The following is a 57,671-nucleotide window of genomic DNA, read 5'->3' as shown; positions in this document are numbered from 1 at the left end:
CCGCTGCATCGCATCGCATTGACGGGCTCGCATAAGGGCGAATACATCTACACGTATTCGGATGACGAATTGGTCGCAAAATTGGCCGAATTGGACCGCAAGAACATTGGCTACAACGATGATATCCAGCGATACAAGGGTCTGGGTGAAATGGATGCCGACCAGTTGGCCGACACCACAATGGACCCACGTACACGCATGCTGCGTCGCATCCGCATGGAGGACGCCGAAGAGGCGAGTCGCATCTTCAGCTTGCTGATGGGTGATGACGTGCCGCCGCGTAAGCAGTTCATCGTTGATAACGCCGACGATTTCGACCGTTCGAAGATCGACACCTGATTGGCCGGCGTGTCTAAACCATCGGCCGATAGGTAGCCGGCGCTTAAATAGTTGCGGAAAGTAAGAAAAACCTGAAAGGTGCTGTTCATGGTTAACGTATTGCTTGCCGTGATTTATTTGGCTTTTATCGGCCTTGGACTGCCTGACGCCATGCTGGGCGCGGCATGGCCGTCGATGAGTGGGGATCTCAATGCCAACGTCTCATGGGCGGGCGGCATTTCGATGACGATTTCCGCAGGAACCATTATTTCGGCGCTGCTGAGCGATCGTATGACATTGCGTTTCGGAACAGGGCGAGTGACGGCTACGTCAGTTGGTCTGACCGCGGCCGGTCTAATCGGTTTTTCGCTGGCGCCGAATTATTGGATGCTGTTGCTGATTGCTCTTCCGTACGGTTTAGGAGCAGGCGGTGTGGACGCAGCGCTGAACAATTATGTTGCGATCCACTACGAGAGCCGCCATATGAGCTGGCTGCACTGCATGTGGGGCGTCGGCACGTTGATCGGCCCGTATGTGATGAGCTATGCGTTGTCCAGCGGGCAGGGATGGCCGTGGGGATACCGCTATATCGGCATGCTGCAGATTGTGCTGACCGTCGTGCTGGTGTTCACGCTGCCGCTATGGAAGACTCGCAATGCAAGCAATGCGGTGGCATCCGATGCCGCATCCGGAGGGGCACTTGATGCGGCGCAGTCGTCCGGCGCCGCTGCTGCTACCGAGCCGCGAAAACCGCTGGGATTGAAGGGCGTGCTCGCCATTCGCGGTGCAAAGGAAATCCTGCTGATGTTCCTGTGCTATTGCGCCATCGAACAGACCGCGATGCTGTGGGGCAGTAGCTTTATGGTGCTTGGTCGCGGCATCGACGAAGTCACTGCAGCGCGTTGGGCCAGCCTGTTCTGTATCGGCATCACCGTAGGGCGCGCCCTGAGCGGCTTTTTGACGATACGTTTTGACGATCCGACGATGATTCGCATCGGTCAGACGACGTTGCTGATCGGCTTGCTGCTGATGATTCTTCCATTGTCGAATGATTTTGGCGTGTTGATCGGTTTGGTGGTTATCGGATTGGGTTGCGCTCCAATCTATCCGTGTGTGATTCATTCGACCCCTGCATATTTCGGCGAGGAGAACTCGCAGGCGATTGTTGGCGTACAGATGGCCTTCGCCTATGTCGGCTCTATGCTGATGCCTCCGGTGTTCGGTCTGATTGCGCAGCACATCAGCATCGCTCTCTTCCCGCTGTTCCTGTTTGCGTTCCTTGTGCTGATGGTGGCGATGCACGAGATGCTGCGCCGCAAGCGCGCAATGGCATGAGTCATGCGATGGCATAACGTTACTTCTGACGTGCGTTCTTTGTGATGCATTCTGTTGGCAAGTGTGACCGTTTTCAAGCCTGAAAACGGTCACACTTGCCGATATCTGTGGTTTTCCTCTGCGGATGTGGCCGCGGTGGGCTGTTTCGGATATGGGTTTGGGCATGGTCGTGTGTTCGATGTTTTGCGAGGTCGTGCCCACGTGGAATAATCGAACATATGTACGAATGTTTGAATTTGTTTTCGAAGCCTACTCGGGAATGGTTCAATCATGCGTTCGGCCGTCCTACCGAGGCACAGAGTCTGGCGTGGCCGGCCATCCGTAACGGAGGGAACGTACTGGTGGTCGCCCCCACCGGCTCGGGCAAAACGCTTGCGGCATTCCTTTCAGCAATCGATAGGCTGATGGGAGAGCGGACCGGTCGTTCCCTTTCCGCGGGCGAACAGACGGGGAAGGCCCGTCACACGCCCGGAGTGCGGATTCTCTACATTTCCCCTCTGAAGGCGTTAGGCGTTGATGTCGCCAAAAATCTGAACAAACCATTGGAAGGCATCGCCGGCCAATGCGAAACGCTTGGATTGACGCCGCCGAATATTCGCGTTGCCATACGTAGCGGAGACACCACCGCACAGGAGCGGCGGTCCATCGTCTCCCATCCGCCGGATATTCTGGTCACGACGCCGGAATCGCTGTATCTGATGCTTACTTCGCAGGCCAGACGCATATTATCCACGGTGGAAACAGTTATCGTCGATGAAATCCATGCGATGGCGGGCGGAAAACGCGGCGCGCATCTGGCGATAAGCCTCGAACGTCTGGAATCCCTCGCGAAACATCCCATACAACGCATCGGCCTGTCCGCCACGGTACGTCCAGCGTCGGAAGCGGCGCGTTTCCTGGCCGGCGACCGCCCTGTTTCCATTATCGATTCCGGAACCCATCCGGCGATGAGCATTACTATCGTCGAACCGGTGAAGCATATGCGCGACCTGCAATCGGCAAACGTGAAACGGCGCAGCGGAGGAGCTGATGGCATACGCTCCGACATGCCGCATATCACCGGAGTCACACCGGCAATGCAACGTGCCGCACAACGCCGTCAGGCTTCGCATGAGGATTCCGCCGCCATAACAGGTGCGGCGGCGGACGGCATGTCCGGTTCATCATGGCGGCAGGTGGAACACGATATTCTCAATCAGATTCTGCGGCATCGCACCACACTGGTTTTCGTCGATTCGCGTGGCCTTGCCGAAAAACTGACGGCCAAACTCAACGATTTGTATGAGCGGCAGTATGGTGACGGCACATATGAATCGCAGGAAAGCCTCCCGCAGCATTACGAGTCCGCGTCCGGTCCTACGACATCACACGTCCATTCGCATAATCGGGACACTGCCATTGCCATGGCTCATCATGGCTCCGTATCCAAAGACCGCCGCAAATACATTGAAGACGCGTTAAAACAGGGGCGCTTGCGTTGCGTGGTGGCCACAAGCAGTCTTGAACTGGGCATTGATATGGGATCGGTCGACTTGGTCATACAAGTGGCGCCGCCATTATCGGTCTCATCCGGATTGCAGCGTGTGGGCCGCGCCGATCATCATGTCGGAGGAACCTCCCATGCACTGTTCTATCCGCTGACGCGATGTGACATCATCGGGGCCGCAGCCAGTGTCGAAGGTATGTACGCAGGCATGATAGAGCCGCTTCATATTCCCTCCTGCCCCTTGGATGTATTGGCACAGCAGACTGTGGCTGCGGCCGCAATGGGCGATCTTGAAACAGACGCATGGTATGGGCTTGTTCGCAGGTCTGCTCCGTTCAGCAATCTCGATCGCGGCATATTCGATCGTGTCATCGACATGCTGACAGGTCTGTATAACGATGAGGAATTCTCCGCGTTCAAACCTCCGCTGATGCGCAATGAGACGGGTGGTGTTATTTCCGCTCGTCCCGGTGCGCAACGACTTGCCGTTACCAGCGGAGGCACCATACCGGACAGAGGCTTGTACACAGTGGTGTTGCCAGAAGCCGATGCCGGTTCCGGTCCACGCCGGGTCGGCGAATTGGATGAGGAGATGGTGTATGAATCCCGCGTGGGCGATGTCATCACTTTAGGCACATCCACATGGCAAATTCAGCAAATCACCCGCGACCGCGTTATCGTGGTTCCCGCTCCTGGCCGCAGTGCGCGGCTGCCGTTTTGGCATGGTGAAAGCAGCGGACGAGATTATGGATTCGGATGTTTGATGGGGCGCTTCGTTCGCGAAGTCGCCTCAGGCCTGGAAGGCAAACAATTCGATAAGAACACGCTCAAGCGTCTGACGGATGATGGATTGGACGCCAACGCCATCGATAATTTGAGCGCATTGCTTGGCGAACAGAGGGCTTCCACAGGCGAGATTCCTGACGACCGGCATATCGTTATCGAACGATGCCCAGACGAGGAAGGCGACTGGCGCATCATCATCCATACGCCATTTGGCCGCCGCGTGCACGAACCATGGGCCATGGCCATCAATACGAAACTCCAACAACGCTATGGATTCGACGGGCAGGTGTTCGCCGCCGACAGCGGCATCGTCATGCGATTGCCCGAAGGGGAATCCGACATCGCATTGCAAGGCATGGTGCTGTTCGAACCTGATGAACTGCGTCGCATCATCGAAGAACAAGTCGGCCAGACCGTATTGTTTGCCGCCCGATTCCGTGAAGTCGCGGCGCGATCATTGTTCCTGCCGCGAATGAATCCGGGCAAACGTGTGCCGTTATGGCAGCAGCGCCTACGTGCCGCACAACTGCTGTCCGCTGCCCGCACCAAGCGTGATTTTCCTTTGATTTTGGAAACGACTCGGGAATGCCTGCAAGACGTATATGATCTGCCGGCGTTGAACGAAATCATGCAGTCTCTGGCGGCAGGAACCATCCGTCTGACCGAACGAACCACGCAAATACCCTCGCCGTTCGCGGAATCACTGCTCTTTGCATACGTGGGGGAGATGATTTACCAATACGACGTGCCCCAAGCGGAACGCAATGCGCACATGCTGTCCGTCGACCCACAGGTATTGGAAAAACTCCTCGGCGTCACCGACCTGTCGAGGATACTGGATCCGAAAGTCATCGAGGAGGTCAGTAAGGAGGTCGGTGAACAGAAATTCTGGAACGAACTCGCCGTGGACGATATCCCCGGCCGCATCTCCCGATATGCGAAAACGCATGGCCCTTTCACCGCCGACCAGATGATCGCCGACCTTGGCGTCGATGCGGTGCAGGCGGTGCATGTGCTGGATGATATGAAAAAGCACGGAACATTGCTGTACGGCTTTTTCCTAGCACCACGAAACGATTCGCATTCAGTCGATATCAACGGCCAATGGCTGCACGGCGACGTATTCCGACGCATCCGGTCGCGCTCGCTTGCCGCAATACGCAAAGCCATCAAGCCCGTGAGCATGCGTGAATATCAGAAATATCTGATACGAAAACAGGGCATAGGCCCCACCGGTGGAGAATCCTATGACGGTTCGCAAGGCGTGATGCGCGTTATAGAACAGCTTGAAGGCGTGTATCTTCCTGCTTCAGTGTGGGAACAGTCCGTATTTCCCGCGCGCGTGCGCGATTACAGCCCGATGATGATGGACGAATTGCTTTCGTCTGGAGACGTGATTTGGGTAGGGGAAAAGGAAGACGGGAAAACTGCGGCCAGCGGCAAAATCACTTTCCACCCGGCCGATTCCATACTGGTTAACAGTGCGGGAAACGTGCATTCGGAAGCAAAGGAATCGCCTTTGGATTTGGAATCCGATACGATGCAGGCGGCGCAGACGGAAGTTCCAGCGGTATCCGTGCCGGACGCCATTATGGCAGTTCTTGCGCAGGGCGGCGCATTCCCGGCATGGCAATTATCGGACTTGACATGCAAATACCTCACCGGCCATGCCGAGCCGGAAATTGATCAAGCGACAGGGGAGATCCTGTACGCGGACTGGTCGGAAAGTCAATTCGAGCAAAGTCTATGGAGCTTGGTCTGGCAAGGCAAAGTGACCAACAGCTCACTCGCCGCAGTACGAGCTATGGAACATCCTGTGAAACTGGTTCGCAGCTCCTCTCGCACAGTACGCCCCTTATCGAGGCGTCGTGCGCAAATCCGTAAACCGGCATCCGCCACAATGAGCGGACTATGGTCGGCGATATCAGCGAATTTTGAACCGGAAACGGACACGTCTTCAACTTCCCAAGCCATGGCGTATGTCGAAGCATTATTGGACCGATATGGCATCATCGCACCGCAACTGGTCGACCCTCATGTCGTTCCGGGCGGATTCTCATCCATGTACCCGGTGCTGGTCGGTATGGAGGAACGCGGCACACTCGTTCGTGGCATGTTCGTCGAAGGCCTGTCCGCAATGCAATTCGCATACCGTGAAACAGTGGACGCGCTTCGTGATGATACGGAACAGTGCGGCGCATCCGCAGTCATGTTGGATTCCATCGATCCGGCGAATCTTACCGGTCTGACGATCGACTGGCCTGATTGCAACTTGGACTCGGGCAAACCAATGCGCAAAGCCGGCAATGTCGTCGTGTTGGTGGAGGGCAGGCCAGTGCTTTATGCAGCCCCTCGTTCCCGCAGAATCACGGCATTCAGCGATAACGAAGTGACACTAGGGGCGGCTTGCAGGGAGCTGGCGTATGCCCTGTCCCGCCAATATCAGGGCAAGAGCATTACATTCGCCCATATGAACGGCGCATCTCTGACCCAACGCAGCATGTATACGCGCATCCTGCATGCGGCGGGATTCACTCCATGCCCGCAAGGTATGAAACTCTACTAAGAAACATATTGGCGGGCGTCCACCTCGGCGCCCGCCAATACGATTCGCATATGGGTCAGCCCGCGAACGCGACGGCCGCGTCCAATTCCGTTCCCGACCCATCACGGCGCATATCCGGCTGCGGAAGGGCGACAGGGTGACCGGATTCGGTAGCCGCATTGATGGGGTAAGGACCGACATAGGCGAAAATCAGCGTATTCTGCCCCTTAAGGAAACGTTGCGAACGCACACCGCCCGTTGCGCGCCCCTTGGTCGGGTACGCATCCAGCGGCGTGATCTTAGCCGAACCATTATCGGTTCCCGGAAGCGCCTCACTGTCGCCTGCAACCGTCAAAACCGCAGCGCCGGAAGCGGCAGTCGCGTCCCCGTCGGCGGAATCATCGGCATTGCCATCGGTCCAAGCCACATTGGCGGCGGGAACAACGCCGAAAGCAATCGCCTTGCAGCCATCCGCCAGACGAATACCAGCCATGCCGCCCGCGGTACGTCCTTGCGGACGAACGTTGCCGGCTTCGAACGTCAACAATGAGGAATCCGAAGAAATGAACACCAGCCGATCCTCGTCAAGGGCAGGAGCGGCAGCGATCACCGCATCATCATCCTTCAGATCAATAACACTCCACGAATCCATCGTGGTCGGCGACTCGCGATTCCAACGCTTTACCACACCATTACGTGTACCAATCGCCAATGGAGCGGCCAACAACGCGTCATCCGACGCATCAATCGAATCGGCATCAGCGGAATCAACGTTCGAAGACGGCATCGGAATCGCGGCAATCACACGCTCTCCAGGAATCGGATCGGTATTCTGCGTCAATCCCAGTAATTCCGTCGCATCGATGCCGCCGGAAACACTCAAGCCATTGTCCGACAGCGCAATCGACGGCAGTTCCACCGCATGCGCTAACACCAGACGGCCGGCCGACGTGATCAGCGCGTATGACGAACGCGTTGTCGTGCGGAATATCGACGTAATCTGATCGTCCTGATGACGCTGGTCGCCAACGCGGCGTGCACGCCGCACATCCAAGGCGGCGGGCGATGTGCGGGCTATCAAACCGGTGGCGCTCAGCATAATGACGCACGGCTCATCATCGATTTGCAGCGCGGCGGCGGCAGCCTCATCCTCACCGGCCTTGCGTGCGGCTGCAGCCGCGGCGACATCGGCGGCGGCGGAAGACACTGTAGCGGCGGAACGGGCTGCCGCCAAAGCGGTATCGGAAGCGGCGTCATCACCGTGGGCCAACACTGGCATCAGAGATCCGTCCGGCCCCTGATCCAACAGCACCGTGCGACGCGGCGTGCCGTAAGCGGCGACCGCCTTGTCCATTTCTGTGACCACAACCTGATCCAGCACGGCGTCCGAGGCGAGGATATGATTCAGCTCTTCGATACGACGCTTCAAATCATCACGTTCCGCCTCCAATTCAATGCGGCTCATACGTGTCAGACGGCGCAGACGCAAATCAAGAATGTACTGCGCCTGAATCTCATCCAAATCAAACACGGCCATCAAACGGCTTTTCGCGGCATCCGCATCATCCGATGAACGAATCACCTGAATCACTTCGTCGATATCGACCATGGCCAACAGCAGGCCCTCAACCAAATGCAGACGCTCCAACGCCTTCTTACGGCGGAATTCGCTGCGACGACGCACCACCACACGACGATGGTCAATCCAAACCTGCAGCATTTCGCGCAAACCCATCGTATGCGGGCGGCCATCGACCAAGGCGACATTGTTGATCGTGAAATTATCCTGCAACGGCGTGTGCTTGAACAGCTGCGCCAACACGGCGTTCGGATCGAAACCGGTTTTGATCTCAATGACGATACGTGTGCCATTATGACGATCGGTCAGATCGATGGCGCCGGAAATGCCTTCCAGCTTACGGCTTTTCACGCCTTCGGAAATGCGTTCCAGCACGCGCTCCGGGCCAACCATATACGGCAATTCGGTGACGACGATCGCCTTCTTGCGTGCGGTGACGTTTTCGATATGCGTAACCGAACGCGTCGTCAGCGTGCCTCGACCCGCCGCATAGGCGTCACGAATACCGTCGCGGCCTACGATAACGCCGCCGCTAGGCCAATCCGGGCCCGGAACATACTGCATCAGCTCTTCCAAAGAAGAATCAGGATGCTTCATCAAATGCTTGGCCGCAGCCACCACTTCACCCAGATTATGCGTGGCCATATTCGTCGCCATGCCGACGGCGATGCCGGCGGCGCCATTGACCAGCAGATTCGGAATCGCCGCAGGCAACACGGTCGGCTCCGACAGCTTATTGTCATAATTCGGCGTGAAATCAACCGTATCTTCAGTGATGTCGGCATTCATACCCAGCGCCGCAGGGGCGAGACGGGCTTCTGTATAACGAGAAGCAGCCGGACCATCATCAAGGGAACCGAAATTGCCGTGGCCATCGACCAAGGGCAGGCGCATCGCAAATGGCTGGGCCAAACGCACCATGGCCTCATAAATCGCAGAATCACCATGCGGATGCAGCTTGCCCATGACTTCGCCCACGACACGGGCCGACTTCATATACGGGCGATCCGGCGTCAGATTCATCTGACCCATCTGATAGACGATGCGACGCTGCACAGGCTTCAAGCCATCACGGGCGTCCGGCAACGCGCGCGCGTAAATCACGGAATACGCGTATTCGAGGAATGATTTACTCATTTCCTCGTTCAACGGCGTATCGATGATGTTCTCTTTGACCGTACGCGGGTCGAAGGCCGGCTGTACCGGTTTACGATGCGATGCCATATGGGTCTCCCTCAACGCGCGTCGCGTCCTGTCCGCAAAACCGCGCATGTTCGTAACTCCAACCGCACCATATTACCCGACGACCCTACCCAAGGGTTTTGCCCGATAATTCGTCGGGGAACGCGCGTACGACATATGCATGAGACGCCATTCGTTGCCCTCCAGTGATTGAATGGACAGCATGAGTATCGAAGTGCCGCCAATGAATGAACTGTTGCAATTCGCGTCTGACGGAAAATATGGAGACGACATACCCGCAGCGCAAGGCGGCGGCAACGCGGGAGACACCACCATACAGCGTGGCGGCGCCCTGCACCTTTCGTCCATCCTGCCAGCGGTATCCGCAAGTTTGGGCTCACCCGTCGAAACGGCGATCCATCATGATCCTCGCGCATTGCAGCACGCATTGGGGCTGCCTCAAGCGCGTTCGGCAATCGTCGTGTTGGTGGACGGCATGGGATATTGGAACCTCAATATGCGACTCGGGCATGCACCATATCTGCGTTCGCTGATGAACGATTCGGTCAACCAGCGTCCCATCGCAACATGCTCGCCCAGCACCACGGTCGCCGCCATGGGCACCTTCGGCACAGGCACCTGCCCGGGCTTGACCGGCATGGCAGGATATACGCAGCGCAATCCGCAAACAGGCGCATTAAGCCAGTTGATTCAATTCCGTGATGCGATGGATCCGCATGAACTGCAACAACAGCCGACGGTATTCGAAACATTGCATGCGTGCGGCATGCGCATCACCAGCTCCGGCCTGCCGAAATTCGCGCATTCGCCGCTCACCGAGGCGGCCTTGCGCGGATCCGACTACCATGGGCACACGCAGCCGAAAGACCGCATCGCGGCAGCCTGCAAAGCCGCCTCTGCAGACGGCCTCACGTACGTGTACCTACGTGACCTGGACAAAGTCGGCCACGCCTATGGTTGGGATTCCGACCAGTGGATCGGCACATTCGAGCGTCTCGATGGACAGCTCGCCATGCTGCGGCGCAACGCGCCCAAAGGCACGCTTATCGTCATTACGGCAGACCATGGCATGATCAGCGCCGACCCGGAGCAGCGCATTGACATCGCACTCGATCCTCGCCTGACCGAAGGCGTCGCAATGGTCGGAGGTGAGCCGCGCTCGCTGATGCTGTATGCGCAGCCTGATGCGAATGTCGATGACATTGTGTGCCGCTGGCGTTCTGTTTTGGAAGACCGCGCACTGGTGCGCACACGTGACGAGGTATTCGCGCAAGGTGTGCTGGGCCCTGTGCGCGATGATGTGATTCCGATGATCGGCGACATCATCGTTTCGGCGGCGCAGTCGGTGACGCTGGTGGACAGCCGCATCCAAAAGGATCAGGCGACGAGGCTGCCCAGCGTGCACGGCTCATTAAGCCGCCTTGAAGCGGATATTCCTTGCCTGATGGATGTGGCCTAGCGCGTTTTATTCGCCGAACAGGATTTCATCCCAGCTGGGCACGACGGATCGGCCGCTGCGTCGCTTCGTCGTTTTGGTTGATGTCTTGTTCGTCGTGTTTGCGGTTCCCGGCATGCTCGGCGTGTCTTGCACGCTGTGAGCGTCCTGCGCATTCGAAGTGTTCGTTGCGGCGTCGGATTGGGAGGATTCGGCGTGTGCTTTTCCCGCCATATTGGCGGTCCCTGCGGCCGCTGCACCGCTTTGATTTGCGCCGGACACGGCGGCTGCCTCATTTGCGGCCTGCATGGCATTCGACGGAGCGGCAGTCGTCACGTTACCGGAAGAGGCATTGCGATTGGTATGAGACGATTGCGCAGCGGTTTCCTTCATCGCGGAGCGTGCGTGCAGGTCGGCGCGTACCGCCGGCATGGATGGCGCCGGCGTGGTCCATGCGGAAACGGTTTGTTCGATGCGGGCCGATCGTGCGGAATCACCGGGGAGGGACGTGGTGACCAAAAAATCGTCATCGTCGGCATTGCTGCGAAAATCAGCTGAATCATTGCGATTCACCGCTTGGCCGATAAGCTTTTTGGCAAGCGAATTCAGGCAGGTCACCGAATTGTCGTGCATGTTCCATGTCCATTCGGCGCGCGCCCGGCGTTCGGAGACGGTGAAGGAGGCAATGATCTTCCATGGTTCAAGCCCGCGACGTGTGGCGTGCCATACCACGTCTTCCGGGCGAATGCGCGCGGCCGCGAAAGTACGTTCGATAAGCTCCGACAAGGTTCTGACGCGGCTTTCCTTAGGCGCCGGGACGGCGAGGAACTGTTCGATGGCGTATTGTTTCTCCGTTTCCACTGCGGCGGAGAAACGTCGGACCAAAGCTTCGCTGAGTCCATATCGTTGTGCGACCTGCTCGGGATTCGCGCCGGCGCGAATCAACGCCTGAATTTGGGAAATCGGTAAGGTCGGAGAGACATGCTGCCTTCCGGAGGACTCGGATTTCAATTGTTTCGCCTCAAGAATCGCGTGTTCCAGCGTGTCGTCTACCTGCACTCGAAATCGGGCGTCGCCGGCAAGGAAGATGAGTTCACCGTTCTTTTCGACATGGTCGAATCGGGCTTCCTTGAACGTATTGTCAGCCATAGGCGCACCACTTTCATCTCCTGGTGGGTATTACTTTTATTGTGCCCCACGTGTCGGATTTTACAGCTATTTCAAATCGTGTACCCTTAGCGGGTGAAAAGTCATGTATTCTATGGCGCATAAGGCCGCATTGACGGCCTTAGAAACGAGAAAGGACTTCACATGGCACAGGATTATGATTCCCCCCGTAATAAGGATGAGGACGAGGAGTCGCTGCAGGCTCTTGGCAAGAGCTCTCAGAACTCTTCCAACGACATGGATGATGATGAGAACGCCATCGCGGAAGACTATGAGCTGCCGGGCGCCGATCTGAGCAATGAAGACGCTTCGGTGACCGTCATTCCGATGCAGGGCGATGAATTCATCTGCTCCGAATGCTTCCTGGTCAAGCATCGCAGCCAGCTCGCCTACACGACCGAGGACGGTCAGCCGGTATGTGAGGAGTGTGCCGCCTGATGACGGTTGATGTGACGTACAACGAACCGGAAACCGTTGAGGTTCTTGTCAAATCCGTGAATCCGGATTTTCCGGCTGAACTGTTTTACGCTCATGCGGGCGATGCCGGCGCGGATTTAAGGACCACGCAAGAGGTGACGCTTAAGCCGTTCCAGAGGGCACTGGTGCCGACAGGCGTGGCGATCGCATTGCCGGCGGGGTACGTCGCGTTGGTGCATCCTCGTTCCGGCCTTGCGGTTAAGCAGGGCGTGACGGTGTTGAACGCGCCGGGAACCGTGGATGCCGGATATCGCGGTGAAATCAAGGTTCCGCTGATCAATCTTGATCCGGAGCATACGGTGACGTTCCATCCTGGCGACCGCATTGCGCAGATGGTGATTCAGCGTTACGCCGAGGCCCGGTTTATTCTGGCTGAGACGTTGCCTGGATCCGATCGTGCGGAGCGAGGCTTTGGCTCGACCGGTGTGAACAGCTGAACGGTCGGTGCAAAGTCTGCAGAACCGGTGAATGCGGAGCGCGGCGTTAATCGAAGGAAACTCGTGGACATGTGCGGCAATGATGCCGCGCATGACTAGGATTGGAAACGCAGTAAGTGAGGGAGGCGACGGTTATGGCCGAAACTGAAGAAGAGATTAATTCGGCTCACATGCTGGGATGTGAGATCAGCGCGAACCTGCTTGACCCCCTTGAGCCCATTATGCGCATGTGCGAATATCACCATCCTGGTGAAGACATGAGTATTCTGGATCGTGCCTACCGGCGTGCGGTCCGGCAACACAGCGCCCAACGTCGCAAATCCGGCGAACCGTACATCATCCATCCTTTGGCCGTTGCGCAGATTCTTGCCGATTTAGGCATGGGCCCCATCGTCGTGGCCGCAGGCCTGCTCCATGACACGGTTGAAGATACCGATTACACGTTGGATGAATGCCGTGCGGAATTCGGGGATACCGTCACCGGCTTGGTCGATGGTGTGACCAAGCTGAGCAAGATGGAATACGGCGATTCCGCCCAGGCCGAAACCATTCGCAAAATGGTTGTGGCGATGAGCCGTGACGTTCGCGTGCTGGTGGTCAAACTCGCCGATCGTGTGCATAATGCCCGCACATGGCGTTATGTGAAGCCATCGAGCGCGCAGAAGAAGGCACGCGAAACGCTGGATGTGTATGCGCCGTTGGCGAATCGTCTGGGCATGAACGCCATTAAGACCGAACTTGAAGAGTTGAGCTTCAAGGTTCTGTATCCGAAGATCTACAACGAAATCGTCGTGCTGGTGTCTCGCAGGGCGGGGCAGCGCGACGTGTACTTGAAGCAGATTCTCGCCGAACTCAATGAGGATTTGGACGAGCAGAACATCAAGGCGTATGTGACGGGTCGTCCGAAGGATTACTTCTCCATCTATCAGAAGATGATCGTCCGCGGCCATGAATTCTCGGATATTTACGATCTGGTTGGCGTGCGCGTTATCGTCGACACCATTCAGGACTGCTATGCGGCGTTGGGCGCCGTGCATGCGAGGTGGAGCCCGGTACCGGGCCGTTTCAAGGATTACATCGCCATGCCGAAGCTCAATATGTATCAGAGCCTGCACACCACGGTGGTCGGTCCCGGTGGCAAGCCGGTGGAAATTCAAATCCGCACTTGGGACATGCATCGTCGTGCCGAATTCGGCATCGCCGCGCATTGGAAGTATAAGGCCAACGGTCAGGCCGGCCGCGCGTTGAGCACGCCTGACAAGTCCGATCGCAAGCGTGGCGAGAATCAGGAGCTGACTGAAGCTGATAATCTCAAGTGGATTCAGCAATTGGCTGATTGGACGTCGGAAACCCCGGATTCGGACGAATTCCTCGGTTCCTTGAAAGAGGATCTTGGCTCGGCGGAAGTGTATGTGTTCACGCCGAAAGGCAAAATCGTCTCTTTGCCGGCCAAAGCCACGCCGGTCGATTTCGCCTACGCCGTACACACCGAGGTCGGTCATCGTACGATGGGCGCCCGCGTCAATGGCAGACTTGTGCCGCTCGACACCACGTTGGATAACGGCGACACAGTCGAGATTCTCACTTCGAAATCCGATAATGCCGGTCCGTCCCGCGATTGGCTGAGCTTCGCGAAAAGCCCGAAAGCCCGTAACAAGATTCGTCAATGGTTCACAAAGGAACGTCGCAGCGAATCCATTGAAGAAGGCCGCGATGAATTGACTCGTGCGATGCGCAAGCGCAATCTGCCGGTAACCGCGTTGCTGACGACTGAAGCGTTGATCGGCGTCGCTGACGAGCTGAACTGCCCGTCTGTGGACAATCTGTTTTCCTCAATCGGAGACGGTCAGATTTCGACGCAGAACGTTATCGCGCATCTGGTAAAGGATGCGGGCAGCGACGAGGTCAACGAGGCGGTTGAGCAGGAAGTTTTGCCGCTGCGTACGCCTGAACGTCCGAAGACCACCAATGCATTGGGCATTTCCGTCAAGGGAGTCGGCGACATCTGGGTGAAGCTGGCACGCTGCTGCATGCCGGTGCCGGGCGACGACATCATCGGTTTCATCACGCGCAATCAGGGCGTGTCCGTGCATCGTACCGACTGCCAGAACATGATCGATCTGCAGAAACGGCAGTCCGAACGTGTGGTCGACGTACAGTGGACCAGCACCAAGGGCCTGTTCATGGTTAAGATTCAGGTCGAAGCCTTGGATCGCCCGCATCTGCTGAGCGACGTGACCCGCGTGCTGTCCGATCACGGCGTGAATATCATCTCCGGTAATATCTCTACCGGTTCCGATCGTGTCGCCACCAGCCAGTTTAGTTTCGAAATGGCCGATCCGCAGCATTTGAACCGTCTTCTTGCCGCCGTGCGCAAGATCGACGGCGTCTTCGACGTCTATCGCATTACCGGCGCTAAGGATTCCGCCGAGCCACGTCTGCGCAAGATGTAAGGGTAAGGACGAATATATAGATATATAAAAACCGGCTCGTTCAATGCTTCTGATAGACGTTGAACGGGCCGGCTTTCTTGATTGTTCTGTGTGCCGGGACGTATTTGGCGTTTACAGCACTTCGACGGAGATGATGCCGGCCGGTTCCATCGGACGGTCAGAGCGGTCGGTCGGCAGCGCTTCCAGCTTGTCGACCACAGCCTTGGATTCATCATCGGCGACCTCGCCGAAAATCGTGTGATGGCCATTGAGCCATTCGGTCGGCACGGTGGTGATGAAGAACTGGGAGCCGTTGGTGCCGTGGATCTTGCCGTCGATACCGCGGCGCAGACCGGCGTTCGCCATGGCCAGCAGATACGGACGGTCGAAGGTCAGGCCAGGAACGATTTCATCGTCGAAGTCATAGCCCGGGCCGCCGGTGCCGGTGCCCAGCGGGCAGCCGCCCTGGATCATGAAATCCTTGATGATGCGATGGAAGGTCAGGCCGTCGTAGAACGGTTCATGGGACGGCTGTCCGGTCATCGGATCGGTCCATTCCTTCTCGCCGGTGGCCAGACCCAGGAAGTTCTTCACGGTCACGGGAGCCTGCTCGTCGAACAGGTCGATCTTGATATCACCTTCAGAGGTGTGCATGATAACTGTTGTCATGTTTCGGATTTTCCCACATGTTCGGGACCAGGACGGCTATGTTATGCAAGAAAACATAAATATGCACTCCCTCGTATAAATGTATGCATAAATGTGTGTGTGCGTGTGCAGATGGCATGTACCAGTAGACAACATGTGTCGGCAAGGCACATAGGCAACGCGTGAATGGAGCCAGGAAAGGGAGTCCATGGAATATTTGGTGCTGATAGGCATCGTGATTGTCATTATCGGTTTCGTATTGAAGCTTGATTCAATCCTCATCATTTTCGCCGCGGCCATCGCAACCGCTTTGGTCGGTGGTCTCGGCGTGGACGGCTTCTTGGAAACATTGGGATCCTCATTCGTTTCCAATCGCAGCGTCGCACTGTTCATCATCATCGTGCTCGTAACGGGCACGCTGGAACGCAACGGTTTGAAACAGGCCGCAGCAACGCTGATCGGTAAGGTCAAAGGCGTCACTCCGGGTGTCATCATCGCATTGTATGGCGTGATGCGTCTGGTGTTCGCGGCATTCAACGTGGCCTTCGGCGGCGTCGCCGGTTTCGTGCGCCCCGTCGTCATCCCCATGGCAATCGGCGCCATTGAAGCGTGTGGCTATACGCCGAACGAGCAGCATGTCGAAGAAATCAAAGGCATGGCATCGGGCATGGAAAACGTGGCGAACTTCTTCGGCCAAGTCCTATTCGTCGGCACTGCAGGCGCGCTGCTGGTGCAATCCACTCTCTCCGGCCTTGGCTATGACGTGGACTTGCTGCGACTCGCCATCATTGAAATTCCGATGGCCCTGATCGCATTGGCCGTCACTGCAGTGTATTACATCATCAAAGACGCACGCCTGATCCGCCGCTATTACGGCGACGTCAAGCAACCGGCCACCGCGGTGGAAGGGGAGTGAACGCAATGCAGTTTTTCATGGATGCATCGGTTTCCCTCGGCGACAAAATGATGGAAGTCTTCTACATGTTCATGGGGTTCATGAGCGTGTATGCAGGCGTACGTAATCTACGCGACACCACGAATCCGCACCGTTACGGTACGTTCGTGTTCTGGGCGGCTTTGGGCGTCGTCATGGCGTTTGGTCGTTGGATTCCCGACGCTGCGGTCGGCGTGCTGGTTATCGTCATGGTGCTGCCGGCCATCATTCGTCGCGTCAGCAAGGGCACTTCTGCTGAGCCGTCGGCGGTGGAAGTCGAAACGAATGCCAAACGTATCGGTTTGAAGGTGTTTGCCCCGGCTTTGGCCATTGGCGTATTCGCGATTGTCGGCGCGGTGACGCCGAATGTGGGTGCGCTTGCGGGCTGCTGTGTTGGTGTGCTGATGTCGGCCGTCATCCTGTTCCTGCTCAATCATGCGAACAAGCCGATCGTGTTCCTCGACGATTCGGAGCGTCTGCTGTCTGCAATGGGACCGTTGTGCATGCTGCCGATGCTGCTGGCCAGCCTTGGCGCGATTTTCACTTCGGCCGGCGTGGGCGATGTGATCGCCGGCCTGGTCGGCATGGTGATTCCGAAGGGCAATATCACCGTCGGCATCATCGTGTTCGCTCTGGGCATGATGCTGTTCACCATGGTGATGGGCAACGCCTTCGCCGCGATCACCGTGATGACGGTGGGCATTGGCGCGCCGTTTGTATTGGCCTATGGCGCCGATCCTGCGGTTGTCGGCATTTTGGCGCTGACCAGCGGTTATTGCGGCACCCTGTTGACGCCGATGGCGGCGAATTTCAATATCGTGCCGGTTGCGATGCTTGATATGAAGGATCGTATGGGCGTGATCAGGAATCAGGTGCTGCCGGCGTTTGTGATGATCGTCGTGCAGATTGCCTATATGCTGGTCGCATCCTGAATCGTCTAGACTGCTTGCAGTCGCTATTTTGTGTGAAGGAGTCGAATGATGACCAAGGTGTTGGTGACGGGTTTTGATCCGTTCGGCGGGGAATCCGTCAATCCTGCGTTTGAAGCGGTCAAATTGCTGCCGGATGAGATTGCCGGTGCACAGATTGTGAAGCTGGAGATTCCGACGGTGTTCACGCGCAGTGCCGTTGTGCTGGAAGAGGCGATGCGGCGTGAGCAGCCGGACATTGTGATCTGCGTCGGACAGGCCGGCGGCCGTAGTGCGTTGACGGTGGAGAAAATCGCGATCAATCTCGCCGAGGCACGCATTCCTGATAACGACGGCGAGCAGCCGCTGGATACACCGCTTCGCGAGGATGGCGACGTCGCCTATTTCGCTTCCGTCCCGGTCAAGGCGATGGTGGCGAACGTGCGCGAGCACGGCCTGCCGGCATTCGTCTCCTACACTGCGGGCACCTTCGTGTGCAACAGCATCATGTACCACCTGCTGTATCTGATTGACCGCAAGTTCCCGGGCGTTCGCGGCGGCTTCATGCATGTGCCGTACGCCACGAGCCAGGTGGTCGATAAGCCGAACGGTACGCCGTTCATGCCGTTGCCCGATATCGCGAAGTCGCTGGAATACGCGATCGAAGCGGCGGTACGTGACGATGCCGCCCCTGATACGGCAATGGGCCAGACCCACTGAGCGATGACTGCGGCGACAGCTATGCCCAGTCGACGCCCCTCATCCGCCCCGTATCTCTTAGTGAGTCAAATCTGTAGGTAAAATCCGTTTACCATCTTGTTGACGGCTGCTCAGCGAGATGCTAAAGAGAATTTACCCACAGATTTGGCTCACTGGCTGTGGCTGTCTGCGTTGTGACTGGGACGGTCGGCGACGGGGCGGCGACGCCGGCGGTCTATCGTGCGTACGACACCAGGACGATCATTTGTGGACGACGAGCCGTGCGGAGCTGGATAGCGTGCTTAGGGCCGGCTGAAGTGACGAGGGCGTCGCCTTCGGCCAAGGCGCCACCGCCAACTGATCCTGTTTTCTTTATCGGGCCGGCTTCCCACATAAGGTTTTGAAAAAGCGACGCTGAGAGTCAATCAGCGTCGCTTTTTCAAAACCCAGCCCATATTGGGGCCTGTTAACGGCTCACCGCCTTACAGCACGTTGAAGTGCTTAAGGGCGTTCAGAATGCCGTCGTGGTCGACATCGTCGGTGATGTAATCGGCTGAGGCCTTCGCCGGTTCGGTGGCGTTGCCCATGGCCACGCCGATGCCTGCGAATGCGAGCATGTCGGCATCATTGCCGCCGTCGCCGAAGGCGATGATCTGGTCGACGGTCCAGCCGTACTTCTTCATGAAGCGTTTGATTCCTTCTGGCTTGCCGCCGTCGGCCGGAATCAGATCGGTGAAATCAGGATGCCAACGCACGCCTTTCACGTTCTTGCACAAGGCTACAATCTGCGCTTCTACCTCCGGCGTCACATACGGGCTGACCTGGAAGAAATCATGATCGTCAAGGCGTTCGCGCGGATTGTCGATTTCCACCTTCGGCGCCGTCTTGCCTAGCTTCTTCCACGTTGCGCGCATGTCATCGTTCACGTGATTGAAATACACGTGATCTTCCTCGCAGAAATTCACGACGATGTCCGGATGAGCTTCGGCCCAATCGACCAGTGTGCGCACGTCCTCCTTGAGCATGGCATGCTCTTCGAAGTAACCGCTGTCGTCGAAACAGCACTGTCCGTTCAAACCGACGACGCCGTCGAAATGCACGGGAATCGTATCCAAAACAACGCTCATATATTTAGGGGCGCGGCCGGTGCAGATGAACACCTTGATGCCTTTGGCCTGCAGTTGGTGCAGGGCATCGATGGTGGACTGAGGCACCGCATGGGTGGTGAAGCTGGTCAGCGTGCCGTCGATGTCGAAAAAGGCGGCCTTGATATCCGGAGTACTCATACCGTCACTATATCGCCACGACAAGTCGGAGCCGGCAAAACAAGGAAACAAGCAGGGGAACGGCATTGAATACGCGATATAAGCAACGTCGATAAGCAAAAGCCCCATCCGTCTGGAATTTGCCCGTCCGTTCCCGTATCGTGGTGCAAGCGCCGCCGGCGCGGCAAACGATTACGTCTGCTTGCCACCCAACGACGACAGGAGACCATCCCCATGGAAAACCGCGATCCCAAACTGTTCGATTACGATTTGGAACCGGTGCGCGTCAATCACACCGCGCGCAATATCGTCATCACGGTTATGGTGATGGTGCTTGTCGTCGTCTCGTTCATCGGATATCGGCTGATTCCCAAAGGCGACGCCGTCAAAGGCAGCGCGGCGAATCCGGTGAAAATCGGCGTCGTCGGAGCGACCGATTCTCACTGGGGCGAATTCAAACAACTCGCCGAACACAACGGCATTCATGTCGACATCATCGATTTTCAGGATTACACCTCGGAAAATCCTGCCGTCGCCACCGGAGAGCTGGATCTCAACCAATTCCAGCATCTGCTGTATTTGGCTGATTACAACGTGAAAAACAATCAGGATCTGCAGCCGATCGGAGCGACTGCCGTTTACCCGCTTAGCGTGTACTCCGAACAATATGACGACATCAATGCCATCGAATACGGCAAAACCGTCGCCATTCCAAACGACGAAACCAATCAGGCGCGCGCCATCGGTGTATTGAATGCGGCGGGACTGGTCACAATGAAGGATGAATGGAATCCGTTCGTCACACCGCAGGATATCGACGAGGAATCGTCCAAAGTCAAGGTCGTCGCGTTGAAGGCGGAACAGGTCGCCAATGCGTTGAAGGATCCGCAGATCGCCGCGGGCGTCATCAACAATGACTACATCGCGGACGCCGGCATCGATCCCGAGGACGCGATTTACAAGGACGACGCGCAATCCGAAGAGGCGAGGCCGTACATCAACGTGTTCGTCACACGCAAGGCGGATGCCGACAATGAACTGTACCGCCAGCTGGTATCGCTGTATCAGACGCAGCAGGTGCTGGACAAGTTGCAGGAGCAGTTCGCCGGTACGGCCGTGCTGGCGACGGGCTTCACCGCGGACGAATTGCAAGGCTATCTGGCCGATATCGAAAACGATATGCGCGGCTAGCGGCGGTAGCGCGCGCATGAAAAGAAGCCAGCGTATGAAGCCACCTGTAGTACGACGATTACAAGCGCGGCAAATTCGTACAGCGGCAAATAATAAATCGCAATTGGTAGAACGAACGGACAATATGACAGACAACAATCCCATCATCGTTTTCGATCATGTCACCAAGCAATATCCGCGCGCAAAGCAGGGAAATGGCGGCAAAAACGCCGGCAGCGGCCCGGCATACGCCGTCAACGACGTGAGCCTCACCATCAATGAAGGCGAGATTTTCGGCATCATCGGCCATTCCGGTGCCGGCAAATCCACACTGGTGCGCATGATCAACGCGCTGGAAAAGCCCACATCGGGCAGCGTGCGCGTGCTCGGCACCGAAGTGAGCGTGTTGAGCGAAGCGAAACTGCGTCCGATCCGACGAGACATCGGCATGATCTTCCAGCAATTCAATCTGTTCTCGTCGAAAACGGTGGCGCAGAACGTCGCCTACCCGATGCAGCTCGACCATTGGCGTAAGGATTTTCAGGAGCGTCGTGTCGGCGAATTACTTGATTTCGTAGGACTCCGCGATCATGCCGACAAATATCCGAGCCAGCTTTCCGGCGGTCAGAAACAGCGTGTGGGCATTGCGCGAGCATTGGCGACCAGTCCGAAGATCCTGCTCGCCGACGAAGCGACCAGCGCGCTCGACCCGCAGACCACCAACGAGGTCCTGACCTTGCTCAAGCAGGTGAACCGTCATTTCGGCGTCACCATTGTGCTGATCACGCATCAGATGGAAGTCGTGCAGCGCTTTGCCGACCGTATCGCCGTGATGAGCGACGGCCGTGTCATCGAATCGGGTGACGCGTACGACGTATTCGCAGCACCGCAGCATGACGTGACCAAGCGTTTCGTCGGCACCGCACTGCACGGGCTGCCGGAGCCTGAACGAATTGACGCGTTGCATGAACAATGGCAGGGCCGCATCGTAACCGTGCTGGTCAGGCAGAAGCCGACCGGCATCGGTGTCGCCGGCGGTGTTGGCGCTGCTGATGCGAATGCCGTCACCGGAACATCCGGCCAGAATATTTCCGAACTGATCGCCAAGCATCGCATCGCCAGCAGTCTGCTGTATGGCGGCATCGACACAGTGAAGGGCTCCGCGGTGGGCGCGATCACCTATGAATTTTCAGGATCGAAGCAGGAAGTCGACGATTTCCTGCGGGAATTGGCGAAACACAGCGATATCGCCGATTTCGGCACGGCGGCAGATCCTGTGCCATACGACAAGGCGGTGTCGCTTGCCGCGGCGGGAACAGCGATTGACAAGAACGATGGCGTATACGCGGATGATGATATGAGCGTGAATGAAGGACAGGAATAAACAATGACGACGATTACTGCATTTTCTGAAATCGCCGCACATGCGATCGGTGCAGGTGCTGCCGACTCTGCGCATATTGCCGGCGGCGTATCCGGCGCGGCCGGCACTCCCATCGCACTCACCCTGCAAGGCGACTGGACCGTGCTCGGGCCACTGCTGATCGAATCCGTCGGCCAAACCCTGCGTATGGTGGCGACCACCATGCTCACCGGCGGCGTGCTCGGCCTTGTACTCGGCATCATCCTGTACGGCACGCGCCCGGGCAACCTGTTCGCCAACGCCGTCGTGTACCGAATTCTGGACGTGCTGATCAATATCATCCGCCCGGTGCCGTTCATCATTTTCCTTGCCGCCATGCAGCCGGTGACCATCGCGGTGACGGGAACCTCCATTGGTACGACCGCCGCCATCTTCCCGATGAGCGTCATGTGCACGGTGGCCACGGCGCGACTGGTCGAACAGAATCTCGTCCCCGTCGACCCCGGCATGATCGAAGCGGCCCGATCCATGGGCGCCTCCAAGTTCACCATCATCCGCACCGTACTGATTCCCGAAGCACTCGGCCCGCTGATTCTCGCCTACGCGTTTCTGTTTGTCGGAGTGCTCGACATGTCCGCCATGGCCGGCTACATCGGAGGCGGTGGACTGGGTAATTTCGCCATCGCCTACGGCTATCAGAAATTCGACCCCGTTGTCACATGGGCGGCCGTGGCCATCATGATCGTGCTCGTACAGGTCGTGCAGGCGCTCGCCAATATGATTGCAGCCCGCCTGACGCGCCGATAGAGGCACCGAATCGGTGCTAGATTGAAGCCATGACTCAGATTCGTTTCGCACTCGCTCAAATCGACACCTGCGTCGGCGCGCTTGACGCCAACGTCGACAAGGTCATGCGTTTCAGCCATGACGCCGCAAAGAACAATGCGCAGGTCGTTATTTTCCCGGAAATGACGCTGACCGGTTATCCGATCGAAGATCTTGCCCTGCGCGGCACCTTCCGCAAGGCCGTATGGCAGAAGGCCGATGCGCTGGCCGTACAGCTTGCCGACGAAGGTCTCGGCGGCTTGTATGTGATGGTCGGCACCATCGGCACCGACCGCACTGACGGACGCCCGCGCAATCGACTTGTCGTGCTTCATGACGGCGTGGTATGGGCCGGATACGACAAGCATTTCCTGCCCAACTACGGCGTGTTCGATGAATTTCGTATCTTCTCTTCCGGAGACCGTTCCATGGTCCTCGACGTCGACGGCGTACGCGTCGGTGTGGCGATCTGCGAAGACATCTGGCAGGATGGCGGTCCGGTCGCCGAATTGGCCGAGTGCGGTATCGACGTGCTGGCCACAATGAATGGCTCCCCATATGAGGAAGGCAAGACCGGCGTACGCCGTGAGTTGGCGGAACACCGTGCGGCCGAAGTGAACGCGCCGCTGATCTACCTCAACCAAGTCGGCGGCCAGGACGATCTGGTCTTCGACGGCGGCAGCTTCGTCGTCGATCGTGACGGCACCTTGCTGGAACGTTCGCCGATGTTCATGGAATCGTTGGAATACTTTGATTTCGACACGGAAGCCGAACGCCAGAAGCCTTCACATATCGAGCCTGAACTCGACCCGGACGAGGAAGTGTACACGGCCTGTGTGCTTGGCTTGAAGGATTACATGGCCAAGAACGGATTCCGCGGCGTATGCCTCGGCCTGTCCGGCGGCATCGATTCCGCGTTGGTCGCCGCGATGGCGGCCGACGCCTGTGGCGGTGAGAACGTGTATGGCATTTCCATGCCGAGCATGTATTCCTCTGACGGTTCGAAGGACGATGCCGCCGATTTGGCTGCGAATATCGGCGCGCATTATGACGTGCAACCGATCGAGCCACTGTTCGTCTCCTTCCAGAATCAGCTGGAATTGGATGGCGTGGCCGCGGAGAATCTGCAGGCGCGTATTCGTGGCGTCATCGTGATGGCGTATTCGAATTCCAAGGGATTGCTGGCCGTCGCGACCGGCAACAAGTCCGAGCTTGCCTGCGGTTATTCGACGATTTACGGCGATGCCGTCGGTGGCTACGCGCCGATCAAGGATCTGCTGAAGACGCGTGTGTGGGAGCTGTCCCGTTGGCGCAATCGCGCCGCCGCCGCGGGCGTCGGCATTGGCGGTCTGCGCATTGTCGGCAATGAGCAGGGTGATGCCGGCGTTGCTCTGACGGATGGTGTGATGATTCCGGTCAATTCGATTGAGAAGGCGCCGAGCGCGGAATTGCGTCCTGGCCAGAAGGATTCGGATTCGTTGCCGGAATATGAGCTGCTGGATAAGGTGCTGGCCGCGTATATCGAGCATGCGCATGGCCGCGCTGATCTGTTGGCCGACGGTTTCGATGAGCAGACGGTTGATACGGTGATGCGTTTGGTCGACCGCGCCGAATGGAAGCGTCGTCAATATCCGCTTGGACCGAAGGTCACTGCCTTGGCGTTTGGCCGAGATCGTCGTCTGCCGGTGACCAATGGCTTCCGCGAATAGCGTGATTCGTCACGTTATATAACGCGTAACAAAAAGGACGCGCTGAACGTTGTGTGAAATGCCATGTGATGAAGCTCACATGGCATTTCAGCTTGTTGTAAGAAAACCGTAACTAGAATCAACAATCAATGACAGCGTAACGATGCGTTGTCAAGAAACACTGATTAAAGGAGTGGACAATGGCAGCAGTTGATGCAACCGCGGTCTCCCAGGAAGAGCTGAACGCTCAGGCTTGGGAAGGCTTTGTTGAAGGCAACTGGCAGAAGGACATTGATGTCCGTGACTTCATCCAGAAGAACTACACCCCGTACGAGGGCGACGAGTCCTTCCTGGCCAACGCTACCGACAAGACCAAGCACCTGTGGAAGTATCTGGACGACAATTATCTGGCGGTCGAGCGCAAGCAGCGCGTCTACGATGTGGATACCCACACCCCGGCAGGCATTGATGCCTTCCCGGCTGGCTACATCGATTCCGCCGATGTCGATAACGTGATCGTCGGCCTGCAGACTGATGTCCCGTGCAAGCGCGCCATGATGCCGAACGGCGGCTGGCGTATGGTTGAGCAGGCAATCAAGGAAGCCGGCAAGGAACCGGATCCGGAGATCAAGAAGATCTTCACCACCTACCGCAAGACCCACAACGACGGCGTGTTCGGCGTGTACACCAAGCGCATCAAGGTCGCTCGCCACAACAAGATCCTTACCGGTCTGCCGGATGCCTACGGCCGCGGCCGCATCATCGGTGATTACCGTCGTGTCGCCCTGTACGGCGTGAACGCCCTGATCAAGTTCAAGCAGCGCGACAAGGATTCCATCCCGTACCGCAACGACTTCACCGAACCGGAGATCGAGCACTGGATCCGCTTCCGTGAAGAGCATGACGAGCAGATCAAGGCCCTGAAGCAGCTGATCAACCTCGGCAACGAGTATGGCTTGGACCTGTCCCGCCCTGCTCAGACCGCTCAGGAAGCCGTGCAGTGGACCTACATGGGCTACTTGGCGTCCATCAAGAGCCAGGACGGCGCCGCAATGTCCTTCGGCCGTGTTTCCACCTTCTTCGATATCTTCTTCGAGCGTGACCTCAAGGCCGGTAAGATCACCGAAACCGACGCTCAGGAAATCATCGACAACCTGGTCATGAAGCTGCGTATCGTGCGCTTCCTGCGTACCAAGGATTACGACGCGATCTTCTCCGGCGATCCGTACTGGGCGACCTGGTCCGACGCTGGCTTCGGCGATGACGGCCGTACCCTGGTCACCAAGACCTCGTTCCGTCTGCTCAATACCCTGACTCTTGAGCACCTTGGACCTGGCCCGGAGCCGAACATCACCATCTTCTGGGATCCGAAGCTGCCGGAAGGCTATAAGCGTTTCTGCGCCAAGATCTCCATCGACACCTCGGCCATCCAGTACGAATCCGATAAGGAAATCCGCTCCCACTGGGGCGATGACGCCGCCATCGCATGCTGTGTCTCTCCGATGCGCGTGGGCAAGCAGATGCAGTTCTTCGCCGCTCGTGTGAACTCCGCCAAGGCCCTGCTGTACGCCATCAACGGCGGTCGTGATGAAATGACCGGCATGCAGGTCATCGACAGGGGCGTTATCGACCCGATCACTCCGGAGGCCGACGGCTCCCTGGATTACGAGAAGGTCAAGGCCAACTACGAGAAGGCTCTCGAATGGCTGTCCGAAACCTACGTGCAGGCGCTGAACATCATCCACTACATGCATGATAAGTATGCATACGAGTCCATCGAAATGGCTCTGCACGACAAGGAAGTCTACCGTACCCTTGGTTGCGGTATGTCCGGCCTGTCCATCGCCGCCGACTCCCTGTCTGCCTGCAAGTACGCCAAGGTCTATCCGATCTACAACAAGGATGCCAAGGATATGCCGGGCCACGAGTACGAGTACGTCGAAGGTGCTGATGACGATCTGGTTGTCGGCTACCGCACCGAAGGCGAATTCCCGCTGTATGGCAATGACGACGATCGTGCCGACGACATCGCCAAGTGGGTTGTGTCCACCGTCATGGGCCAGGTCAAGCGTCTGCCGGTCTACCGTGGCGCCGTTCCGACCCAGTCCATCCTGACCATCACCTCCAACGTCGAGTACGGCAAGAACACCGGTTCCTTCCCGTCCGGCCACCAGAAGGGCACCCCGTACGCTCCGGGTGCCAATCCGGAGAACGGCATGGATTCCCACGGCATGCTGCCGTCCATGTTCTCCGTCGGCAAGATCGACTACAACGATGCTCTCGACGGCATCTCGCTGACCAACACCATCACCCCTGATGGCCTGGGCCGCGATGAGGACGAGCGTATCGGCAACCTGGTCGGCATCCTGGACGCCGGCAATGGCCACGGCCTGTATCATGCCAACATCAACGTGCTGCGCAAGGAGCAGCTCGAGGATGCCGTTGAGCACCCGGAGAAGTATCCGCACCTGACCGTGCGCGTCTCCGGCTACGCGGTGAACTTCGTCAAGCTCACCAAGGAGCAGCAGCTCGACGTGATTTCCCGTACCTTCCACCAGGGCGCTGTCTGCGACTGATCGAAGGCGATGGAACCAATCGGCAGTCGCATAAGTGACATGCCATTGTGAAACACGTCAAACGAGGCGGAAACCCTTGCGAGGATTTCCGCCTCGTTTTGCTGTATGCGGCAGCGACGATAGCGTATGGACGCCGCCATACGGGTAAGGCAAATCACAGTTTCTTAAGGCGCGTCACGGCGCGGATTCCTGCAAGTTTTGCTATGGTCGAATGCAGTTGTATCAGATGGGCAGTTTGCTTCAAGGGGGACGATGATGTCTGAAATCCGGCAATTCCGCACAACCACACCGCATATGCTCAAAGCGTCGAAAGAATATGCCAGCCAGACCCTGATGGGTGGTCTGTCAGGCTTCGAATCGCCAATCGGTCTTGACCGTCGCGACCGCATCAACGCATTGAAAACAGGTGATATCGGTTTCGTCCATTCCTGGGATATCAACACTTCCGTCGACGGCCCCGGCACGCGCATGACCGTGTTCATGAGTGGCTGCCCGTTGCGCTGCCAATACTGCCAGAACCCGGACACGTGGAAAATGCGTGACGGAAGGCCGGTGTACCTGCAGGCGATGATCGACAAGGTCGCCCGCTACGCCGACCTGTTCAAAGCCACCAAAGGCGGCATCACCTTCTCCGGTGGCGAATCCATGATGCAGCCCGCTTTTGTCTCTCGCGTATTCCGCGCCGCCAAGGAAATGGGCGTGCACACCTGTTTGGACACGTCGGGCTTTCTGAACAAGAATTACACGGATGACATGATCGAAGATATTGACTTGTGCCTGCTTGACGTCAAATCCGGTGATGAGGAAACCTACGCGAAGGTGACGGGCGGCGTGCTGGCGCCGACCATCGAATTCGGTCAGCGCTTGGCGAAGGCGGGCAAAAAGATCTGGGTGCGTTTCGTACTTGTGCCGGGATTGACCAGTTCCGAGGAGAACGTGGAAAACGTCGCGAAAATCTGTGAAACCTTCGGAGAGGCCGTCGAACATATCGATGTATTGGGCTTCCATCAGCTTGGCCGTCCGAAGTGGCACGAGTTGCGCATCCCGTATCCGTTGGAGGATCAGAAGGGGCCTTCCGCTGAAATGCGCAAGCGTGTCAAGGAACAGTTCGAATCACACGGCTTCGTCGTGTACTGACGAATCCCATAGGTCGCAAAGAAGGCTTCTTCCGCATTTGTGTCCAGTATGTGGAGGAAGCCTTTTTCGTGCAGGATAACAACGCGTGTAATACCTCAAAACAATCCGCCGTGACTTAGCCTTGGGTTATGGCGGATATTTTTGTATTCCCCGCAAGGATGCAGGGGGAGGAGTCCGTTCGAAGCGCAACGTCGTCGACTTCGGACCGTTCGTCGGAACGCCCTGACGGGCTTCCGGATGATTTCTGGAATGCCGTGTGTTCGATTCGTCGAATGCAGCGGCTTCGCGGAGTGATGTATCAGGAGATTCCCGCTCCCGTTTCCGCGGCTGACCATGGCATTTCCGTCGCATTGGACGTGGTCGAAGATGGCGACAGTCCACGATATGCGGCATCCGGTTGGGTGACCGTGCTCTATGCGGCCGACCGGCGTTTCCGTAAAGGTAGCAAATGGTATTGCATGGCGTTTGCGTCGATTCCCAAAGAGGGTCATGATCGAAAAATGCTTACGCCTGCGACATGCTGGAAGATGATGCGAAAACACATCACTCATGTGGCGGATGACGAGCCGGCCGGCACGGTGACGCTTACCAGCAACACGCCGTTCGGCGATTTTTCCGCCCGCCCTCACGATGGCTGTGAGATACGCGTGTCTTGGACTCCGCTAAACTATGCCGAGGAAGATGGAGAGGAATGCGATGCCGGTGCCCAAGTGGCGGCATGGGCGTCCTTTCTGAAATCCACGGTGAATTGCGAGGAGGATCGTCCTGTTGAATGATGAGCCCAAGCTGCTGGCGCAGCCGCGTGAAGGCGTTCCGGATGTCATTGATTCGATGGATGAGTTTCACGCATATTGCGAAGCGCTGGCATCTGGACGAGGCCCTGTTGCCGCGGACGCGGAGCGCGCGTCAGGATTCCGGTATGGGCATGAGGATTGGTTGGTGCAATTCAAGCGCGAGGGCGCGGGAATCGCACTGATTGATCCGCAGGCATTGGCGGCGCAGGGCGTTGATTGGGATGAATTCAATGACGCCGTGGGCGACGCCACATGGATTCTGCATGATGCGATGCAGGATCTTCCAGGCTTCTACGATCTTGGCATCAAGCCGCGCAGGCTGTTCGATACTGAGGTGGCGGCCCGTTTGCTTGGCCTGCATCGTTTCGGGTTGTCGGCGGTGACCGAGCATTTCCTCGGTATGACCTTGGCCAAGGAACATTCGGCCGCTGACTGGTCGTATCGTCCTCTTCCGCGTGATTGGCGCAATTACGCGGCGCTGGATGTGGAATTGCTGGCCGAACTCAGAGAGCGTCTTATCGATGAACTACAAGCCCAAGGCAAGGATGAGTGGGCCGAAGAGGAATTCGCGTATGTTCTGGCGGAGGGATTGCGGCCGCGCAAGGAACACCCCGTGCCGTGGATGCGTATTTCCCGAATCACCACGATCAGCAAGGACCCGCGTGCTTTGGCCGTCGCCAAAGCACTGTGGGAAAAGCGGGAAGAACTTGCGAAAGACAATGACATCGCGCCCAGCCTGCTGCTCGCTGATTCCTCGATTATCGAAGCCGCGCAGATTCGTCCGCGCAATGCGCGCGAATTCCGCATGGTGCGTTGTCTGAACGAACGTGTGCGCATTCACACCGGCGGCGCGCAAGACAAGATGTTCGAACGGTATGCGCCGATTCAGCGATCCATCAAGCCTCGTGTGTGGAAGGATACGATTCAGGAAGCGTTGGCCCTGCCTCGCAGCAAGTGGCCGACGATGCCTCCGAACTCTTCCGACGGCCAAGGCCACGCGCCCCGCTCCATGAAGCAATGGCAGCGTCATCCCGAACGCTACAGGCGTCTGCAAAGGGTGCGTGATGTCATCAATCAGATTGCGGACGACACCAGAACACCTGCCGATGTGATCATCAAACCGCAGTATTTGCGTAACCTGTGCTGGTCGGATGGCGCCGGTAATGAGGACGTGGCGAAATTCCTCAAAGAGCAGGGCGCACGTGATTGGCAGGTCTCGTTGATTGCAGCGTCCGTGAGTCGCGTTATCATGTAGAGGTTGCCTAACGGCAGATAAGTTGAAGAACCGTATTTTTTCAGGAGCGCAAGCGTGAAAATCAGCGTCAGGAACCTCGAGCCGACCAAGGTGAAACTCACCGTCACCGTCGAACCGGAAGAGTTGAACCCGTATCTCGACGAGGCCCGCAAGGAAATCGCCAAGCAGGTTAACATCCCCGGTTTCCGTAAGGGTCATGTGCCCGGCAAGATCATCGACCAGCGCATAGGCTTTGCCGCCGTCGCCGGCGAGGCCGTGAACAACGCCGTCCCGGAGCTGTATTCCAAGGCCATCGAAGAGAAGGCCATCCGTCCGATGGCCCAGCCGGAGCTGGATGTTCAGGAAGTGCCGCAGTCCGCTAAGGACGAGACCAAGCTGAAGTTCACCGCCACCGTCGAACGCCGCCCGGACTTCGAACTGCCGGCCGTTGAAGGCATGGAAATCGAAGTTGCCAAGGCTGAAGTCACCGACGAAGACGTGAACAAGCGTCTCGAATCCCTGCGTCAGCGCTTCGGCACCCTGGTCGGCGTGGACCGTCCGGCCGCCAAGGGCGATTTCGCCAACATCGACTTGACCGCCGAAATCGACGGCGAAACCGTTGACTCCCAGGAAGGCGTGAGCTACGAACTCGGCTCCGCCACCATGCTCGACGGCATGGATGAGGCTCTCGAAGGCCTGTCCGCTGGTGAAGAGACCTCCTTCGAAGGCACCCTTGAAGCCGGCGACCACGCTGGCGAAAAGGCCCTGATCAAGGTCAAGGTCAACTCCGTCAAGGCTGAGGAACTGCCGGAGCTGGACGACGACTTCGCTCAGGACGCTTCCGAATTCGATACCCTTGACGAGCTGAAGGAAGACATCCGCAAGGCTTGCGGCCGCGACGCCGAAGGCCGTCAGGCCACCGAAGCGCGCGATGCCTTCATCGCCAAGCTGCAGGAAGGCCTGGAGATTCCGGTTCCGAAGGGTGTCAAGGCTGAAATGGTTGAGCAGCAGCTCAAGAACGTGACCGCCGATCCGGCCAAGGCCACCAAGGAGCAGAAGGAAGAGGCCGAGCAGACCGTCGAAAAGGAACTGCGCGACCAGATGGTGCTCGACGCTTTGGCTGAGAAGATGGACGTCAAGGTCTCCCAGGCCGACGTGTTCAACTTCCTTGCTTCCATCGCCCAGCAGTACGGCATGGATCCGAACGCCTTCATCCAGGCCATTATGCGCAACGGCCAGCTTGGCTCCGCTGTGCAGGAAGTCGGCCGTTCCAAGGGCCTGCTCGCCGGCATGCGTGCCGTCGTGTTCAAGTCCGAAGGCGAAACCCTGGACCTGAGCGCTTTCCTCGGTGAAGAAGCTGAATCCGAAGAAACCGAAAGCATGGAAGCCGCCGCTGCCGCTGCAGCCGTGGCCGATGAGCTGGCCGAGGACGCTCCGGCTGAAGACGCTGAGTGAGCGTGACGATTTCGCATTAGCGTAATCTTGTAGTAAAAGGCTTGGAACCGTAATGATTCCAAGCCTTTTACTATGCACGAGAACGTTATGCGTACGGTGGCTCCATAGCGGCCGATCATTGACGCAATCACATACTGTTTGGGAAGGGAATATCATGCATCAGGAAATGAATTGGCGTCGCCTGCTGGGCCTTGCCGCAGCGATGCTGATACTTGGCGTGCTGATCGGTGTCGGTGCGGGATTACTGACCCTGCTTCTGTATGGCGTGGAACAGCTTATGCTCGGCTACGTCGAGAACGCCGCCTTTCCCGGTCCTTTTGACGTGCCGACGATTCGACGCGTGCTATCGGTGACGATTGGCCTGACCATCGCCGGTGTGGTCTGGTATTTCCTACGCACCAAAACCACGAAAGTGCCGTCGGTAAAACAGGCGGTCGAAGGCAATCGCATGCCTGTGTGGCAGACCATCGCTCACGTCGTACTGCAGATTTTTATCGTCGGCTCCGGAGCGTCAATCGGGCGAGAAGTCGCGCCGCGCGAACTCGGCGCAATGCTGGCCGGGCGTTTGTGCGAAATGTTCCATATCGAACGGCGTGCAGGATTCACGCAAGCTGACAGACGTATGATTGTGGCCGTCGCGGCTGGTGCGGGCCTCGGCGGCGTCTACAATGCGCCGCTTGCCGGCATGTTCTTTGCCATTGAAATGCTGCTGGTCGACATCACGTTGGAAAAAGCGGCTTTCGCACTTGGTATGTCGGCGGTTGCGGCCTGCGTGGCCACAGGCGTGAAAGGCCGTCACACCTTCTACGACATTGCGTCAATCCAACAGAATCCGACCATTTCGCTGATGCTGTTCGCCGTGATCATCGGCATATGCTGCGGTATTGCCGGCGCATGCTTCCGCAAAGGTTCGCAATGGGCGGGTGCGCATAAGGCGACCGGTACGACTTTGCTGTGGATGATGCCGCTGGCCGGCGTTCTTACGGGCCTGATCGCGGTCGCTGTGCCGCAAGTGATGGGCAATGGCCGTGCCGCAGCCCAACTTGGATTCAGCGCAGGGAGGTACGGCGCTTCGTCGCCGTGGTCATTGCTCGGTTTCGATGTTGATGTCGACATGCTTACGGTATTGGCGATTTTGGCATTGACCTTCATCGCGAAGGCGGCGGCCACCTTGCTGACCATGCGTGCCGGCGCTTCGGGAGGCGTATTGCAGCCCGGCATTGCTTTGGGCGCGACATTGGGAGCAATGGTCGGGATTGTATGGACAATCGCTTTTCCGAATGATTCCTTGGCGGCCTGTGCGCTGATTGGCGCTGCCGCGCTATTGGCCGCTTCCCAGCAGGCACCGCTGATGGCGATGTGCCTGGTTATGGAGCTGACTGGCGCTCCGATTTCCTTCTTCGTTCCTGTCGGCATGGGCGTCGCGATTTCCTCGCTGACCTCGCGATGGACGTTGGTGAACTGCGGCAGTGAATGCTACGCAGTGAGCGCAAAGCGGACGCCAGGGGCGTTCCCGTCTCTTCAAACGGGTAAAGTAGCACCGTAACGTAATGTGAAAAGGAGACATGGTGGCAGATTTGCTGACATCCTCACCGCGTATGGGCGAGGGCGAAGCCCCGTCCATGGTGGACCCGATTTTCAACAGGCTCCTCAAAGACCGCATCATTTGGATGGGCGAGGAAGTCAAGGATGACATGGCCAACCGCATCTGCGCGCAGATGCTAATGCTGGCCGCCGAAGATCCGAAAAAAGACATCTGGCTGTACATCAATTCCCCTGGCGGTTCCATCACCGCCGGCATGGCCATTTACGACACGATGCAGCTCATCGAACCGGATGTGGCAACCGTCGGTCTTGGCATGTGCGCTTCCATGGGCCAGTTCCTGCTGAGCTCGGGCACTCCGGGCAAGCGTTATCTGACCTCCCATGCGCGTGTGCTGATGCACCAGCCGTCCGGCGGCATTGGCGGCACCACCACCGATGTGCGCATCAACGCTGAATTGATTATGGATATGAAGCGCACATTGGCCGAACTGACCGCGCAGCAGACCGGACACACGGTGGAGGAAATCTATCGCGATAACGAATACGATCATTGGTTCACCGCAGACGAGGCTTTGGCCTACGGCTTCGTGGACAAGATCGTCTCCACTCCGGATACGATCCAGAGCGAAAACAAGGGGGAATGACATGGCAAGCGAAGAAGCGAAATTCGTAGCCCGCGCCGAACGTCTGGCCGGTCCGGCCGGTATCGTCGGTTTCATGCCGTCCGCCGCCCGTGAAGCCGCATTCGCGCCGCAGAACCGCTATATTCTGCCTCAGTTCGAAGAGAAGACGCCGTACGGCTACAAGCGTCAGGATCCCTACACCCGCCTGTTCGAAGATCGTATCATCTTCATGGGCGTGCAGGTGGACGACACTTCCGCCGACGACATCATGGCGCAGTTGCTCGTGTTGGAAAGCCAGGACCCGAACCGTGACGTCATGATGTACATTAATTCCCCGGGCGGTTCGATGACGGCAATGACCGCCATTTATGACACCATGCAGTACATCAAGCCGGACGTGCAGACCGTGTGCCTCGGCCAGGCCGCGTCCGCCGCCGCGATTCTGCTCGCCGCCGGCACCAAGGGAAAGCGTCTGATGCTGCCGAACGCGCGTGTGCTCATTCACCAGCCGGCCATCGACCAGGGTTTCGGCAAGGCCACGGAAATCGAAATCCAAGCCAAGGAAATGCTGCGCATGCGCGAATGGTTGGAAAACACGCTGGCCAAGCACACCGGCCAGGATGTTGAACGCATCCGCAAGGACATTGAAGTCGACACGTTCCTGACCGCTCCGGAGGCCAAGGAATACGGCATCGTGGACGAGGTCCTTGAACATCGCAGCTAGGCCGGTGCCATGATCCGTCGTATGACATGTCACATGATACCTTGACTCGAATACCCCTGACGCAACGCGCCAGGGGTTATTGTTATATGACACGATTCTTTAGCGAAAGGGGCATGATGGGACGCGTGGTGAGCTATGGCGACGACATGCCCAGGTGCACATTCTGCGGAAAAGCCGAACATCAAGTGCGAAAACTGGTAACCGGTTCGGGAGCGGCCATTTGCGATGAATGCATCGCATTATGTGTCGACATCATATCTGAGGAATATGAGCAGGACGCTCAGGTGCAAGCGGCGCAACTGCCCAAACCAATGCAGATCAATGAATATCTGAATCGTTTTATCGTCGGGCAGGACGCCGCCAAGCGCACGCTGTCGGTTGCCGTGTACAACCACTACAAGCGTGTCGGCATGGAAATGCGCGAATCAGCCAATGTGTTCAAAACCAATCAATCCGCGCGAAAGACCATCGCGCGATCCGCAGATCCTCTGGCGGACGTGCAGGTCGCGAAATCGAATATTCTGCTGCTTGGCCCTACGGGTGTCGGCAAAACATATCTGGCGCAGACATTGGCCAAAGTCATGAACGTTCCCTTCGTCATCACCGACGCGACCACGCTGACGGAAGCCGGATACGTCGGCGACGACGTCGAAACCGTATTGCAACGTCTGCTGCAGGCCGCAAACGGCGATGTCGAACGCGCGCAGCAAGGCATCATCTATATTGACGAAATAGATAAAATCGCGCGTAAAAGTGGTGAAAACGCGTCAATTACCAGAGACGTGTCAGGTGAAGGCGTTCAACAGGCACTGTTGAAGATTCTGGAAGGCACTATCGCATCCGTGCCGGTGGAAGGCGAGAAAAAACATCATGAACAGGAAATCGTGCAGATTGACACACGAGGAATCCTGTTCATCTGCGGCGGCGCATTCGTGGGTCTTACCGACATCATCGCGCAGCGTCTGGGCGCGCGAGAAAGCGGTTTCGGTGCCGCTTGGCACAATCACGAAGTACCGCATGAGGAATTGCTGGCGCAAGTCAATGCCGACGATCTGGTCGATTACGGCCTGCTGCCGGAATTCATCGGGCGTCTGCCGGTGGTCAGTGTGCTGCGCGAACTTGAGGAGCCCGATCTGGCCGCCATTTTGACGAAGCCGGAAAATTCGCTGCTTAAACAGTATCAGAAGCTGCTTGCAGTTGACGGCGTGAATCTGACGTTTACGGATGATGCGATTGCCGCCATTGCGCATACGTCGATTGAACAGGGGACTGGCGCGCGCGGTTTGCGTTCGATTATCGAAAAAACATTGGAAGAGACGATGTTCCGTCTTCCCAACATGGATGATGTGTCGCAGGTTATCGTCGACGGGGCGTCGGTGCTGGGAACGGGAACGCCGAAGCTGCTGCGGTCGGTGACAGAGGAGATACCGAGGCGGCTCAGGGCGTGAGGTGAAATGAAAACCGCATAGAACAGGGCCGTCTGACATGGCTGCCATCGCTGGAGTCGGGCAGTGGTTGTACGGGAAACGATGCCGTGTTCTGTGCTGATTGGCGATGTTTCGTACGGGCGCGACACGCCGATTTGTGCTATTCCAAGAATGGATGTATCTTATTCGAGTTGCTTGAAACAAGGCAACATGCGCGAGTAGCCCAGCGGATTAGAGCAGCTGACTACGGATCAGCAGGTCGCAGGTTCGAATCCTGTCTCGCGCACTCACCACGGTGTGGCTGATATCGGTTTCGATATCGCCGCGTGCAGTGGATTGCGCGAGTAGCCCAGCGGATTAGAGCAGCTGACTACGGATCAGCAGGTCGCAGGTTCGAATCCTGTCTCGCGCACTCGCCATTATAGCGAATGTGGCCTCGGCCATATCATCATGATGGATTGCGCGAGTAGCCCAGCGGATTAGAGCAGCTGACTACGGATCAGCAGGTCGCAGGTTCGAATCCTGTCTCGCGCACTTCGCTGTAAAGCATCTTTGGAAATCCTCCCGCGAAAGCGTTGGAGGTTTTTTTGTTTTCCGCTCCGTTCTGTATGCTCTCCCATACCAGCCGTTCAAATGATCGTCGATGCTGCCTGCCGGCAGAACCGACGTATCATAAGCACGGTTTATTCGCCTATCTGTATTGAGGAGAGTCGGAAAGTGTACGATTTCCAATCCGTTGTCGAACGCCGTGGAACCACATCGGCAAAATGGCACATGATCGAAGACGAGATGGGGCCGGGTAATGATGATGTCATTGCCATGTCCGTGGCGGATATGGAGTTCAAGCCGGCTCCGCAAATCGTCGATGCGCTGGTGACCTCCGCACAACACGATATCTTCGGCTACGATTATGCTCCGGACGCCTATTTCGACGCCTTGGTGTCTTGGATGCATCGTCGTCACGGCTTCGATATCAAGCCCGAATGGGTGACGCTGTCCGACGGCGTGATGCCGGCCGTCAATACAGCGTTGCGTGCGGTCACCCGTCCGGGAGACAAGGTCATCATCCAAGGGCCTGTGTATTACCCGTTCACGGCCGCGGCCGAGCATAACGGTCTGACGATTCTCAACAATCAACTGCGCATGGACGACAACGGCCGTTACATGATGGATTTCGACGATTTGGAGCGTAAAGCCGCAGATCCGCGATGCACTGCCATCATGGTGTGCAATCCGCATAATCCGGTGGGACGTGTGTGGACGGAGGACGAGCTCCGTCGTCTCGGCGACATCTGCATCGACAACGACGTAATCGTTCTGGCCGATGAAATCCATGCAGACTTCTTCTATCCGGGCCATCCGGTGACGATGTTCGGCACATTGGGAGAGAAGTACGCGAATCACTGCTTTGAATTCACCGCTCCGACAAAAACCTTCAATCTGGCCGGTCTGCTGTGCTCGAACGTGATTACCGCCAATCCGAAGTTGAAGCAGGCGTTTGAAATCGCCGCCGAAAACATCGCGGGACTTACCGTCAGCCATTTCGGCCTTGTCGCCTGCCAGGCCGCATACGATGAAGCCGAATCCTGGCTGGACGAATTGATGGATGTGCTGTCCGGCAATCTCGCACTGCTGCGTGATTTCGCTGAAAAAACGCCGGGCGTGCGCCTGGTCGAGCCTGAAGGCACCTATTTGGCATGGTTGGATTGCCGTGGCCTTGGCTTCGCTGATACGGACGCGTTGCGTGACTTCATGCGCAATGAAGTCCGTGTCTATTTCGATGAGGGTGTGATGTTCGGCGATGCCGGTGCAGGTTTTGAACGTGTCAACCTCGCCTGCCCGAAGTCGATTCTGACTGAAGTGCTCGATCGTATGGGCGAAGCATTGGAAGCCCGCGTCTGATTTTCGCTGACTGGCCGGTATGCCATTGGATACAATGGAAACCGGTTTATGCGGCCCGTCGTCGCAAGACGGCGGGCATATTGATATGAATTATGTCATGATATGGCCGTGACATGGCAGCGTGGATTGTCGCCGACCTGATTCGGCTCGCATGATTCGGCCGTCATGATTAACAGGGGGAGCGCGTATGGGCAAGAACAGGCGTGGGATATGGGCGACGATACGACGTATTGCGGCATCCGATCGAATCTCCGGTCTGATCATGCTCGGTTTCGCTTTGACTGGTCTGATTCTTGCCAATCTGCCGATGACCGCTTACTTGTTTGAAACGATTGCGGAAACCCATATCGGCATTCCGCATACCAATATCGATCTGCCGGTCGGGCATTGGGCACAGGACGGCCTGCTGACGGTGTTCTTCCTTACCGTCGGCCTTGATTTGAAACAGGAGCTCACCACCGGTTCGCTGGCCAATCCCAAGGCCGCCGCAGTGCCGATGCTGTGCGCCGTCGGTGGCATGGTGATGCCGCCGATTCTGTTCACCCTTGTCGTCATGCTGTATGCGCAGTTCGGCGCCGGCGGATTGGACAATATCATCATCGCTTCGGGCGAAGTCGTACCGTTCACTGATGCCGCGCAGGGGTGGGCGGTGCCCACGGCGACGGATATCGCGTTTTCGCTGGCGGTGCTCGCCTTGTTTGCGAAGGCTTTGCCGGGGTCGATTCGCGCGTTTTTGATGACCTTGGCCACCGTCGACGATTTATTGGCGATTATTTTGATTGCCGTGTTCTTCTCGTCGGTGAACGCGTGGTACTGGTTTATCGGCATCGCCGCTTGCGCGGCGGTCTGGGCGGTGTTGGTGCGCCGACAGCGTGTTCCTTGGGTTGCGGTCGGCATTGTAGGCATCCTGGCATGGGTGATGATGTTTGAAGCCGGCGTGCATCCGACTTTGGCCGGAGTACTGGTCGGCTTGCTGACTCCTGCGCGCGAAGTGTACGGAGAGGAATCGCCTCGCGCGGAACGGTATGCATCCAAGTTGCAGCCGTTCTCCGCTCTGCTGGCGTTGCCGATTTTCGCCCTGTTCGCCACAGGCGTGCATTTCGAATCGATCACGCCCGCATTGTTCGTCTCTCCGATTGTGATTGCGTTGATTGTGGCTCTGGTGGTCGGCAAGCCGTCAGGCATTATGATCACGGCTTGGATCTCCACGCATATCGGAAGACTGAAAATGCCGAAGGGCCTGCGTGTACGCGATATGTTCCCCGCAGCCTGCGCGTGCGGCATCGGATTCACCGTGGCCTTCCTGGTGGCCTCGTTGGCTTATGATGATCCGGAATTGTCGGCGGAAAGCCGTTTCGGCGTTCTGCTGGCATCGTTGATCGCCGCGGCCGTCTCCGGCGTGCTGTTGAACCGCCAATCCAAGAAGTATGAGCGTGAGGCCGCCTTGCAGGCGCAACAAGTCCATGCCGACGACCAGTCGTCGGATAATGATGTCGAAACCGAATCGGTGCTTGACGATGGCAGCATCGCATTCAGCCAGATTATTCACGGAAGGAAGCATCATGGAAACGAACGACGCTAGCACTTCCAACGCCAATCATTCTTCCCCGCTGGGCCAAACCTACCAGCGTGGTCCTGTCATCATGCGCGGGCAGATGATTCCAAAAGACAACACCACCGGTAATCTGCTGCAATCCGATCAGTCGACCGACTGGCTGCATATGGATCCGTGGCGTGTGCTGCGCATTCAGGCGGAATTCGTCGATGGCTTCGGCGCCTTGGCGGAGTTGGGCCCGGCCGTCACCATATTCGGTTCGGCACGCACCAAGCCGGGAGAGCCCGCATATGAGGCCGCATGTCGCATGGGCGAGCTGATTGCGACTAATGGCATTGCGGTTATCACAGGTGGAGGCCCCGGCATTATGGAGGCCGCGAACAAGGGAGCGGCCTTGGCCGGAGGCAAATCGGTCGGATTGGGCATTGAACTGCCGCACGAGCAGGGCATTAACCAGTGGGTGAATCTGGGCATGAATTTCCGTTATTTCTTCGTGCGTAAAACCATGTTCGTCAAATACGCCTCCGGTGTGATCGTCTGCCCGGGTGGTTTCGGTACATTGGATGAAATGTTCGAACTGCTGACGTTGGTGCAGACGCATAAGGTGACGTCGATGCCGATTGTGCTGTTTGGTACGCCATATTGGCAGGGATTATTGGATTGGATTGAAGGGCCGCTGCTTGAACGCGGCATGATTTCGCAGTGGGACCCTGATTTGGTGACCGTTACGGATGATCCGGACGAAGCCGCCTCGATCGTGATCGGCGGCATCCTGGCGCAGCGGAACACCTGATGCGATCATTACGGTCGCCTCATATACGTGAGGCCTGCAAGCGGGGACGCCTGCAGGCCTCAATCATGATCACAATATTGTGCGTAACGTCGCGAATCAGCGCTTCACCGCAATCAGCAATCCCGATCCGGACGGCGTCAATGTGGTGATGAAACGTTCATCCTCTTGCACGACATTAATCAGATTGCGCATGGCGACGGCCTTATCGCTGCGATCGGCAGGATTGAGGACGCCACCATTGGTGTTGGCGGAATCGAATGCGAGCACATCGGTGAACGCGATGAGTCCGTGAGGCTTCAACAGGCGATGCGCCTGCACGAAAGTCGCATCATAATTGGAAGCATCGCCGCCTACGACGATCAGATCGTAGACTCCGCCGTTCAAACGTGGCAGGAACACTCCGGGATTCGCATTGACCGCACGCAACGACGTCTGCGTTTCATCGGATAGTCGGGCGAACAATCGGCGCACCAATGCGATGCCCTGCGCTGAGGAATCCACGGCGGTAAGTTGTCCGTTGCCTTCCATGCCTTCAATCATCTGCAGGATTTCGATAACCGAACCCGTGCCGACGGAGATGACCGACGTGGCAGACGTGATATGTACGAAAGCACGCAGCAGTTCGCCTTGCGCGGCGGGGCCCTGCGGAATGCCGGATTCCTCGGCCCAAGCGCGTACTTCCTGAACCAGGGGTGACTGACGTGCGAACGCACGATCTTCAATATATTCCCAAGCCTGCGCTCTGGTGGTGTATGAAGTCATATCCATAATCGTCACCTTCTTTAACGCGTCAGCGTTCCTTGACTTGGGAGATAAGCTGCCAGATTTCCTCGCCGACATCAATGCCGCGCGGACACTCGCGGGTGCAGGCGCGCACGGACTGGCAGGCGGTGATGCCGTCCGCCGTGTCGATTGCGTCAAGACGCTCATCGGTATGCGTGTCGCGGGAATCATTGATGAAACGGGAGGCCGTAATCAGCGCCGCGGGACCTACGAACGCTTCGCCGCCGGCATATACCGGGCAGCTGCCTTCGCATACACCGCAGGCGATGCAATTGCTGAGCAGCTCATACTTGGCCAGCTGTTCGGGATTCTGCAGATATTCGAATACGTTGATATCGCCCTCGGCGGTTGTGGCAAGCTTGCCATCGGCCTGCAGATAGGGCTTGAGACGCTTGATTTGTTCGAGCATCGGATCGATGTCGGCAATCAGATCACGCAGCGGCGGGAAGCCCGGCAGAGGAGCCAGTTCGATAACGCCCAACGATGAGGATGAAGCATCGGCGGAAGCGTTCGCATCATCCTCCTGCGCCGCCGAATCACCGGTATGACGGAATCCTTCATCATCGACCTGGATGAATGCGTTTTCCGGTTTCGCCCACTGGCCGACCGTGGCGGTGCACAGCAGTGTGGGGGAGCCGTTGATGGCGACCGCGTCGGAACCGCACATGCCATGGCCGCAGGAATAACGGAACGCCAATGTCGGATCAATATCGCGCTTGATCGTCAGCAGACAGTCGAGCACCGTGTCTTCCGGACGGGCTGCGATCGTATACTCCTGAACCCATTGACGACCGCGCGGGCGGCGACGTGCGGAAGCGCCGGAGTCGCCGAACGGCGAGCTTTTCTTGGCGAACGGGCTTGCGGAACGTTCGCGGTTACGCTCGGCGCGCGGAGTGAACCTGTTCACTTTCAACGTCACCGTCATCATACCGTGTTCCATATAGCCTTCACCTGCCTGCCCGAATACAACAAAACGTCATATAGTGTGCCATAAGCCGTGCCCCTTCATCCATCAGTATGTGCGGGCCTGCGGCGGCATGTCGACGATATGCACAGGCTGCCATGCGACGTTGCCGTTCGCGTCGGTCATCGAATGGACAAGGAACCGCGCATCATCACGTTCAGGGAAATCAAGGCGCTTCAGCGAGCCACGGGACTCCTCACGTGCCTCGGACGCCGACAGGACCGCCTCCGCCAAGCCAAGCAGATGACGAATCTCCCAGATCGCGGTGATTTCCTGATTGAACATGGCCGTGGCATCATGCGTATGCAGGGCGGCGGCACGCGGCGTCAAATCATCGCGTAGCGTCGCCAATGCCGTTGCGATGCCGACGGCATCACAACGTACGGCCACCGCACGTTCCATCGCGGCGCCCAAATCCGCCATCAGACGATACGGATTATCGCCGTCGTCTTGCTCATCAGCGGCGTCTCCGGTAGCGGCAAGCAGTTCGGCCACCTCATCGCGACGGGCCTTGGCGGCGCTTTCAACTGGATCCGTCTCATAATCAGATTCTTCACGCATCGGATTGTTCACCGGATCGTCCGCGATGCGTTCAGCCAACGAGGCGCCTGCACGAGTGCCGAACAGGCAGGCGTCCAGTAGCGAATTGCCGCCAAGACGATTTGCGCCATGCACCGAAACGCAGGAACATTCGCCTGCGGCGAACAGGCCGTCGACGATATGGCGTTCGCCATCGGTCCAACGGTAGGTTTCACCATCGGTGGTGATCGGAATGCCACCCATCGTGTAATGCGCGGTGGGCTTGACCGGCACATAGTCCTTCGTCGGATCGATATTCGCGTATTTATGAATCGTTTCGACCACCTGCGGCAGCACATCATTCATATGATCGGCATCAATACCCGTCATATCCAGCCATACGCAATCCTTCGGGCCGTTCGGATCCTTCGGATCGGCGACACCGCGGCCGGCATCCACTTCGGCCATAATCGAACGGCTCACCACATCACGGGCGGCCAGATCGGCATGACCCGGCGCATAACGTTCCATAAACGCCTCGCCGTCGGCATTGCGCAACACGCCGCCTTCGGCACGGGCCGCCTCCGACAGCAGAATGCCGGTGTGCGCGAGACCGGTCGGATGGAACTGCACGAATTCACAATCCTCAAGCTGCAATCCGGCCTGCAAGGCGAGCGCCATGCCATCGCCGGTCAGATCCCACGAATTCGACGTCGTATGGAACAGACGGCCCGCGCCACCGGTGGCCAGCAACACATTATTCGCATGAATCGCATGCGTGACTCCGGCATGCGTGTCGAATGCGACGATGCCGCGCACTTCGGAGCCGTCTTCGGACAATACCAAGTCGGTCACATACCATTCCTCGGCGAACTGCACGCCTGCGGCGACACACTGCTGCCACAGCGCGTGCAGAATCTGATGTCCGATGCGATCAGTCGCGTATGCAGCGCGACGCACGGGTTCGGCGCCGAAATCCTTGGTGTGGCCGCCGAAACGACGCTGAGCGATATGCCCGTCATCGGTGCGGGAGAATGCCACGCCCGCACGTTCCAGATCGATCACCGTTGCCGGAGCCTCCTGGGCGAGCAGCATGGCCGCATCCTGATCGACCAGCCAGTCGCCTCCTTTGACGGTGTCGAAATAGTGCCAATGCCAATCGTCATGCTCTGCATTGCCCAATGCGGCGGCGATGCCGCCTTCGGCGGAGCCGGTATGCGAACGCAACGGCTGCAGTTTGGACACAACGAGAACATTCGGTTCGATTCCGGCGTCTTTCAGGCTTTGCATGCGCTCGCTGCGCAGCAGTCCCAACGCCGCGGACAGGCCGGCGGCTCCAGCGCCGACGATTACCGCATCATACAGATCTTCAACATGCTTCGGACTCATACCCTTGATTGTCGCACAGGGCGGGACGAAAGTCGGTATGTCTGGGTGCCGTCGACGACGGTGACATCACCATTCATCTCCAATTCTCCGAGTCCTTGCATGATGCTGCCAACGGTCGGATGGGTTCGCTGCGAATCATTCAGCAATGCACAAAGCGTATCCGCGGTTGCCGGAATGCGGCGGCGCTCGCAGATGTTGATGGCGTGAAGTATGGCGTTTCTGATGTCGTGTTGTATGTCGTCATCTGACGGCGAGGCGCAGGTGGGGGTTGTTTCGGCGGCTGCGTCGGCGACGTCATCGGCGTTTCCGGATCGGAGTTGGCCGCTGTCGGCAGGAGTGCCATCGGTATCGATATTGCCGGTATCGGCGACGTTGATATCGGCGGTGGCATCGTCTATTGCCTCGTCGTGCCCCATTGCGTTCTTGCCGAGATACGTGTGCGCCGGCATATGCGGTTCGTGGCTGAAAATGCCGTTGTCGCCGCAAGAGCACAGGATGATGGCTTTGCCTTCTTCGATGAGCCGATTGCATCCGGTGTTGTTCGGCATGGTGATGTCGCCGGGAACCGCGTAGAGTTCACGATTCAATTCGTTGGCCCAGCCGGCGGTGTTTAACGCTCCGGACCTGGCCCGCGCCTGAACGATGACGACGGTGGACGATAAGGCGGCGATAATGCGGTTGCGCAGCAGGAATCGGCGTGCCTCCGGAATAGTGTCCGGGCATAATTCGCTGATTAGCGCTCCTCCGTGGACGATAATTTCGTCGAAAAGCCGCTGATTGATTTTCGGACCGATATGGTTGAGGCCTCCGGCGAATACGGCGACGGTCGCCCCCGCGGCTTCGGGCATGGATGTTTGGACGCTGACCGCCGTCCAATGGGCTGCCGCGTCAATGCCCATGGCTCCTCCGGAAATGACCAGATGCCCGTTTCTGCTGGCCTGCCGTGCTATTTCCTGTGCCACTTGGCGCCCGTAATCGTTGGCTCCGCGAGATCCGACGATGCCGATCGGTTTCGGACAGCTGACTAATGCCGATGGATTGCCTCGCCCCCACAGGCACAGGGGAGGAGCCCAATCGGTGCGCACCGTCAGATCATTAAGCTGACGAGGCCAATATGGACTATGTGGGGCGATGATCCACATCATTCCGTTGCCGGTCAGCCAATTGGACAACGCCGGACCCTCCCTATACGGCATCGTCGTCAATCGTTGTCGCCATGATGTCAACGAATGATGGAACGAGGTCATGCCTCGTGGCGTGATCTTGCGCCCCCACCGGGCCAATCCGGTGATGAACGCGTCATCCAGAGCCTTTGCCGCAGCATGGGCCACCAGCGAATTCGTTTCGCAATTCCCGTCAATCAGCAACTGCAGAGCCATGCCCGCGCTGCCCATACCTTTTAACAAGGCCAGCATCATTGCGTCCGCGCCGTCAAGACAATATGTCAACACTGCTCTTGCCAATGTTTCGTCATCCAAAGGAATCCGGCTGTATTTTGCGTCGTCGCTGGGAGCGACACCACCGGTGATGATGCCTCCGGACTTCATGCCATCGGGCGTGACGTTATCAGATGTAGCGCAATCGGATGGAACACCGCCTGCCGGAATACTATCGGCCGCCATAACGCCGTCTGCTGCAATATCGTCGTTCATGATAATCGTGTCCTCATGGAAATGCCCTGCGCCATTTCCTCGGTGCCGGGCGAAACGTGACCAGCCAAATCGGAAAGCGTCCATGCCAAACGCATCGCCCTATCTGCGCCCCTCAGACTCAACCGTCCGCTTTCCAACGCGCGATTGATCATCGACAGCGCCTTAGCCGACGTATTCGCGCGCAACCACGTGCCGGTCGTCTGCGCATTACACGACCAGCCCCACTCCCGATACCGCTCACGGGCCGTTTGCCTGGCGGCGACCACCTGAGCGCGGATTTCCTTGCTTGAACGACGAGGCGTCACATCTTCAACATCAAGCCGTTCGACCGGCGGCACCATCACTTGAATGTCGATACGGTCAAGAATCGGTCCGGAAAGACGGTTGAAATAGCGAATGCGGTCACGCTCGCGGCATGTGCACCGCTCTCCCGTGCCATAGGAGAAGCCGCATGGGCAAGGATTGGCCGCCATGACCAGCTGAAAACGCGCCGGATACAATGTCGTGCCCTTCGAACGAGACAATGTCACATATCCGGATTCCAACGGTTCGCGAAGCGTCTGCAGCACGCGTGCGGGAAACTCAGGAGCCTCATCCATGAACAGAATGCCGCAATGCGCGCGCGTAATCGCACCGGGAACGGCCAAGCCTGAACCGCCACCTGCTAGGGACGAGGTGGACGCGGTATGATGCGGCGCCTCAAACGGCGGAACATCGGTAATGCCATATTCAGCCAACGTGCCACACAGCGAACGGACCGAAGCCACCTCCAACTGCTCCTGCTCGTCTAACGGACACATAATGCCCGGCATCCGAGAAGCCAACATCGTCTTGCCTGTGCCGGGCGGGCCGACCATCAGCAGGTGATGCCCTCCGGCGGCCGCCACCTCAAGCGACCACTTCGTCTGCTCTTGGTCGACCACATCCGCCATGTCGCCGACCTCATGACGAAGACGCTTCTCCGTATCCGGTTCATGGCTGATCTGAGCGTCGGGAAGCCTATAACGCGCATTGCCGCCGAACATTTCAATCAACTCGCCGACATGCCGCACCGTAACGATTTCAAGTCCCTCAACCAGATCGGACTCGTCCGAATTCGATGTCGGAATGATGACGCGGCGAATGCCACGCTCGCGCGCATGCAGCATAATCGGCAACAACCCATGAATCGGCAACACCGTACCGTCAAGATTCAACTCGCCCAGCACAATCGTGTCGGCGACGCAATCGACGGGAATCGCGCCTGCCGCGCTTAACACGCCCGCCGCAATCGACAGATCATGAGAAGAGCCATGCTTGGGAAACGAAGCCGGGGAAAGATTCACCGTGACCCTGGTCTGCGGCCAGGAAAAACCACTGGCCTGACAGGCGGAACGAACACGTTCGCGAGCCTCCGACAGCGACGTATCAGGCAGGCCGATAATCGAAAAATACGGCAGGCCTGGGGAAATGAAAGCCTGCACTTGAATCGTGAAAGCTTTCAGCCCGATCAGGCCCACGGAGAGCGCGCTGCCGATAGCCATCAGAACGCTCCTTCAATATGATGCACCAAGGGAGCTCCGCCTCGCACGACTATGGTCACAACGTCAAAACGCACACCATTATGCGCAAAACGATGATCCGGTTCCATAAGCCACTGCACCGCCGCATGCCTGAGATTGCTCTGCTTGGCGGTGGTCACCGCCTCCTGCGGCACCCCGTAGCGCAATGTCCGCCGGGTCTTGACCTCGACGAACACGATGACGCGCTCCGGATTTAGCGAAACGACATCCAATTCTCCGAAACGAGAACGCCAATTGCGATCCAACGTCCGCCACCCCTGCGACTCCAGCCATGCGGCCGTGTATTGCTCGCCAAGCTCGCCCAATTGCCGAGCCGTCAGCGTGCTATCATGCAGCCGTTGCTCCATATCGTCGATTCGCCGTCGAATCTCATCAAGTTCATAAATCCGCGTATCCATACATCAAGTGGAACAGAACCCGATTTGTTTTGACAAGGGCAACTGGGCATTGTGGACGAAGAGACGTTTCGGCCCGCGTGTCGTGGATAGGATGTGGATAATTTTCGACTATCCACACCTATGCACGGCGTGCCCCGGAAACTTTGATGGCGTATGTATCCACCTCTATGCCGCCCATTCGAGCAGCAAACGCCTACTTCTTTGATGGCTGACGGTTATGCAGTACGCCGAAAATCACCAGCATGGCGATGGCCTCGACAGCGGCGAACCCTACCAGCAGCATAAAAGCCTCCTGCGTACCGGCTTCAGTGGCCTGAGCCAAATCAGACGGCATCGCAGCCTGGGCCGAGGCGACCACCGTGGACGCAATGGCAGTGCCGATGGCTCCGGCGAGCTGTTGCGCGGTGTTGATAATCGCATTGCCGTCGGCTTTTTGTCCAGGCTGCAGATGAGACAACGCATTCGTCATGTTCGTCGGCATAGTGGTCGCCATCGCCAGTGAGTAGACAAAATAAATGACGATGATAATCGCCGACGTGAGCAACGGTGTGCAGACCGCAAACGCAATCGTAGCGCACGCAATGCCCATGCATCCTGCGATCAGCGGCTTCGCGGCGCCGAAGTGGTCTAATATCCCACCGGCGAACGGTGAAATAACAGCGCCGGCAAGACATCCCGGCACCAACAGACATCCAGCGATGAACGCGTCGGTGCCTTGCGTAAGCTGCACGAAGTTCGGAATAAGAAAGCCCAAACCCAAGGTGATGAACTGAACCATCAACACGGCCAGAACGGACAGTGTGAACACGGGGGAACGGAATACACGCACGTTGAGAATCGCATCCGATTGACGCAGCGAATGCCGGAAGAATACTGCAAGCGAAACAATGGCGAGTGTGAACAGTCCGATCACTTCCATGCTGAGCCAGCCGGCGTCTGAAGCTGTATTGGCTGCGAATATGATGCCGGCGAAGCCGATGGCCAGCATAATCAGGCCGGCGGTGTCGAATGGCGGGCGGCTGGTTTCGCCGACTTCACGAATGCAGGCCAGTCCAGCGATCAATGCCACCGCGATCAACGGCGCAAGTACCCAGAATACGGCACGCCAGTTGAACGTGCTGACCAGAAAACCGCCGACGGACGGTCCGATTGCCGGTGCGCTGGCGGGAATCAGATTACCGACGCCAACCATCAGGCCAAGATTGCGCAGCGGAACCTGCTCGAAAATGATGTTGAACATCAACGGCAACGCCACACCGGTGCCCACGCCCTGAACCAGGCGGCCGATCAGCAGCATGATGAAATTCGGGGCTAGCGCGGCGACAAGCGTGCCGATAAGAAAGCTGAATCCGCCGAGTGCGAAGATCTGTTTGATGGTGAACCGGCGGTGCAGATATGAGGATGTCGGGATGACGATGGATAGAACCAGCAGATATCCGGTGGTGATCCATTGCACGGTGGCGGTGTCGATATTGAATTCATTCATTAACGTGGGGAATGTGACGTTCATCGCCGTTTCGACGACGACGCCCGCGAATGACATGATTCCCGCCGCGATGATGGAAACGACGAGTTTCGTGTCAAGTATCCGTTCATATACCATTGATCGACCACTTCTATCCGAATGTGTTACCGAAGGAGTTATCTAGCACAATTTTTTGAAGTGAAATTCATACGTTCGAAACAAAAGCAAAAAGGTTGACGTTCCCTTTCGAAAACGCCAACCTCTGGAAGTGGTTACCGGCTTGTGACGGCCGGCGATGAGCTGTCAGCCGACCAGCGAGGTCAGCTCGCTGAGATTCAATTCGAAGCTGACGCCACGCTCCTCATGATGTGGCTGGTTCTGCGTGCTGATCATCGCATTGCGCACGAATTCTCCGGCCACGCGGGCGGCTTCGTCGAGCGGCCGGCCGGCCAGCACCGCGCCGCACAGGGCGGAGGCGAACGCGTCGCCGGTGCCATGAGACATGAACGGCAGTTTCTCATGCGCCAGCTCAATGCGGTTTTCAGCGCCGGATTCGGCGGAAGCCACATAGTTGCGCAGCATGCCGTCCGCACGGTCGATGCCCTTCAACACAACATGCTTCGATCCCAGCTTGAGCAGCGCGTCGAGCATGTCGGTGACTTGCGCGTCATCGAGATTCTGGCCCGGGTATTCACGGCCGGTCAGAATGGAGGCTTCAGTCAGATTCGGCATCAGAACGTCGGCGCCATCCGCCAGAGCGCCCATTGCCTCGCACAGTTCCGGCGTGTAGGTCGAGTAGATTTCACCACCGTCGCCCATAACCGGGTCGACCAGACGCAGCGCGTTCGGATACTCCTCGTACAGGCGCTGGATCAGAGCCACCTGTTCGGCGGAGCCGAGAAAGCCGGAGTAGACGCCGTCAAGCTCGACGTTCTCCTGCTTCCACGCGTCAAGATAGCCGGACAGGATATCGGTGGTGTCGTGGAAGGTGTAGACCGAGTATCGCGTGTGGGCGGAGAATAGCGCGGTCGGCACCGGGCACACGTCGCAGCCTGCCGCGGAAAGAATCGGGATCGCTGCAGTCAGCGAGCATTTGCCGTAGCCGCACATGTCATGTACGGCGGCGACGCGCGGAATATAGTTCGGATCACGCTTATACAGGGTCATATCGGTCATGGAGCGTCCTTTCATTGCCTGATGCGGCCGCTTGTTCTCTCTTCAATCGGATTGGTCGCATTCGTCATCCCGTTTCACGACTTTAGCCGTGAATATGCGCGTTGTGTTGCATGCGTCCGTATTAAGGCCGCGTGTCCTGAAGTGAAAAACACTGTTTTGCCGGCGTGTCGCAGTCGGAAACAGTGTGATGCGCGTCTCATCGGATTGCTGTCGCATCTGTGATGACGCCCCTTGATAAAGGGCTATAAGCAAGTCCGATAGCGATGTTCTTGCGGGCGGCGCCGCCATACCCGTATCGTCGACGGCAACATTGCGGCGACGCCGATCGGCACGACAAAAGAGAAGGACGTGATGATGACGATTCGATCAGATCAGCGGCATTTTGAAACATTGCAGCTTCACGCCGGCCAGGAACAGGCCGATTCGGCCACGGACTCGCGTGCGGTGCCGATTTACCAGACCGCCAGCTACGTGTTCCATGATTTCGACCATGCCGAAGCGCGTTTCGCATTGTCGGAGCCGGGCAACATCTACGGCCGTCTGACCAACCCGACGCAGGAGGTGTTCGAAGAGCGCATCGCCGCGTTGGAAGGCGGATGCGCCGCATTGGCGGTCGCTTCCGGCGCGGCGGCAGTCGAATATGCGATTCGCAATATCACGCAGGCCGGTGACCATATCGTCGCGGCCCGTAATATCTACGGCGGCACCTACAACCTGTTGAGCCATACGTTGCCGCGTGACGGCGTGAACACGACGTTCGTTCCCGTTGACGATCCGGATGCGTTCGAAGAGGCGATCGACGACAATACGAAGCTTGTGTATGTGGAGACCTTCGGCAATCCGAATGCGGATTTATGCGATTTCGAACGATTGAGCGACATCGCGCACCGTCATCATCTGCCGCTGGTCGTCGACAACACCTTCGCCACGCCCTATTTGTTCCGCCCATTGGAGCACGGCGCCGACATCGTGGTCGAATCGGCCACGAAGTTCATCGGCGGACATGGCACCACATTGGGAGGCGTCATCGTCGAAGGCGGCAGGTTCGACTGGTCGGCGTTGCCCGGCAAATTCCCGACGTTGAGCGAACCGGATCCGAGCTATCACGGATTTGTGTTCCATAAGGCGCTTGGCGCCGGTGCGTTCGTCACCCGCATTCGCTCCGTGCTCTTGCGCGACACCGGCGCGACACTGTCGCCGTTCTCCGCCTTCCTGCTGTTGCAGGGTGTGGAAACCCTGTCGCTGCGCGTCGAACGTCACGTGTCCAACGCGTTGAAGGTCGTGGAATACCTGCAGACCGTGCCGCAGGTCGTTTCTGTGTCGCATCCTTCCATCGAAGGACGTGCCGACCATGAGCTGTATACGAGGTATTTCCCCAACGGCGCAGGTTCGATCTTCACCTTCGACATCGCCGGCGGCAAGGACGCGGCACGCGTCTTCATCGACAACCTGCACCTGTTCAGCCTGCTGGCGAACGTCGCGGACGCCAAGAGCCTGGTGATTCACCCGGCCTCCACCACGCACTCGCAGCTGAACGAGCAGGAACTGGTCGAACAGGGCATCTCCGAGGGGACGATTCGCCTGTCTATCGGCTTGGAACATATCGACGACATCATTGCCGATTTGGACGGCGCGTTCGCCGCGGTCCGGGAAGCGGGCTTCACTGCATAACGACCGGATCGTGCCGCTGCATGAATCACGGCAGACAGGGGCCGCTCATCCTCAAGGATGAGCGGCCTTTCATATTCCATCCCGCCGCACGATACTGCCGTCGTCGAATATCACATACGTTGGAATCATCAGCCGGACGACTGTGATGTTTTATGAGATTTCCGGCGCGTTGCAAGACCAGAGAAGGAGCGATCATGCAAGCCGATAGTCAGACCAATATCATGGGCGCCGCATATCCGGGGGTTTCCGTAGCCCGTCCGGCGGCGATCGAAGCGGTCGGACTCAGCAAGGATTACGGCCGGGGCGAAAGCGTCGTGCACGCATTGCGCGACGTGAACATCAGATTCGAACGGGGACGTTTCACCGCCATCATGGGGCCGTCCGGATCGGGCAAATCCACGCTTATGCATACGCTGGCGGGATTGGATTCGGCCACATCCGGACACATCATGTTCAATGGCGGCGACATCACCGCAATGAACGACAATCAGCTGACCAAATTGCGCCGAGACAACATCGGATTCATTTTCCAAAGCTTCAACCTGCTGCCGATGTTCACCGCCGAACAGAACATCATCATGCCGTTGACGCTGGCCAGCCGCAAACCCGACCGCCAATGGTTCGACATGCTGGTCTCCACGTTGGGGCTGAAGGAGCGTTTGCACCATCGTCCGAGCGAACTGTCCGGGGGCCAGCAGCAGCGCGTCGCCATCGCCCGCGCCCTGATCGGCAAGCCTTCTCTGGTCTTCGCCGACGAGCCGACAGGCAATCTCGATTCGGCATCCAGCGCCGAAGTATTGGGCTTTCTCAAACATTCGGTCACGGAATTGGGACAGACCATCATCATGGTGACCCATGATGCGGTCGCCGCCTCCTATGCGGATCGGGCCATCATCTTCGCCGATGGTCATATCGTCGCCGACGAGGAGCGTCCGACCGCCGAACGGATGAACGAACTGCTGATGGCCGAACGCGAACACGCCGCGCGCGAGTGCTGAAAGGAGGCCATATCATGTGGTCCGTCACAGTGAAACTGATGCGCAAAAATCTCACAATGCTCATTCCCGCAGGGATCGCCATCCTGATTGGTACGGCATTCATCGCGGCGACACTTCTGTTCGGCAACACGATGGGCGATTCCTTGGGCCGCCAATTGACCGCCCCATACGCGCAGGCGAATTACCTTGTCTCCGTCGCAGACCTGGACGGTTTGAACGATGACGAGATCAGCGCGGTCTATTCGACCACCGTCAAGGATTTCCAACTTGACCACATCCGCGATATACCAGGCGTCAACGATGTGCGCGCCGATGCCGCGAACGAGCTGGACATCACCACCGGCGACGATCGCCACGCCAGCGGCTATGCGATATCCACGTCCGACGACGCTTCACTGCTGTCCGTCGAGATCATGGACGGCACACAGCCCTCCGGCAGCAACGAGATCGCATTGCCCGGCAGCATGGCCGACCAGCTTGGAGTGAGTATCGGAGACGTGATCGATATCGGATCGCAGGTCGCCTCCGATCAGTCCGATACCGTCGATCACAGCGTGTGCATCGTCGGATTGACCAAGGATCCCGCGGGCGCCTACGGATATTACGGCGGCGCTTCAATAGTGTCGGACGATGTGATGGCCTATCTGCATGGCGTCGCGGATTTCGACGATGTTCCCGTCACGATGCTGCTGCTTGATCTTGAAGACGGCGACAGCGAATCGTTGGCTGGCGTCATCAAAGAAGTGAAGACGGTATTGCCGGCGAACTATACGGTCGAAAGCCGTCAGGCGGTGGCGGATCAGGCCATTCAATCGTTAAGCGCAGGGTCGGTCGATATCACCACGACGTTTCTGATGATGTTCGGCGTTCTCGCAATGTTCGTCGCCGCCTTGGTCATCGCCAACACCTTCCAGGTATTGGTCGCCCAACGTCGCCGTACGCTTGCGCTGCTGCGCGTCATCGGCGCGAGGAAAGGACAATTGCATGCCTCCGTACTGGCCGAAGCCGGACTGCTCGGCCTTGTCTCATCGCTGTTGGGTGTCGGTGTCGGCGTCGGGTTGATGGCGGTGGTCTGCAGCGTCGTTTCGGCGCAACCTGCCGGTATGAGACTCAATCTGATCCTCGACTGGCGCATATTCGTCATACCGGTGGTGTTCGGCATCGCCACCACCATGCTCGCCTCACTGGGGGCGGCGCGCGCGGCCACCGCCGTCAGCGCATTGGAGGCACTGCGCCCGATTGAATTGACCGATACGCGTAAAGCAGGTCGCATTCGCGCCGCAATCGGATTGTTGTCGTTACTGTCGGGCGTGGCGATGGCCACGTTCGCGGTTCGACAATTGACCGACAATCTCGGCAACGACGATTTCCTCAACAACAGGTACGCGACATTGCTGCTCACCGCTGTCGCAGGAGCGGCGTTCATCTTCCTCGGCGTCGTATTGACCGCGGTGTTCTGGATGCCGGTGCTGATGAAAGGCGTCGGCGCGATCGCAAGCCGCCTTGGCCCGTCCGTGAAAATCGCGCATGCGAACATCCAAAAGAACCCCCGTCGTATCGCAGCCACGGGCACGGCCCTGTTGATCGGTGTGACCTTGGTTTCCACCATCGCCACCGGAGCGGCCAGCGCCAAGGAAACGATGGGCAACGCGTTGTCCAGCCGCTACAGCGTCGACATCGTCGCCACCGGCATAAACGTGCAGGAGGCCGACGACATCAAATCCATTGACGGCATCGGACAAACCCTGTACGCGCCCACCGCGACCGCGACCATCGACATCGGCGAGGAACAAAGCCGGTCCGTGATGCTCGTCGGCATCGACGACATCAATCAGCTCGCCGGAGTCATGAACGCCGACCTGTCCGGTGTCGAAATGACGCCTGACGGCGTGCTGCTGCCCCAATACGCCGCCGACGATGGAGAAGACCTCAGCCGACTGGCTGATACCAGTGTCGACGTCGCCCCGGTTGACTGGGCGAGCGGGCAGGAAGGCAGGACGCTGCCTCTGCATGTGCAGGTGGCCGACTATCGGAACGTCGTGAACGCCTACAGTATGGTCGCTTTCGTTGACGCCGCGCATTTCGCGAACGGAGACCTGGAAGCTACCGGGCATCTGATGCTGATTTCGGTCGATGAATCCGTCGGAGCCACGCTCAACGACATATTCCTCGACGTACAACATGCGCTCGAACGGAATTCGGACGCGCAATTGGCCGGACCGATCGCCGAACGTACCCTATGGAACCAGCAGATCGACTCGGTCATGCTGCTGCTGATCGGATTGATCGCTGTCGCCGTGCTGATCGCCCTGGTCGGCGTGGCCAACACATTGAGCCTGTCGGTTATCGAACGCACACATGAATCCGCGACGTTGCGCGCCATAGGCATGACACGCGGTCAGCTGCGCCGATCCCTGGCCGCGGAAGCATTGCTGATTGCACTCGTCTCCGGCGTGACCGGCATCATTCTCGGCACCGCATTCGGATGGCTCGGCTCCTATATGGTGTTCAGCCTTTACGACACGATACGACTGCCATTCGAATGGGCGTACAACGGCATCATGCTCGCGGTGGCCGCCATGGCCGCACTGCTCGCCAGCGTCGTGCCCGCGCGACGGGCGGTCAAAGCCTCGCCGGTCGAAGCGCTCGCCGAAAACTGACGGACGTCGGGCGTGCACGTATGTATATGACGGCGCACGATGATTGAAGGCCATGCCCTTGAACGGCATGGCCTTCAATCACACCAGATGATTCTCATACGCGAACACGACCGCCTGCACGCGGTCGCGCGCATTGATTTTGGCCAGAATATGCGCGACATGCGTCTTCACCGTAGGCAGGCCGATGAACAGCCTGTCGGCGATCTCCTGATTGCTCAAGCCATGCGCGACCTCGATCAGCACCTCGCGTTCGCGTTCGGTCAACGACTCCAATTCAGGATCGGTATAGGCATCCGATCCAGCCGTCGTATCATCTATACGACGTTTCGTATTACGGGCGATATCGCCGGCGCCGGTAGCGCCGGTCAGGCCGTCGGACAGCATCTTCTCGATCAATCGTTTCGTGGCGGACGGGGCGATGATCGCGTTGCCATGAAATACGGCGCGAATCGAATTCAGCAGCGTCTCGGGTTCTGTGTCCTTCAGCAAAAAGCCCGACGCGCCGGCATCGATCGCAGCCATCACATACTCGTCCAGGTCAAACGTCGTCAAGATGATCACATGCGTGTGTGACGGCGTATCCTGCATGCCGTCGTCGATACCGGTGCCGCCATAGGCGTCGACTTGGGAAAGGGCACTGATGCGGCGCGTCGCCTCAATGCCGTCCATGCCGGGCATACGCACATCCATCAGCACCACATCCGGTCGCGTCGATTCGGCCAACGCCACGGCCTCTGCGCCATCGCTGGCCTGCCCGATCACCTGCATGTCGGGCTGCGATCCGATCACCATCGCAAAACCGGCCCTCACCAATTCCTGATCGTCGGCAATCACGACTCGAATCCTGTGCGCATCACTCATACGTTCACCTTAACCAGCGGACGCCCCTGCGGGCGGGAAACCCCGCAGTCGGCGTGTCCGCTCGTCGTTTCCCAGCGTATCCTTGCGCGTGAAAGCGCATCAGCGGGTTGCGCCGTCCGCGGCATCATGCAACTGCTCATCCAACGATTTCGCAGGTCGGAGCCGCAAGACGGGAGCCGAGGATCCCTGTTCGGCATCGCTGAAGCCAGTCTCACGCAGCACCCCGAGCAGCTGACGCATGTGCGCCAATGCCGCACGGCCTTGACTCCCGATCGCTTCGAACGCGGCGGCGATATCGGCGGATGAAACGGGACCTCCATTCGCTGCATGCCCATCCAGCATGCGCAGGCCGGCATCCGTCTGATCGATGACCATGGTCAGTGTTTGTGCGACCTCTTCCTGAATGTGGGCGCCGATCCTGTCGCGTTCCATATTGGCGGCCAGGATACGCTGTTTTTCCTGTTCGGCCCGCAACGCATCCTCGCGCGCCTGCAACACCAACACGTTCGTGCCGCTTGAACGCTGCCATGACGCCGCTGCGATGACGCCGAAACACGTCAAAGCGAGACCAACGGCATAGGCGATCGTGGTCAGCATGGAAAATCCGAAAAAATGAGATGGCGGAGCGCCGCGCCTGATGCCGATGAACAAATCGAACAACGTGAAATATCCGCTTGTACTGGCGCCGACCTTCAATCCGACCAGCAGTGCATCGACGATCGAAGCGATTCCGGTCCATAGCCAGGCGCGCTTGCGGCCGTACAGCACCGCCGAATACAGCGAACACAACGCCAGCACGTTCACATTGATCACCGGGATGAGGAACACCAGCTGCAGCGCGGCGAATACGGCCACAGCAAGCGCGCTCGTCTCCGGGAAACGACGCCTGGTCGCCAAAGGCGCCAGCATCATGACGGTGATGAGCTGTTCCAACGCATAGGATGTCTTCGTGCCGGCGTCGGATGCCAGGATGGCGGCGAAGCCACCATATGACGCATACAACATGTGGGAGGCCCATATCAGCAACATGACGGCGATTGCCGTGTCCACCAGCAGGTAGTGGCGTTCCGCCCATTGTGACAGTCGTTCCACCATATTGCGTCGCCCA

42 protein-coding genes, 3 tRNA genes and 2 pseudogenes (2 of these 47 cut by a window edge) are annotated in these 57,671 nt (G+C 58.0%); 32 read left to right on the top strand and 15 right to left on the bottom strand.

All coding sequences use genetic code 11. The features are described from left to right. The 3 genes from AC1AWD_RS04985 to AC1AWD_RS04975 form a co-directional block, all read left to right on the top strand. Window positions 1–339 carry the 3' portion of a DNA gyrase/topoisomerase IV subunit B gene (locus tag AC1AWD_RS04985; protein WP_476564199.1) on the top strand. 1,947 nt of this gene lie to the left of the window's left edge, so 339 of the gene's 2,286 nt are visible here — the last part of the coding sequence; its start codon lies beyond the left edge, outside the window; it ends in the stop codon at window positions 337–339. Between the two features lie 87 nt (window positions 340–426). Further along, on the top strand, window positions 427–1,653 hold the full coding sequence (locus AC1AWD_RS04980) for an MFS transporter (RefSeq protein WP_476564197.1): 1,227 nt from the start codon (window positions 427–429) through the stop codon (window positions 1,651–1,653). Between the two features lie 218 nt (window positions 1,654–1,871). Further along, window positions 1,872–6,491 carry a DEAD/DEAH box helicase gene (locus tag AC1AWD_RS04975; RefSeq protein WP_476564195.1) on the top strand — a complete coding sequence of 1,540 codons (4,620 nt, stop codon included), beginning with the start codon at window positions 1,872–1,874 and terminating at the stop codon, window positions 6,489–6,491. A 55-nt stretch (window positions 6,492–6,546) separates the two neighbouring features. Here the strand turns inward: AC1AWD_RS04975 and AC1AWD_RS04970 are convergent, their stop codons facing one another. Then, on the bottom strand, window positions 6,547–9,273 hold the full coding sequence (locus AC1AWD_RS04970; RefSeq protein WP_476564193.1) for a DNA gyrase/topoisomerase IV subunit A: 2,727 nt from the start codon (window positions 9,271–9,273) through the stop codon (window positions 6,547–6,549). A 181-nt stretch (window positions 9,274–9,454) separates the two neighbouring features. Between AC1AWD_RS04970 and AC1AWD_RS04965 the strand changes: the two genes are divergently transcribed. Further along, window positions 9,455–10,711: an alkaline phosphatase family protein gene (locus AC1AWD_RS04965; protein WP_476564191.1), complete on the top strand. Its 1,257-nt coding sequence runs from the start codon at window positions 9,455–9,457 to the stop codon at window positions 10,709–10,711. Between the two features lie 6 nt (window positions 10,712–10,717). Here the strand turns inward: AC1AWD_RS04965 and sepH are convergent, their stop codons facing one another. Continuing rightward, window positions 10,718–11,836 (bottom strand): septation protein SepH, encoded by a 1,119-nt coding sequence (gene sepH / locus AC1AWD_RS04960; RefSeq protein WP_476564189.1) that lies wholly within the window; start codon window positions 11,834–11,836, stop codon window positions 10,718–10,720. A 162-nt stretch (window positions 11,837–11,998) separates the two neighbouring features. Between sepH and AC1AWD_RS04955 the strand changes: the two genes are divergently transcribed. The 3 genes from AC1AWD_RS04955 (at window position 11,999) to AC1AWD_RS04945 (ending at window position 15,221) form a co-directional block, all read left to right on the top strand. After that, window positions 11,999–12,292: a DUF4193 domain-containing protein gene (locus tag AC1AWD_RS04955; protein ID WP_476564188.1), complete on the top strand. Its 294-nt coding sequence runs from the start codon at window positions 11,999–12,001 to the stop codon at window positions 12,290–12,292. Further along, entirely contained in the window at window positions 12,292–12,768 is a 477-nt protein-coding gene (dut, locus tag AC1AWD_RS04950) for a dUTP diphosphatase (RefSeq protein ID WP_476564186.1), read from the top strand. The genes AC1AWD_RS04955 and dut overlap by 1 nt, the downstream gene beginning before the upstream one ends. 134 nt (window positions 12,769–12,902) lie before the next feature. Next, window positions 12,903–15,221, top strand: coding sequence for a RelA/SpoT family protein (locus AC1AWD_RS04945; RefSeq protein WP_476564184.1), 2,319 nt, complete (start codon window positions 12,903–12,905; stop codon window positions 15,219–15,221). A gap of 111 nt (window positions 15,222–15,332) precedes the next feature. Here AC1AWD_RS04945 and AC1AWD_RS04940 read toward each other — a convergent pair whose 3' ends face one another. Next, window positions 15,333–15,869 (bottom strand): peptidylprolyl isomerase, encoded by a 537-nt coding sequence (locus AC1AWD_RS04940; RefSeq protein ID WP_476564182.1) that lies wholly within the window; start codon window positions 15,867–15,869, stop codon window positions 15,333–15,335. A 187-nt stretch (window positions 15,870–16,056) separates the two neighbouring features. On the opposite strand from AC1AWD_RS04940, the gene AC1AWD_RS04935 reads away from it, so the two are divergent. From AC1AWD_RS04935 to pcp, 3 genes are read left to right on the top strand one after another with little or no spacing between them, the layout of a single operon-like run. After that, window positions 16,057–16,764: a 5-oxoproline transporter, DUF969 family subunit gene (locus tag AC1AWD_RS04935; protein ID WP_476564180.1), complete on the top strand. Its 708-nt coding sequence runs from the start codon at window positions 16,057–16,059 to the stop codon at window positions 16,762–16,764. A 5-nt stretch (window positions 16,765–16,769) separates the two neighbouring features. Next, on the top strand, window positions 16,770–17,714 hold the full coding sequence (locus tag AC1AWD_RS04930; RefSeq protein ID WP_476564178.1) for a DUF979 domain-containing protein: 945 nt from the start codon (window positions 16,770–16,772) through the stop codon (window positions 17,712–17,714). 48 nt (window positions 17,715–17,762) lie between these two features. After that, the gene (gene pcp, locus AC1AWD_RS04925) at window positions 17,763–18,410 is read left to right on the top strand and encodes a pyroglutamyl-peptidase I (RefSeq protein WP_476564604.1); all 648 of its coding nucleotides are present in this window, start codon (window positions 17,763–17,765) and stop codon (window positions 18,408–18,410) included. Window positions 18,411–18,871: 461 nt separating this feature from the next. Here the strand turns inward: pcp and AC1AWD_RS04920 are convergent, their stop codons facing one another. Beyond that, window positions 18,872–19,675: a Cof-type HAD-IIB family hydrolase gene (locus tag AC1AWD_RS04920; RefSeq protein WP_476564176.1), complete on the bottom strand. Its 804-nt coding sequence runs from the start codon at window positions 19,673–19,675 to the stop codon at window positions 18,872–18,874. 213 nt (window positions 19,676–19,888) lie between these two features. Between AC1AWD_RS04920 and AC1AWD_RS04915 the strand changes: the two genes are divergently transcribed. The 19 genes from AC1AWD_RS04915 to AC1AWD_RS04825 all read left to right on the top strand — a co-directional run bounded on the left by AC1AWD_RS04915 (window position 19,889) and on the right by AC1AWD_RS04825 (window position 40,465). Next, on the top strand, window positions 19,889–20,845 hold the full coding sequence (locus tag AC1AWD_RS04915) for a MetQ/NlpA family ABC transporter substrate-binding protein (protein ID WP_476564174.1): 957 nt from the start codon (window positions 19,889–19,891) through the stop codon (window positions 20,843–20,845). Between the two features lie 124 nt (window positions 20,846–20,969). Further along, entirely contained in the window at window positions 20,970–22,208 is a 1,239-nt protein-coding gene (locus tag AC1AWD_RS04910) for a methionine ABC transporter ATP-binding protein (RefSeq protein ID WP_476564173.1), read from the top strand. 186 nt (window positions 22,209–22,394) lie between these two features. Beyond that, window positions 22,395–22,994: a methionine ABC transporter permease gene (locus AC1AWD_RS04905; protein ID WP_476564602.1), complete on the top strand. Its 600-nt coding sequence runs from the start codon at window positions 22,395–22,397 to the stop codon at window positions 22,992–22,994. A gap of 29 nt (window positions 22,995–23,023) precedes the next feature. After that, window positions 23,024–24,721: an NAD+ synthase gene (locus AC1AWD_RS04900; RefSeq protein WP_476564171.1), complete on the top strand. Its 1,698-nt coding sequence runs from the start codon at window positions 23,024–23,026 to the stop codon at window positions 24,719–24,721. A 179-nt stretch (window positions 24,722–24,900) separates the two neighbouring features. After that, window positions 24,901–27,276, top strand: a complete 2,376-nt coding sequence (gene pflB / locus AC1AWD_RS04895; protein ID WP_476564170.1) for a formate C-acetyltransferase — start codon at window positions 24,901–24,903, stop codon at window positions 27,274–27,276. 255 nt (window positions 27,277–27,531) lie between these two features. Continuing rightward, window positions 27,532–28,413: a pyruvate formate-lyase-activating protein gene (pflA, locus tag AC1AWD_RS04890; RefSeq protein ID WP_476564600.1), complete on the top strand. Its 882-nt coding sequence runs from the start codon at window positions 27,532–27,534 to the stop codon at window positions 28,411–28,413. A 128-nt stretch (window positions 28,414–28,541) separates the two neighbouring features. After that, on the top strand, window positions 28,542–29,189 hold the full coding sequence (locus AC1AWD_RS04885) for a DUF3000 family protein (RefSeq protein WP_476564168.1): 648 nt from the start codon (window positions 28,542–28,544) through the stop codon (window positions 29,187–29,189). Next, window positions 29,182–30,462 carry an HRDC domain-containing protein gene (locus AC1AWD_RS04880; RefSeq protein ID WP_476564166.1) on the top strand — a complete coding sequence of 427 codons (1,281 nt, stop codon included), beginning with the start codon at window positions 29,182–29,184 and terminating at the stop codon, window positions 30,460–30,462. The genes AC1AWD_RS04885 and AC1AWD_RS04880 overlap by 8 nt, the downstream gene beginning before the upstream one ends. A gap of 54 nt (window positions 30,463–30,516) precedes the next feature. Beyond that, window positions 30,517–31,896: a trigger factor gene (gene tig / locus AC1AWD_RS04875; RefSeq protein WP_476564165.1), complete on the top strand. Its 1,380-nt coding sequence runs from the start codon at window positions 30,517–30,519 to the stop codon at window positions 31,894–31,896. A gap of 154 nt (window positions 31,897–32,050) precedes the next feature. Continuing rightward, window positions 32,051–33,442 (top strand): chloride channel protein, encoded by a 1,392-nt coding sequence (locus AC1AWD_RS04870; protein WP_476564164.1) that lies wholly within the window; start codon window positions 32,051–32,053, stop codon window positions 33,440–33,442. Between the two features lie 19 nt (window positions 33,443–33,461). Then, window positions 33,462–34,085: an ATP-dependent Clp protease proteolytic subunit gene (locus AC1AWD_RS04865; protein WP_476564163.1), complete on the top strand. Its 624-nt coding sequence runs from the start codon at window positions 33,462–33,464 to the stop codon at window positions 34,083–34,085. 1 nt (window position 34,086) lies between these two features. Next, window positions 34,087–34,788 (top strand): ATP-dependent Clp protease proteolytic subunit, encoded by a 702-nt coding sequence (locus AC1AWD_RS04860; RefSeq protein ID WP_476564162.1) that lies wholly within the window; start codon window positions 34,087–34,089, stop codon window positions 34,786–34,788. A gap of 116 nt (window positions 34,789–34,904) precedes the next feature. Beyond that, window positions 34,905–36,236: an ATP-dependent Clp protease ATP-binding subunit ClpX gene (gene clpX / locus AC1AWD_RS04855; protein WP_476564161.1), complete on the top strand. Its 1,332-nt coding sequence runs from the start codon at window positions 34,905–34,907 to the stop codon at window positions 36,234–36,236. 191 nt (window positions 36,237–36,427) lie between these two features. Next, a tRNA-Arg gene (locus AC1AWD_RS04850) sits at window positions 36,428–36,501 on the top strand. Between the two features lie 52 nt (window positions 36,502–36,553). Then, window positions 36,554–36,627 (top strand) — tRNA-Arg (locus tag AC1AWD_RS04845). A 48-nt stretch (window positions 36,628–36,675) separates the two neighbouring features. Further along, a tRNA-Arg gene (locus AC1AWD_RS04840) sits at window positions 36,676–36,749 on the top strand. A 183-nt stretch (window positions 36,750–36,932) separates the two neighbouring features. Next, on the top strand, window positions 36,933–38,117 hold the full coding sequence (locus AC1AWD_RS04835) for a MalY/PatB family protein (RefSeq protein WP_476564159.1): 1,185 nt from the start codon (window positions 36,933–36,935) through the stop codon (window positions 38,115–38,117). A gap of 187 nt (window positions 38,118–38,304) precedes the next feature. Then, window positions 38,305–39,699: a Na+/H+ antiporter NhaA gene (locus AC1AWD_RS04830; RefSeq protein WP_476564157.1), complete on the top strand. Its 1,395-nt coding sequence runs from the start codon at window positions 38,305–38,307 to the stop codon at window positions 39,697–39,699. Beyond that, window positions 39,680–40,465: an LOG family protein gene (locus AC1AWD_RS04825; protein WP_476564156.1), complete on the top strand. Its 786-nt coding sequence runs from the start codon at window positions 39,680–39,682 to the stop codon at window positions 40,463–40,465. Before AC1AWD_RS04830 ends, AC1AWD_RS04825 begins: the two co-directional genes overlap by 20 nt. A gap of 96 nt (window positions 40,466–40,561) precedes the next feature. Here the strand turns inward: AC1AWD_RS04825 and AC1AWD_RS04820 are convergent, their stop codons facing one another. The 8 genes from AC1AWD_RS04820 to AC1AWD_RS04785 form a co-directional block, all read right to left on the bottom strand. After that, a complete protein-coding gene (locus tag AC1AWD_RS04820; RefSeq protein WP_476564154.1) occupies window positions 40,562–41,233 on the bottom strand; it encodes an O-methyltransferase in 672 nt (223 codons plus the stop codon). 22 nt (window positions 41,234–41,255) lie between these two features. Beyond that, window positions 41,256–42,188 carry a succinate dehydrogenase/fumarate reductase iron-sulfur subunit gene (locus AC1AWD_RS04815; RefSeq protein WP_476564153.1) on the bottom strand — a complete coding sequence of 311 codons (933 nt, stop codon included), beginning with the start codon at window positions 42,186–42,188 and terminating at the stop codon, window positions 41,256–41,258. Between the two features lie 72 nt (window positions 42,189–42,260). Further along, window positions 42,261–44,120, bottom strand: coding sequence for an FAD-dependent oxidoreductase (locus tag AC1AWD_RS04810; protein ID WP_476564151.1), 1,860 nt, complete (start codon window positions 44,118–44,120; stop codon window positions 42,261–42,263). Continuing rightward, complete coding sequence (gene dprA / locus AC1AWD_RS04805; RefSeq protein WP_476564598.1) at window positions 44,117–45,538, bottom strand: DNA-processing protein DprA; 1,422 nt, start codon at window positions 45,536–45,538, stop codon at window positions 44,117–44,119. Before dprA ends, AC1AWD_RS04810 begins: the two co-directional genes overlap by 4 nt. A 230-nt stretch (window positions 45,539–45,768) precedes the next feature. Next, the gene (locus tag AC1AWD_RS04800; RefSeq protein WP_476564149.1) at window positions 45,769–47,295 is read right to left on the bottom strand and encodes a YifB family Mg chelatase-like AAA ATPase; all 1,527 of its coding nucleotides are present in this window, start codon (window positions 47,293–47,295) and stop codon (window positions 45,769–45,771) included. Then, a complete protein-coding gene (locus AC1AWD_RS04795; protein ID WP_476564147.1) occupies window positions 47,295–47,732 on the bottom strand; it encodes a YraN family protein in 438 nt (145 codons plus the stop codon). The genes AC1AWD_RS04800 and AC1AWD_RS04795 overlap by 1 nt, the downstream gene beginning before the upstream one ends. Before the next feature lie 193 nt (window positions 47,733–47,925). Further along, window positions 47,926–49,335: a DHA2 family efflux MFS transporter permease subunit gene (locus AC1AWD_RS04790; RefSeq protein ID WP_476564146.1), complete on the bottom strand. Its 1,410-nt coding sequence runs from the start codon at window positions 49,333–49,335 to the stop codon at window positions 47,926–47,928. Between the two features lie 165 nt (window positions 49,336–49,500). Next, window positions 49,501–50,373, bottom strand: coding sequence for a pyridoxamine kinase (locus AC1AWD_RS04785; RefSeq protein ID WP_476564144.1), 873 nt, complete (start codon window positions 50,371–50,373; stop codon window positions 49,501–49,503). A gap of 354 nt (window positions 50,374–50,727) precedes the next feature. Here AC1AWD_RS04785 and AC1AWD_RS04780 point away from each other — a divergent pair, with 354 nt between their 5' ends. The 3 genes from AC1AWD_RS04780 to AC1AWD_RS04770 all read left to right on the top strand — a co-directional run bounded on the left by AC1AWD_RS04780 (window position 50,728) and on the right by AC1AWD_RS04770 (window position 55,702). Next, window positions 50,728–52,044, top strand: a complete 1,317-nt coding sequence (locus AC1AWD_RS04780) for an O-acetylhomoserine aminocarboxypropyltransferase/cysteine synthase family protein (RefSeq protein ID WP_476564142.1) — start codon at window positions 50,728–50,730, stop codon at window positions 52,042–52,044. Between the two features lie 221 nt (window positions 52,045–52,265). Next, window positions 52,266–53,042: an ABC transporter ATP-binding protein gene (locus AC1AWD_RS04775; RefSeq protein ID WP_476564596.1), complete on the top strand. Its 777-nt coding sequence runs from the start codon at window positions 52,266–52,268 to the stop codon at window positions 53,040–53,042. A gap of 14 nt (window positions 53,043–53,056) precedes the next feature. Further along, window positions 53,057–55,702, top strand: coding sequence for an FtsX-like permease family protein (locus AC1AWD_RS04770; protein ID WP_476564140.1), 2,646 nt, complete (start codon window positions 53,057–53,059; stop codon window positions 55,700–55,702). Window positions 55,703–55,780: 78 nt separating this feature from the next. Here AC1AWD_RS04770 and AC1AWD_RS04765 read toward each other — a convergent pair. The 3 genes and pseudogenes from AC1AWD_RS04765 to AC1AWD_RS04755 form a co-directional block, all read right to left on the bottom strand. Next, a pseudogene (locus tag AC1AWD_RS04765) lies at window positions 55,781–55,996 on the bottom strand (response regulator transcription factor); the annotation flags it as partial. Window positions 55,997–56,389: 393 nt separating this feature from the next. After that, window positions 56,390–56,494, bottom strand: a pseudogene (locus AC1AWD_RS04760) (DNA-binding response regulator); the annotation flags it as partial. A gap of 168 nt (window positions 56,495–56,662) precedes the next feature. Further along, window positions 56,663–57,671 carry the end of a sensor histidine kinase gene (locus AC1AWD_RS04755; RefSeq protein ID WP_476564138.1) on the bottom strand. 1,442 nt of this gene lie beyond the right edge of the window, so only the last 1,009 of its 2,451 coding nucleotides appear in the window; the start codon falls outside the window, past its right edge — the gene reads right to left on this strand; it ends in the stop codon at window positions 56,663–56,665.

This window comes from Bifidobacterium sp. LH_512 (assembly GCF_056356435.1).
This window is presented reverse-complemented; position numbering and strand designations above follow the sequence as displayed.

What these genes read in the sequence shown, in the direction of transcription:
- AC1AWD_RS04980 (WP_476564197.1), top strand. Translation starts at nt 427, where the DNA reads ATGGTTAACGTATTGCTTGCCGTGATTTATTTGGCTTTTATCGGCCTT.
- AC1AWD_RS04975 (WP_476564195.1), top strand. Translation starts at nt 1,872, where the DNA reads ATGTACGAATGTTTGAATTTGTTTTCGAAGCCTACTCGGGAATGGTTC.
- AC1AWD_RS04970 (WP_476564193.1), bottom strand. Translation starts at nt 9,273, where the DNA reads ATGGCATCGCATCGTAAACCGGTACAGCCGGCCTTCGACCCGCGTACG.
- AC1AWD_RS04965 (WP_476564191.1), top strand. Translation starts at nt 9,455, where the DNA reads ATGAGTATCGAAGTGCCGCCAATGAATGAACTGTTGCAATTCGCGTCT.
- sepH (WP_476564189.1), bottom strand. Translation starts at nt 11,836, where the DNA reads ATGGCTGACAATACGTTCAAGGAAGCCCGATTCGACCATGTCGAAAAG.
- AC1AWD_RS04955 (WP_476564188.1), top strand. Translation starts at nt 11,999, where the DNA reads ATGGCACAGGATTATGATTCCCCCCGTAATAAGGATGAGGACGAGGAG.
- dut (WP_476564186.1), top strand. Translation starts at nt 12,292, where the DNA reads ATGACGGTTGATGTGACGTACAACGAACCGGAAACCGTTGAGGTTCTT.
- AC1AWD_RS04945 (WP_476564184.1), top strand. Translation starts at nt 12,903, where the DNA reads ATGGCCGAAACTGAAGAAGAGATTAATTCGGCTCACATGCTGGGATGT.
- AC1AWD_RS04940 (WP_476564182.1), bottom strand. Translation starts at nt 15,869, where the DNA reads ATGACAACAGTTATCATGCACACCTCTGAAGGTGATATCAAGATCGAC.
- AC1AWD_RS04935 (WP_476564180.1), top strand. Translation starts at nt 16,057, where the DNA reads ATGGAATATTTGGTGCTGATAGGCATCGTGATTGTCATTATCGGTTTC.
- AC1AWD_RS04930 (WP_476564178.1), top strand. Translation starts at nt 16,770, where the DNA reads ATGCAGTTTTTCATGGATGCATCGGTTTCCCTCGGCGACAAAATGATG.
- pcp (WP_476564604.1), top strand. Translation starts at nt 17,763, where the DNA reads ATGACCAAGGTGTTGGTGACGGGTTTTGATCCGTTCGGCGGGGAATCC.
- AC1AWD_RS04920 (WP_476564176.1), bottom strand. Translation starts at nt 19,675, where the DNA reads ATGAGTACTCCGGATATCAAGGCCGCCTTTTTCGACATCGACGGCACG.
- AC1AWD_RS04915 (WP_476564174.1), top strand. Translation starts at nt 19,889, where the DNA reads ATGGAAAACCGCGATCCCAAACTGTTCGATTACGATTTGGAACCGGTG.
- AC1AWD_RS04910 (WP_476564173.1), top strand. Translation starts at nt 20,970, where the DNA reads ATGACAGACAACAATCCCATCATCGTTTTCGATCATGTCACCAAGCAA.
- AC1AWD_RS04905 (WP_476564602.1), top strand. Translation starts at nt 22,395, where the DNA reads ATGGTGGCGACCACCATGCTCACCGGCGGCGTGCTCGGCCTTGTACTC.
- AC1AWD_RS04900 (WP_476564171.1), top strand. Translation starts at nt 23,024, where the DNA reads ATGACTCAGATTCGTTTCGCACTCGCTCAAATCGACACCTGCGTCGGC.
- pflB (WP_476564170.1), top strand. Translation starts at nt 24,901, where the DNA reads ATGGCAGCAGTTGATGCAACCGCGGTCTCCCAGGAAGAGCTGAACGCT.
- pflA (WP_476564600.1), top strand. Translation starts at nt 27,532, where the DNA reads ATGTCTGAAATCCGGCAATTCCGCACAACCACACCGCATATGCTCAAA.
- AC1AWD_RS04885 (WP_476564168.1), top strand. Translation starts at nt 28,542, where the DNA reads ATGGCGGATATTTTTGTATTCCCCGCAAGGATGCAGGGGGAGGAGTCC.
- AC1AWD_RS04870 (WP_476564164.1), top strand. Translation starts at nt 32,051, where the DNA reads ATGCATCAGGAAATGAATTGGCGTCGCCTGCTGGGCCTTGCCGCAGCG.
- AC1AWD_RS04865 (WP_476564163.1), top strand. Translation starts at nt 33,462, where the DNA reads ATGGTGGCAGATTTGCTGACATCCTCACCGCGTATGGGCGAGGGCGAA.
- AC1AWD_RS04860 (WP_476564162.1), top strand. Translation starts at nt 34,087, where the DNA reads ATGGCAAGCGAAGAAGCGAAATTCGTAGCCCGCGCCGAACGTCTGGCC.
- clpX (WP_476564161.1), top strand. Translation starts at nt 34,905, where the DNA reads ATGGGACGCGTGGTGAGCTATGGCGACGACATGCCCAGGTGCACATTC.
- AC1AWD_RS04830 (WP_476564157.1), top strand. Translation starts at nt 38,305, where the DNA reads ATGGGCAAGAACAGGCGTGGGATATGGGCGACGATACGACGTATTGCG.
- AC1AWD_RS04825 (WP_476564156.1), top strand. Translation starts at nt 39,680, where the DNA reads ATGGAAACGAACGACGCTAGCACTTCCAACGCCAATCATTCTTCCCCG.
- AC1AWD_RS04820 (WP_476564154.1), bottom strand. Translation starts at nt 41,233, where the DNA reads ATGGATATGACTTCATACACCACCAGAGCGCAGGCTTGGGAATATATT.
- AC1AWD_RS04815 (WP_476564153.1), bottom strand. Translation starts at nt 42,188, where the DNA reads ATGGAACACGGTATGATGACGGTGACGTTGAAAGTGAACAGGTTCACT.
- AC1AWD_RS04810 (WP_476564151.1), bottom strand. Translation starts at nt 44,120, where the DNA reads ATGAGTCCGAAGCATGTTGAAGATCTGTATGATGCGGTAATCGTCGGC.
- dprA (WP_476564598.1), bottom strand. Translation starts at nt 45,538, where the DNA reads ATGATGCTGGCCTTGTTAAAAGGTATGGGCAGCGCGGGCATGGCTCTG.
- AC1AWD_RS04800 (WP_476564149.1), bottom strand. Translation starts at nt 47,295, where the DNA reads ATGGCTATCGGCAGCGCGCTCTCCGTGGGCCTGATCGGGCTGAAAGCT.
- AC1AWD_RS04795 (WP_476564147.1), bottom strand. Translation starts at nt 47,732, where the DNA reads ATGGATACGCGGATTTATGAACTTGATGAGATTCGACGGCGAATCGAC.
- AC1AWD_RS04790 (WP_476564146.1), bottom strand. Translation starts at nt 49,335, where the DNA reads ATGGTATATGAACGGATACTTGACACGAAACTCGTCGTTTCCATCATC.
- AC1AWD_RS04785 (WP_476564144.1), bottom strand. Translation starts at nt 50,373, where the DNA reads ATGACCGATATGACCCTGTATAAGCGTGATCCGAACTATATTCCGCGC.
- AC1AWD_RS04780 (WP_476564142.1), top strand. Translation starts at nt 50,728, where the DNA reads ATGACGATTCGATCAGATCAGCGGCATTTTGAAACATTGCAGCTTCAC.
- AC1AWD_RS04775 (WP_476564596.1), top strand. Translation starts at nt 52,266, where the DNA reads ATGGGCGCCGCATATCCGGGGGTTTCCGTAGCCCGTCCGGCGGCGATC.
- AC1AWD_RS04770 (WP_476564140.1), top strand. Translation starts at nt 53,057, where the DNA reads ATGTGGTCCGTCACAGTGAAACTGATGCGCAAAAATCTCACAATGCTC.